This window comes from Flavobacterium pygoscelis (genome assembly GCF_023162025.1).
In the GTDB taxonomy this organism is placed as follows: domain Bacteria; phylum Bacteroidota; class Bacteroidia; order Flavobacteriales; family Flavobacteriaceae; genus Flavobacterium; species Flavobacterium pygoscelis.
On the sequence record NZ_JALNUB010000008.1, the window covers coordinates 1 to 57,671 of the forward strand.

Here is a 57,671-nt window from a genome sequence, read left to right on the forward strand (position 1 = left end):
GACCTTAAGGTGGTTATTGCGGCGGGGCTCACCTCTTCCCATCCCGAACAGAGTAGTTAAGCCCGCCTGCGCAGATGGTACTGCAGTTATGTGGGAGAGTATGTCGTCGCCTTTCTTTAAAAACCCTTCATCTATCGATGAAGGGTTTTTTGTTTTATATCAAATCCCCATTTTAATCTTCTATTTGTAATTAAAATATTGAGCCTGTTTTAATTATTATTAAAAAAGAATTGGATCATTATCAATAGTTGCGTTTAGAAAAAATCACGTAAAATATAGGTACATTGCAAATGGTAAATTATTTTATCAGAGATAGTGTATCAAAAAAATGAAAATGGAGATGATTATTGGCAAAATTTTAAATTAAGAGCTAAACTCAATATTGATACATTATAATTTAAGGAAGGAGGAATACTAATGTATAACGTAAAATATTGATTCTATCTATAAAAAAAGCAAATAATGCTCTCATTAACAAAATAAGGACAGTTTGTATTTTAATTCATTAAAATAATTGAGTTTTATACTGCCATATCATCCAAATGTAGAGACCGAAATATATAACACAAATTATAAAAGCCATAAAACTTGAGGCAAGTAAGCCTAAAAATGATCCTATCGCAGCTTTTAAAGCTCTATTATGATCCTTATAATTGTAAATAAGCTCACCTATTAAAGCTCCTAGAAAAGGTCCAATTAAGAATCCAAAAGGGATTGGTGCAAAAATTCCAATCACTAAACCAATATTAGTTCCCCAAATGCCATAGCTACTGCCCCCAAATAGTTTTGTTCCTTTAGCAGGTATTATATAATCCAATATTGAAATTGTAATAGTCACTATCAATGTAATTCCAAGAAGCCAATAATTTATTGTTACCGCAGAGGTTAAGTTTAGAATTAGTAATCCAATCCAACTAATGCTTGGACCTGGTAATATTGGAAGAAAACTTCCAAATAAACCTATTATCATGAATATAAAGCTAATAATAAGAAGAGCAAAATCCATACTTTTTTATTAAGATACTAAATAATTTTAAAGTTCAATTCTTTTTTCAAAAGTTTTATGAAATCTAAATTTTTTCAGAAGTAATTATAAAAGTGTTTAAAAAAATTCTAGATGGTGCAATAACAACACTGTTTTTTTTATAAATATTCTAAAAAAAATATTTGTATTTTTATACCAATTAAGTTCAACAGAAAAATATAAACTTTGAAACAGTATTCTCTTTTTTTAGTATTTATACTTTTTACTTCTTGTAATTTTTTCGAAAAGCAAGTGCCATCGGAAAAAGAGTTGTTGCAAAAAGAATTAAAAGCAATCAACTGGAATGAAGTTGACGAATATCCTTCATTAGAAGATTGTGACAAAATTGAAAATAAAGTGCAACGCCAACACTGCTTTTTTGAAATTTTAACAAAATTGATTCAAGAAAAATTAAATACGGATACACTTTCAATTTTGGATCCAAAACTTGATACTATTGAAGTGAAAGTTACTGTTTATGCTAATTCAGCATTACAATTCGAACCGCAATTTCCAAAAGATTCTGTAGCGTATAATCGTATAAAAATCGATAGTATTTTAAATGAACGTTTGGTGGATTTTCCAAAAATAAATCCTGCGATTAAACGTGGAATTCCTGTTAAAACTCAATTTATTCTTCCAGTAATATTAAAAGTCGAATAATTTAAAAGCGCAATTGTATACAATATTCTCAAATATGATCTCAGATTTGTTTTAAGTTTCTGTAAATGATTAAATTTTATTTTAGCAATTTGGTTTTTTTCTTTAAATACAGTCATTTAAAACCGTCTTCCTTTCCATTCATACTTGCCTAATAAAGAATAGAAAGCTACACTAACAGTAAAAAAAGGATATAACAAGCTGCTCGCTATTAAATAACGTATTCTTTTTTGATTCAAATAGCTATTTGACTTGTGAAGCAAAATGGTATCCACGATGAATTTAGATAGTAACAAAAAAATAAATTCTTTAAAGTAAATAATTCCTATAACTGAAAACAGCCAACCAAGAACTAAAATTAAATTTCCTGCCAAAACAATTAATCCTAATAGTATACCGAAATGACTGTTATATGAGCTCGTTTTAGAAGCCCATCGCACTCTTTGATAAAATAAATTTTTCCAATCATCTATTGGTTTAGTGATTACGATTGTATTTTTAGATTTTAAGTAATGAACTTTTTCTGGAAAATTAGCAATTGCTTTTTGTAGTAGGAAAACATCGTCTCCACTAGCAATTTTATCATTGCCTTCAAAACCATTTAATTTTTTAAAGAGTGATTTCATGTAAGCAAAATTAGCTCCGTTACACATAAAACCTTTATTTATACCAAAACTCCCAATAGTTGCTCCTTGTAAACTTGTTAAGTCTAATTGTTGAAAATGATGTAAAAATGAATTTTCACACGCATAACTTACTGCACTAGCAATCATTGAAACATCGTGAAGCTGAATGTAATTATCAAAAGTTGCAAGCCATTCTTTATTAACCATACAATCTGCATCAGTGGTAACAACCCAATCTGAAACTACATATTGCATTGCAGTTGTAATAGCATCTTTTTTGGGCGAATTGCTAAGGCGCCGGTTCTGAATTATCTTGACAGCATAATTTAAAGTAGGGAGAATAAATTCTTGTTTGGATTCGTCATCTACTAAAATAACTTCAAACAGCTCATTAGGATAATTTAGATTTGAAAAACTCTCTAACAAAACAGGCAAATTCTCGGATTCATTCCGAAAGGGAACAATAATTGTAAATTTTGTTTTGGGCTGTAAACTGCTATAATTTACAGTCTTTATTTTGTTGTAACCGTAAATCAAATAAAAGATTGCTATACAATATAGTAGTATAATAAAATAAAAAACCACAATCATATAGGTTTTTTAGTTTTAAAGTTAAGAACATAATAACTGCCAATTAATACCGGTAGAACGACATTTAAAAACCACATCAATGTAGAAATAAATATTACGATCCATTCATTTACTCCCAAAATTCCGAAGAAATAAACTGCTACACTACCTTTAACGGCGAAATCTAAAAATTGAAAAGTGGGTAATGAAGAAGCTAAAAAATAAACACTAGTAATGGCCGACATTAAGGTTAAATAAGGTAAGTCTACATCAAAAGCTAAGAACAAAAAATAATATTGATGCGAAAAAACGATGTAACGGCAAACTGCTAAAAAAATATTTTTCCGATGAATTGATTTTGGAATTTCATTAATCTTGTGAATCAATTTCTCGATTGAATATCCTTTAACCGTTATCCCTTTTATTGAAAATAATACGATAAAAGTGAAAATTAAAATTCCAAAAAGAAGTAGTACTGTTCTTGTTGTAATCACATTATAATTGGCATTAAAATACAATAAACCAAAAATCCCAAATATAACTGTTAATACCATTTGGATTCCATTACAAATCAAATTTAAAAACACAATCTGTTTCGTTTCGGATTTATCGTAGAACAGTGCTTTTCCCGCATATTCTCCCACACCATTTGGTGTAAATAATCCAGCGGTTAATGCAGCAAGTACTTGTTTAGTAGCTTCTAATTTAGAAATTTTACATAAAGTTGAAACTAGATTTTGCCATTTTAAAATTTCGAATAAACGATTTAAAATACTCAATAATAAAATAAAGCCAATTCCAATAATCGACTGATTTTTATTAAACAAAACTATAAACTTATTCCAGTCTAATTTGTCATTATTGGCTAATTGGTTGTAAATAAAATAAAACGCACCACCTACAATCAAAAGTTTGACTATAAGAACAAGGAATTGTTTAGTTTTGTGTGGAATTGAAATCATGGCTGCAAAGTAAAGCAAAAATCTACTGCGATAGCTATTTACAAGCATTTAGATACAATTTTATATCTGCTCATTGATTTTAAATTATAGACTTACTTTTAATAAAAAAATAGTGTCTTAAAGTCCTACGGCAATAAGAACTTCAAAAATAAAATGGCACACGAACGCATCATATTAGGAATTGATCCCGGAACTACAATCATGGGTTTTGGATTGATAAAAATTGTCAATAAAAAGATGGAATTTATGCAGCTCAATGAACTTCAATTGAATAAAATGGATGACCATTACATGAAATTGAAACGTATTTTTGAGCGCACTATTGAATTAATCGATACGCATCATCCAGATGAAATTGCTATCGAAGCTCCGTTTTTTGGAAAAAATGTGCAATCTATGCTAAAATTAGGTCGTGCACAAGGCGTAGCTATGGCAGCTGGTTTGTCAAGAGATATTCCTATTACTGAATATGAACCCAAGAAAATAAAAATGGCCATTACTGGAAATGGAAATGCTAGTAAAGAGCAAGTTGCTAAAATGCTTCAACAGCTTTTAGGACTCAAAGAATTACCTAAAAACCTCGATTCAACAGATGGTTTAGCAGCAGCAGTTTGTCATTTTTTTAATTCAGGAAAAGTGATTGGAACCAAAAGCTACACGGGTTGGGATGCTTTTGTGAAACAGAATGAAGAACGAGTAAAAAAATAATGTATCAATTATATAATACAACAACTAAATAATTCTCTTTTTTTCCAAATTATCTCTTTTAAAAATGTCAGGAATATACATCCACATACCATTTTGCAGGCAAGCGTGTCATTATTGCGACTTTCACTTTTCGACTTCAATGAAGAAGAAAGAAGAGATGGTTTTGGCTTTAGCTAAAGAAATTAAACTCCGTAAAAAGGAGTGCTTTGATGAGAGTATTAAAACTATTTATTTTGGCGGAGGAACTCCTAGCGTCTTAACTTCGAGAGAAATTAATTTTTTGATTGATGCCGTTTATGAAAATTATAAGGTTATAGGTGATCCTGAAATTACTTTAGAAGCTAATCCTGATGATTTATCTGAAGATCGTATATTGGAATTATCTAAAAGTAAAATCAATAGATTGAGTATCGGAATTCAGTCTTTTTATGAAGAAGACTTAAAGATGATGAATCGTGCTCACAATTCGGTGGAGGCCACAAAATGTCTTCACTTGGCCACGAAATATTTTGATAATATTTCAATCGATTTAATTTATGGTATTCCTGGAATGAGTAATGAGAAATGGAAAGATAATATTGATAAGGCTTTGTCTTTTGGAATTCCGCATATTTCTACTTATGCTTTGACAGTAGAACCCAAAACGGCATTAAATAAACTGATTCAAACAGGGAAAATTGCTGCGCCAAATGATGAAGTCGCTCAAGAACATTTTGCTATTTTGGTCGAAATCTTAGAATCCAAAGGTTTTATACACTACGAATTATCAAATTTTGCAAAAGAAAATTATTTTTCCAAAAACAATTCGGCTTATTGGTTAGGAAAAAAATATATTGGTATTGGACCCTCAGCGCACAGTTATAATGGTGTTTCTAGAAGTTGGAATGTAGCTAATAATCCTATTTATCTCAAATCTATTCAGGAAGATAAATTACCAAATGAGACAGAAATATTATCTGTTACCGATCGTTATAATGAATATATTATGACTGGTTTACGAACGGTTTGGGGTGTTTCGTTAGATAGAATCAAAACCGAATTTGGTGTTCCATATTTCAATTATCTCAACAAACAAAGTCACAAATTCCTAGAGGATGATTTACTTTTTATTGAAAATGATATTTTAAAGCCAACTAAAAAAGGAAAATTTTTGACGGACGGAATTGCGTCAGACTTATTTTACTTAAATTTGGAATAGTATAATTTAGCCATAAAGGCACTAAGAAACGAAGAAAAAGTGAGTTTTTAACTTGTAACTTTGAGTCTTTAATCCGTAATCGTATAAAATGATAATTTGTGATAGTAACTCTTGAACATAAAAATAAAACACTAAAAGTCGATTTATCAAAACCAATTGATATTTCGATTCCACTGACTAATACTGACGAAAATCCAATTGCTTGGTATATTGAAAAACCAGAAATAGAACCAGTTGTTTTTGGTGAATGGATTGGAAGCGTGAAAAAAGGAGCTTCAACAAATTTTAATACTATTTTTTTCAATCCACATGGTCACGGAACGCACACCGAATGTCTGGGTCATATTACAAAAGAATTTTACAGTATAAACAAAGCATTAAAACAATTCTTTTTTTTGGCTGAGCTTGTAACTGTAGATCCAGAATTGTTAGGAGAAGATAGAATAATTTCTAAAAGTCAGATCGAAAAAGCGTTAAATGGCAAAATTCCTGAAGCGATTATTATTAGATCATTGCCGAATGAAATTTTAAAAAAATCCAAGAAATATTCTAATACAAATCCGCCATATCTTAGTGAGGAAGCGGCTTGTTATATTTGCGAAAACGGCATTCAGCATTTATTAATCGATTTGCCAAGTGTTGATAAAGAAAAAGACGAGGGTAAATTATTGGCGCATAAAGCATTTTGGAACGTAAAAGACACTCAAAATCTGAATTCAGATGCGCGAATGGAAGCCACAATTACCGAAATGATTTATGTAACAGATGCAATTCAAGACGGGAGTTATTTGCTAAATCTACAAATTGTTTCTTTTGAGAATGATGCTAGTCCGAGTAAACCCATTTTGTATAAAATATAATAATTATAGAAAAATGAAAATTTTAAATAGCAAAACTGAAGATATTGATGCAGTTTTCAAAATATATGATGCAGCAACAGCACATCAAAAAAAGGTAGCTAAAAAAAGTTGGAGAGGTTTTGAAAGAAGTTTAATAGAGCAGGAAATTGCCGAAAAACGTCATTTTGTAATCAAGGAAAATGAAGCAGTGGCTTGCACTTTTGTATTAACTTTTAACGATGCTATAATTTGGAAAGAAGCCAATTTGCAACCTTCTGTTTACCTTCATAGAATAGCCACAAATCCGGACTTTAGAGGTAGAAATTATGTTAAAAAAATTGTTGATTGGGCGGTAAATTATGCCAAAGAAAACCAAAAATTATTTGTTAGATTGGACACGCACAGCGGTAATGAACGCATCAACGAATATTATACAAATTGCGGATTTACCTATAAAGGCATCAGTGAAATTGAATGGACAGCCGATTTGCCAGAACATTATAAAGAGGGCTCTTTTAGTTTATTTGAAATTGAAATTTAATAAAAAAACAATAAAATGATTACAGTTTCTGCGGATAAAAACAAACTAGACGTTCCATTTATTCAAAAATTTTTAAAAAATGTTTATTGGGCGGCTGGACGAACTATGCAAGAAGTTCAAACTACAATTGATCATTCGTTTTGTTTTGGAATTTATCTTGATGAACAGCAAATTGGATTTGCAAGAGTAATTACAGATTATGTTGTTTTTGCTTATTTAATGGATGTTTTTATTACAGAGGAGCATCGTGGCAAAGGGTATTCGTCTATTTTGATCGAAAACATGATGAATGAACCTAAACTTAAAAATATTAAAATTTGGAGATTGGCTACTAGTGACGCCCATTTTTTATATCGTAAATTTGGTTTTCATGAATTAGCAAATCCAGAAAAATTAATGGAAAAAATCATCAAATGAATCTAGAAAGTTTTTATGAATATTGCCTTTCTAAAAAAGGAGTTACAGAACATTTTCCATTTGATCAAGATACATTAGTCTTTAAAGTAGGTGGAAAAATATTTGCTCTTTCTTCTTTGTCAAAGTGGGAAGAAGGCAAGCCAGCAATCAATTTAAAATGCGATCCAGATCGGGCTACAGAATTGCGAATAGAATACGATGACATTAAACCTGGATTTCACATGAGCAAATTGCACTGGAATACCGTAAATATAAATAAAACAGTTTCAGACGTATTGGTTACTCAATTAATGGATCATTCCTATGAATTGGTTTTCAAAAGTTTAACAAAGAAATTGCAAAATGAAATTTTAGATTTATAAAATTAGGTATTACTTTTGTTAGGTAATGAAACATAAATAATAAACAACAACTGAAATAATTCAGCATAAATATGAAGGAACAATTTAAAAAATTTTTAAACGAAGAGCAAGATCCAAAGGCAGTTGAAAAAATAGCTTCAAAGTTGAGTGATTTACTAATGAAGAATGAGGAAATTGGATACATCGCGGTTCAAAAAAAGCCTGCAATAACAGTTTTACCTGATGGTATTGTTATGACAAATAAAAGAATTATTATTTGTCAGCCAAAAAATCTAGGACTTTCTATGGATTTTACAGATTATACTTGGGATCAAATTGAAGGTACTTTTGTAAAAGAAAATATTCTAGGTTCGGAGTTCTCCTTTTCTACCAAAACAGATATGACAGTTTCTATTGATTATATTCCGAAAATTCAAGCGAGAAAGATTTTTACTTACGCTAAAGAACAATTGGATATTCTGAAAAATGGAGCTGTTTCTACTGCTACAGTTATAGAACAAGTTCTGGTAGAGGAAATTCAAGAAGAAGAAATTGTTGAAGAAATGGAAACTGAAGAAGTTACTAATTTTGCAGAAATCATGCCTGTAACTCCTCCCGTTTTTAATATGGAAAAAGAAGAGTTTAGTACACAATTAGAAACTTCAAAAGAGAACGGATTGAGTGGTTTATCTCAAGACGAACTTTTTGAAAAATTACAGAATTATAAAAAGCTCTTAGATAACGGATTAATCATGCAAGGTGAGTATGATAATTTTAAGAAGGAAATTTTAAGTCATATGTAATCAAAAATAAATTAAATTGCAGTCTTTCGAGACTGCTTTTTTTTTATCCTTGAATTAATAGAAACAACTATACAAGTAAATTTTTTGCTAGTTCTGGATTGTAATTATCTAAATAAACTTAATACATTATGAAATTTACCGAGTCATTTATTATTTCACTTATTCAGGAACATTACAATTTAGAGGTGAGTTGCAAAATACTCAATGGATACGACGAACTTAATTTTCTATTAACAGATTCATCTGATAAAAAATATATTTTTAAAATCGCTACCGAAGAACATAATCCTTACTTTTTAGAAGCGCAGGTAAAAATGATAAAACTTCTTTCAAATAGTGTTTTATCAGAAAAATTTCAACATTATATTCCAACGATAAACAATCAAGATATTGGTCAAATCATTCTAGAAGAAACCCAATTTTATTTTCGAATGCTAAGTTATTTAGAAGGTGATTTTTGGATAAATCAAAAACAAAAGACTTCAAGTTTGTCCAAGAATTTAGGATTGTTTTTAGGCGAAATGGATTTTGTTTTAAAAGATTTTAAACATCCGGCCGCCAACCGTTATTACGAATGGGATATCAAAAATGCATTAGAAGCAAGAAAGAATCTACATTGTATAAAATCACATCAAAACAGGCGTTTAGTAGCCTATTTTTTGTTGCAATTTGAAACGGAAGTAACTCCAAATTTTGCGGACTTAAGAATTGCTCTTATCCATAACGATGCTAACGATTATAACATTTTGGTTGATGGAGATCGTATTATTGGTTTGATAGATTTTGGCGATATGGTACATACTTCACTAGTCAATAATTTAGCAATTGCTTGCACTTATGCGATGTTAAATAGCGAAAAACCGCTGGAAGTTGCAACTCAAATCGTAAGAGGGTATCATGAAAAAATGGCTTTAACACCGCTGGAAGTTTCTTTGTTGTATTATCTGATTGCTGGGAGATTGTGTATAAGTTTGTGTCAGTCAGCGTTTAATCATTCGATGGATAGTACAAACGAACATCACTTTATAACAGAAAAACCGGCTTTGAAATTGTTAGATCAACTTATCCGAATCAATCCTTTGAAAGCACACAATGAGTTTAGACTTGCTTGTGGATTTTCATCGATTATAAATACAAGTGATAATCATGAGACGATTCTAAAAGAAAGAAAGCAATACATTGGTAATAATTTAAGTATTAGTTACAACAAAAAAGTAAAAATTGATAAAGGAGCATTACAATATTTATATGATGATCAAGGTAACACTTTTCTGGATTGCGTGAATAATGTGAGTCATTTAGGACATTGTCATCCTACGGTGGTAAAAGCAATGCAAAAACAAGTTGCTACATTGAATACTAATACACGTTACCTGAATGATAATATTGTTGAATACGCAAAGAGGCTCACTGCAACTTTACCTAAAGAATTAACGGTGTGTTATTTTACTAATTCTGGTAGTGAAGCCAATGATTTGGCTATTAGAATGAGTCGCCATTTTACCAAACAAAAAGATGTAATTGTTCTAGATCACGCCTATCATGGAACTTCTACGACAGCTATCGAAATGAGTCCATACAAATTTGATGGCAAAGGCGGTTTTGGTAAAATGACATACATTCACAAAGCGCAAAATCCCGATATGTATCGAGGAGAATTCAAATATGGAGATAAAAATGCTGGTGAAAAATATGCTAAAGATATGGACCGCATTATAGAATCATTAGAAATAGAATCTAAAAAACCCGCTGCTTTTATCTGTGAAACGTTATTGGGAGTAGGTGGTCAAATTGCGTTACCTCCCAATTATTTAAAAGAGGTTTATGCCAAAGTAAGAAAGGCTGGAGGAGTTTGCATTGCCGATGAAGTTCAAGTTGGTTTTGGTCGTGTAGGAACAAAATTTTGGGGTTTTGAATTGCAAGATGTCATACCTGATATCGTTGTTTTGGGTAAACCAATTGGTAACGGACATCCTTTGGCGGCTGTAATAACTACGCAAGAAATTGCCGATGCTTTTAATAACGGTATGGAATATTTCAACACATTTGGAGGAAATCCAGTTTCTATGGCGACAGGATTAGCCGTTTTGAAGGTAATTGAAGAAGAAGAATTACAGAAAAACGCCTTAGAAGTTGGTAATTATTTATTAGAGCGTTTGGAGGCATTAAAACCTAAACATAATATCATTGGTGATGTTCGTGGCAACGGATTATTTGTAGGGGTCGAATTGGTAAAAGATAGAGTAACTTTACAACCTGCTGTTCCTGAAATTGATCAAATCGTAGAAATGATGAAAGAGCGGGGTTTCTTTATCAGTACAGATGGGCCTTTGTATAACGTGTTAAAAATAAAACCACCCATCATTTTTAGTAGAGAAAATGCCGCTGATTTTGTAGATAATCTAGATGCTGTATTGGCAAGTTTTTAAATGAATTATAATTTATGATAAAAAAAGGCAGCCTAAAAATTAGACTGCCTTTTTGCTTTTTATAAAGTTCTCTTTTGTTTTTCTACAAAATTATGCGCTTGCAATTCTAGTAATTCAGTCGCTTTTTTGCGCTGCAAATCGTAGAGGTTTTTATCTTCGGCAATATCTTGGTACACTTTATCATGCATTGCAGCACTTGTTTTTACCAATAAATCCCGTTGGTATTTGTCTTGTTCTAGAGTTGCTTTTAAACCTGTTTCAAGATCTTCTAGTTTAAAATCGTATTCCCCTTTTGGCGAAAGTAATTTAGCGATAATAGGTGAAGTTTCAATGGCTAAAAACAATAACATGATAAAAAATGAAGGCAGCCAAGGTAATTTGTCTAACGCATTTATTCTTGCCATTAAGCCATCAAAACCATCAATTATAGGTTGTGTTTCCGTTATTTTTTTATCCAAGTCGGCTTGCAGTAGTTTTGACTTACTTTCTTTTTCAGCAATTTTTGCCAAGTTGATTTTTCGAATCGTGTCTAATTGTGCAGCAGCTAAATTATGTTTGGCTATTTTCTCTTTAAAAACAGGACCTTTTCCTAATTTTTTAGTTCCTGCTGTTCCTTCTGCTTCGGTTATATAAGTTTCGTATAACGTGTTTACTTCCTTTTCTTTCTTGGTGATATCCGATTTTAGACTATCTATTTCAGTTTTGTTTTTGTCTAAGTCACTCTTAAAATAATTGGCTACTTCTTTTTTATTAGACAAAGCCATTGCATTTTTTTCTTTTAACAAAACAGTATTAATTTCTTTTTCGAATATTTTAATTTCCAAAGGCTTAGAAATTACGATGGCAATGATAACGGCCAGAATAATTCTAGGAGTGGCTTGCAAAAATTCACTTCCAAATTTATCTCTTTTACGAATAGTTGAAACTATAAAACGATCTAGATTAAATATGAGTAAACTCCAAACAAGTCCAAAAAGCAGGGCGGGATAAACGTTATCAAAAACGGTGAATAAAGCGTAGGTACTTGCAATAAAAGCCATAACAGCTGTAAAAAATACCGTTGCGCCAATTCCAACATATTTGGTTTGTTCGCCTTCAGAGCATCCTTCTAGAATGTCCTTGTCGGCTCCAGAGCAAAGAATAAAAAAATTTTTTAACATGATTGATTGTTTTTTGATTGATTGTTTTGCCATTTTATTTATTTGGCTTTCTTAAGATTGCAAATTTAACGCCAAAAAATAAAAATAAGTGTAAATAGTTGATATGTTTTTGATTAGCTAATTACTTAAGCCAAAAAAAGCCATTCTTACGAATGGCTTTTTCTTATTTCTGAATTAATAGTATTGCGATTATAATTGTGCGATAATAATAAATTTATGATTTCAATTATGCTAATGGAGCTCCGGCCATAATTTCAGCATTGGCGAATTCTTCAAATTTAGCGAAGTTAGTTCTAAACATTTGACCTAATTCGTTCGATTTTGTATCGTATAATTTTTCGTCTTCCCATGTGTTTCTTGGATTTAAAATTTCCGCAGGAACATTAGGGCAAGATTGTGGAATTGCAATTCCAAATACTCTGTGATTTACATATTCAACATTGTCTAATTCTCCATTCAAAGCAGCAGTAATCATAGCACGAGTGTATTTCAACTTCATTCTGTTACCTACTCCGTAAGGTCCACCAGTCCATCCAGTATTGATTAACCAAACTTTTACATCAGCATCTTGAATTTTTTTACTCAACATTTCAGCATATTTTGTAGGATGCAAAGGCATAAAAGGCGCGCCAAAACAAGCAGAGAAGTTAGGTTGAGGCTCTGTAATTCCAGCTTCTGTTCCAGCTACTTTAGCAGTATATCCAGAAATAAAATGGTAAGCAGCTTGACCTGGAGTTAATTTAGATATTGGAGGTAAAATTCCGTAGGCATCTGCAGTAAGGAAAAAGATGTTTTTAGGATTTTTTCCAATAGATCCCGGCTGAATATTATCAATATGATAAATAGGATAACTAACACGTGTGTTTTGAGTTATTGAAACATCATCAAAATCGACTTCATTAGTTTCTTTGTTGATCACTACATTTTCTAAAATAGCTCCTTTTTTAATAGCTCTAAAAATGTCTGGTTCGTTTTCTTCAGAAAGGTTGATGACTTTTGCATAACAACCACCTTCAAAATTAAAAACGGTATTTTCATTGGTCCAACCATGTTCGTCGTCTCCAATTAGTTTTCTTTGCGGATCTGCAGAAAGAGTAGTTTTTCCTGTTCCTGATAACCCAAAGAATATTGCTGTATCTCCTTTTTCACCTACATTGGCACTGCAATGCATTGGTAAAGTATTTTTGTCAACAGGAAGGATAAAATTTAAAGCAGAAAAAATTCCTTTTTTCATTTCACCTGTATATCCTGTTCCTCCAATAAGAGCTATTTTTTTTGTAAAATCTAAGATAGCAAAGTTACTTTGACGAGTTCCATCAACTGCTGGATCTGCCATAAAACTTGGTACACATAATAAAGTCCAGTCGGCAGCGAAATTTTCAAGCTCTTTTGCTTCTGGTCTTAAAAACATATTAAAGCAAAATAAATTTGCCCAAGGTGTTTCTGTAACTACACGAACATTAAGCCTGTAATTTGGATCTGCGCATACATAAGAATCTCTTACGTAAACCTCTTTATTAGACAAGTAAGATGTTACTTTTTTGTATAAAGCATCAAATGCTTTTGGTTCGAATGGGATGTTCACTTTTCCCCACCAAACTTTATTTTCGGTAATGCTGTCTTTTACAATAAATCTATCCTGAGGAGAGCGTCCAGTATATTCGCCTGTGTTAATTGCTAAAGCGCCATTTGCAGTTTCAATTCCTTGATGTAACGCAATTGTTTTATCGTGTAATTCGTTGGCTGATAATTGGTAATGAATCTTTGCGTTTTCAATTCCCAAGTCTTCTAGCGAAATCGATTGCGTAAACGGTGTGTTATTATTCATAAAATTATATGTTGTGTAGTTTAATTTATCGATTGCAAAAATAGAAATTATATTTAAGATTTGTTTTGATTATCTTAGTTTTATGATTTTTTGTTAAGATAATTCAATAATAATGCTCCCCATGCGAGTATTAATAACAGACCACCTATCGGTGTTACAAAACCTATAATCTTAAAATCAAATGAGGTAAGGTCGTTTGTAGCTAATAAATAGATAGATCCAGAAAATAATAGTACACCAATTGTTGTTAAGTAATAGATCGTTTTTTTAGTTTTTTGTGGCAAATCAGTTAAAATGCCAATAAATAGTAGAAATAGAGCATGATACGTTTGATACCTAACTCCAGTTTCAAAGGTAGAAAGTTGTTCTAAAGACAATATTTTTTTTAAAGCGTGTGCGCCAAAAGCTCCTAGAATTATAGCAATCATTCCGAAAATCGCTGCTGTAGAAATTATTTTCTTATCCATCTTGTTTTTTAATTTATTACAAATTTATCTCTTATTCTATTGAAACTAAAACAAATTAGCACAAACTTATCTTTACGTTTTTTTAATTATTAGTTGTTATACATTTAGAAATAATAGTTATGAAGTTTTAATGTTGTTTTTTGTTATAAATACAACATTTTTGTATGTTTGTGTTATAAATATAAAAAAATGAGAACAATACTTATCATTGGGGCAGGAAGATCAGCTTCGTCTTTGATTCAATACTTATTGAATAAATCTGAAAAAGAGAACTTGCATCTTATTATTGGCGATATGTCATTGGCTTTGGCTCAGAAAAAAACCAATAACCATCCTAATGCTACAGCTATTGCTCTAAATATTTTTGATGAAAATCAAAGACAAGAGGCGGTTCAAAATGCTGATATTGTAGTTTCGATGTTACCCGCTCATTTGCATATTGATGTGGCGAGAGATTGTATTATTTATAAAAAAAACTTAGTTACGGCCTCTTATATTAGCGATGCAATGCAGGACTTAGACGATGCTGCCAAAGAGCATAATTTAATTTTCATGAATGAAATTGGTCTTGATCCAGGAATTGATCATATGAGTGCCATGAAAGTAATTAATGAAATTAAGGATAAAGGTGGAAAAATGATTCTTTTTGAATCTTTTTGTGGCGGATTAGTTGCGCCAGAATCAGATAATAATTTATGGAATTATAAATTTACATGGGCACCTCGCAATGTAGTTCTTGCTGGTCAAGGGGGTGCGGCCAAATTTATTCAAGAAGGAACTTATAAATATATTCCGTATTGTAATTTGTTTCGTAGAACTGAATTTTTAGATGTAGAAGGTTATGGTCGTTTTGAAGGATACTCAAATAGAGATTCCTTAAAATACCGATCAGTTTATGGTTTAGATGATGTACTTACTTTATATAGAGGTACGATTCGAAAAGTAGGATTTTCTAAAGCTTGGAATATGTTTGTACAACTAGGTATGACAGATGATAGTTACATTATGGAAGATTCTGAAAACATGAGTTATAGAGAATATGTAAATTCTTTTTTGCCGTATCATCCAACAGATTCTGTCGAGATCAAGATGCGTTTGATTCTAAAAATTGATCAAGATGATATTATGTGGGATAAACTTCTAGAATTAGACTTGTTCAATAGTAATAAAATTGTGGGCTTGAAAAACGCAACACCAGCTCAAATATTAGAAAAAATATTAAATGATAGCTGGACTTTGCAGCCTGAAGATAAGGACATGATTGTGATGTACCACAAATTTGGATTTGAATTGGAAGGTGAAAAACAACAGATTGATTCTAAAATGGTTTGCATTGGTGAAGACCAAACTTATACTGCTATGGCAAAAACGGTTGGTTTACCAGTTGCTATGGCTACTTTACTCATACTTAACGGTAAAATTACAACTCCAGGTGTTCAACTTCCTATCAGGAAAGAGGTTTATTTGCCTATTTTGAAAGAATTAGAAGAATATGGCGTCATCTTTAAGGAACAAGTTATGTCCTATTTAGGATATAATCCAGATAAAAAATTTAATTAGTTTTTAGTTTTTTTAGTTTGATAAATCCGCTTCCTTAGAAGCGGATTTTTTATGATTTTTATTCAGCAGATCTAATTGTTATTGGTAAGTTGTATTGTACTCGAACGGGCTTCTCTTTTTTAGTAGCAGGAATCCATTTTGGTGAAAGTTTCAAGACTCGAATAGCTTCATTTGCCAGTCCATAACCCAAGTCTTTTTCAGCTATAATCTCGGACAAAGAACCGTCTTTTTCAACCATAAATTGCATTATAATTTTTCCACTTACTTTGTTTTTTTCGGCTTCTGAAGTTAGTTTAAAATTATTCCCTACAAACTTATAAAATTCGGTCATCCCTCCCGGAAAATTTGGTGATTTAACACTAATAGTATCAAAACTAATATTGAAACCGCTTACTATTTTTGAAGGGGGCATGTTTTCTTGAGAAACTTTATTTTTATCACTCATTTTAGGTACGTCGGAGGACATGTCGATATAAATAGTTTCCGACTTGTTTTTTTGAACTTGCTTCTTTTTTTTATCAGTAGATCTGATTGCTGGCGGAGGAGGTGGCGGAATACTGTTCTTCTCTTTATCGGTAAGTTCATTGTATTTCTTTTGTGCTATTATTTTTTTGTTTGCATCGCGAAATATAAATACAGTGTTTTTCCAAACTTCATCAGAACTTTTACTTTGCTTTGTAGATTCGTTGGTCTTCTTGACCATTTTATCTTGTGCTACAACTTTAGTACATAAAGAAAATACTAATGCAGTTAATACGGGAATCATAACTCCTTTTTTTAATAGAGCTCTTGTTACTGATGTGGTTTTTGTCATCATAATTAATCGTTTTTTAGTTACTGAATAATTTAAATTACTGGCCAAGTAATAGGTTGGGTTCGCGTTTGCCTTTGCAATCAATAAGTTTTGGTAAAACGGAACATTGTTATAAGATTCTACCACTTTTTCATCTGCGAGGAATTCGTGGTTAAGTTGTATTGCTTTTTTATAAAAAATTAAAATAGGGTTGAACCAAAATAAAACTTTCAAGGTTTCTATAAACAGAATGTCCAAAGTGTGTTTTTGTGTAACATGAATTAGTTCGTGCGTAAATAATTCGGGTTCAATTTTTCTACTATTATATTCCGTTTCATTGATGAAAATGTTATTTAAGAAAGTGTACGGAAGCGTTTGCTCTTTTACCAAAACCAATTTTGAATTCTGGTATGCAATACTTTCAATCGATTTTGCTTTCTTGTGTAATTTTAATATATTTCTGACGAAGCGAATGAGCAGAATTGAAGTGATTATACCATACAAAGTGTACATGGAATAAAGCCAATAATTTACGGAATCATCTATAATTGCTATAGTTTCTCCTTCTATTTTGATGTTGCTTTGAGTTCTAATAGGAGTGGTGATTTCTTGAATCACTTCAATAGTTATAAAAGGTACTATGATTGAAAAAACTATGGCGAATAATAAGTAAAACCTATTAAAATGATGCATCTTTTCGTTTTCTAATAGCAAATGGTACACGATTAATAATACAAGTAATGATGCAGTCGATTTGAATATAAAGTCTATCATTTTTTCTTATTTTGAATGGCACGATCTACTATTTTTTTGAGTTCTTCTAATTCTTTCTCTGACAAATTCGTTTCTGTAGTAAAGAAAGAAGCAAATTGTGATGCGGAGTCGTTAAAGAAGTTCTTTATTAATCCGTTTACTTGTTTAGAGAAATAAGCGGTTTTTTCTACTAATGGATAATACTCACGAGAATTTCCATACTCTTTAAAAGCCACAAAATTTTTGTCGATCATTCTTTTTAATAACGTTGCTACTGTTGTGGTTTTTGGCTTAGGCTCAGGATAAGCTTCAAGTAAGTCTTTCATAAAAGCTTTGTCGAGCTTCCAGAGATGTTCCATTAATTGTTCTTCGGCGTTGGTGAGTTGCTGCATTTTTTTTATTTTTTAATTATCTTTTCAGAAATAAGATCCCCTTTATCGTATTTTTTTATGGCTATTAACTTTCCTTTATTATTATAGAATCCTCCTTTGATATGAAAATAGTTATTCTTGGTCCGCTAAATTTTTTATGAGCATTTTTTAAATTTTTATTAAAATAGTCTAGTGTGTACAAACTGAATTGAAAAGGTTGAGGGAATCGTTTAGTTCTGGCATTTTTATAAACGGAGCTTCCAGAAAAATATACAAAATCGCTAGCTTTGTAATCATTTAATTTGCTGTTGGGATAACTTTTACTATCAATCCAAATGGCAAATTTCGAACTGTTTTTAAATGTTTCATATTCCTTTTTGGTGGGTGATTTTTTCTCATATGCTTTAGGTACATAATCTAAATAACGGTTTTTTTCTTCTATACTTAATTCTTCATACATTTTATCGGTTACAACATTTTTCTTTGAATCCTTAATAATAACTCTAACCCCAGCGTAATAAGCATCCCTATCGGTTAATTTATTTGGTGTTTTTGCGATGACTCCTTTTGTAAGAGTTGTGTTTTTCTGAGCTACAGCTTGGACGCATATAAAGAAGGTTAGGGCTGTAAAAACGGGAATCAATGTAATTTTTTTTAAAAGTAAAATAGTTTTTGATGTGGTTTTTGTCATCATAATTAATCGTTTTTTAGTTACTGAATAATTTAAATTACTGGCCAAGTAATAGGTTGGGTTCTCGTTTGCCTTTGCAATCAATAAGTTTTGGTAAAACGGAACATTGTTATAAGATTCTACCACTTTTTCATCTGCGAGAAATTCGTGGTTAAGTTGTATTGCTTTTTTATAAAAAATTAAAATAGGGTTGAACCAAAATAAAACTTTCAAGGTTTCTATAAACAGAATGTCCAAAGTGTGTTTTTGTGTAACATGAATTAGTTCGTGCGTAAATAATTCGGGTTCAATTTTTCTACTATTATATTCCGTTTCATTGATGAAAATGTTATTTAAGAAAGTATAAGGAAGCGTTTGCTCTTTTACCAAAACCAATTTTGAATTCTGGTATGCAATACTTTCAATCGATTTTGCTTTCTTGTGTAATTTTAATATATTTCTACCGAAGCGAATGAGCAGAATTGAAGTTATTATACCGTACAAAGTGTACATGGAATAAAACCAATAATTTACGGAATCATCTATAATTGCTATGGTTTCTCCTTCTATTTCGATGTTGCTTTGAGTTCTAATAGGAGTGGTGATTTCTTGAATCACTTCGATAGTTATAAAAGGTACTATGAATGAAAAAACTATGGCGAATAATAAGTAAAACCTATTAAAATGATGCATCTTTTCGTTTTCTAATAGCAAATGGTACACGATTAATAACACAAGTAATGATGCGGTCGATTTAAATATAAAGTCTATCATTTTTTCTTATTTTGAATGGCACGATCTACTATTTTTTTGAGTTCTTCCAATTCTTTCTCTGACAAATTCGTTTCTGTAGTAAAGAAAGAAGCAAATTGTGATGCGGAGTCGTTAAAGAAGTTCTTTATTAATCCGTTTACTTGTTTAGAGAAATAAGCGGTTTTTTCTACTAATGGATAATACTCACGAGAATTTCCATACTCTTTAAAAGCCACAAAATTTTTGTCGATCATTCTTTTTAATAACGTTGCTACTGTTGTGGTTTTTGGCTTAGGCTCAGGATAAGCTTCAAGTAAGTCTTTCATAAAAGCTTTGTCGAGCTTCCAGAGATGTTCCATTAATTGTTCTTCGGCGTTGGTGAGTTGCTGCATTTTTTTTATTTTTTAATTATCTTTTCAGAAATAAGATCCCCTTTATCGTATTTTTTTATGGCTATTAACTTTCCTTTATTATTATAGAATTTCCAATTCCCATTATAATACCAATGCATGTATTTTGACGAATTATCTAAGACTGAAATCCCTTTTGATTGGATTTTTCCATTTTCGTAATAAATTCGCGTATAACAATTGTTGTTTTTGTATTTTTCTCTTTTAATTAATTTATTGTTTAACAAATAACTCCATTTTTTTACTGGATCATCATTTTTATAGTATCCAGTAGATTTATAGTTAGCGCTATCTTGTTTGTAATTTTCTATCCAAAGACCTTCTCTTTTTTTGTTTACTTTTTGGTTGGTTGTTGGACTTTTACAGCTACAGATAATTAACAATAAAAAAATAAAAAGGGAACTATTTTTTTTCATACCAAATATAATTGCTCTACAAAAGAAGTTATTGCTCTACAAATGTAGAGTAATTTTTTAATTGACCAATTTTTTTTGCTTTTTATTTTGATTTTTATTTTGATTTTGAGCGTTTTATAGGCTAAAATACTTTTGTTTCTAAAACGATTTGCACATTTGTAATAAGAATGATGTGGATGTATCTTTATTTGGATTCGAATTTCAGAGCTTGAGTTTGTGATCTAAAAGATTTTACTTTGAATAAAATGTTTAGATTTTTTTAAGCAAAATAAACACTAAACGGGTTTTATTTGTGCTAAATTTGTGTAAATAATTAATCAAAACAACTACTATGAAAACTAAATTATTATTGCTTGTATTTGCTTTTTTTAGCTTTCTAACAGGTTTTTCTCAGGAGGTAAAGCCAGTTACTAAAGATTCTGTAAGTGCAATTCCTATAGCTATTTCTAAAAATAAAAGTACGGATCAAACAGCAATTAATGAAAGAAAGAGTGCTGAAAAAGAGTTGAAAGCAGCTGAAAAACAAAAAAAAGAAGCTCAAAGAGAATCAGATAAGGCAGAAAAAAGTCGTAAAAAAGCAGAGAAATCTAAATTAAAGGAAGAAAAAGCACAAAAAAAGCGAGATAGAGAGGCAAAGAAAGAAGCAAAAGCAGAGAAAAAAATTGCCAAAGCTGAAAAAGCAGTTCAAAAAACAAACAAAAAGTTGGATAGCGCTAAGAAAGATTTGGACAAAATGAAAGCAAAATTAGATAAGTCTACCGCTAGAGGGAAACTTACAGATGTTGAAATTCAGAAACAAAATGTAAAAATCAGTAAGAAACAGCTTGATATTAGTGAGCTAGAAGCAGATCTTATTAAAGCACAACAAAATTTAGATAAAATTAAAAGATAATTTCAGAATCCTCAATTTCGGTTGGGGATTTTTTTTGTGTTTAAATAAATTGCCGTTTTAAATTTGAAAATGTTCTTTTGGCCAAAGTATGTGCGTTAGGGATTGAAGTGTAAATCCTTTTTTTGCTGAGGGACGAAGCCAAAAAAGATTGCAACGCAAAGCCCGACCTTGTTGCTAGGTTGAATGTGAATTTGATGATAGTTTTGCTGCAACAAGGAAACGCCCAATAAAAAATCCGTCTATTCAGAGGTGAATAAACGGATTTTTAGTCTGAAATAAGTTCAGAATGCCAATTTGTTTTATTTAGATAGTTCTACAAAATACTTGTAAAACAAAGGAATAGTTTCAATTCCTTTTAGGTAATTAAATATTCCGAAATGTTCGTTTGGTGAGTGAATGGCATCGCTATCCAAACCAAATCCCATTAATATAGTTTTGCTTTTTAATTCTTTTTCAAACAAGGCAACGATAGGAATACTTCCACCAGAACGTACCGGAATGGCTGGAACTCCAAAGGTTTCTGTGTACGCCATATTTGCTGCTTTATAGCCAATGCTGTCGATTGGTGTTACGTAACCTTGGCCACCATGATGTGGTTTCACTTTTACAGTAACGCCAGCAGGAGCAAGACTCATGAAGTGTTTGGTAAACAATTCAGTGATGTTTTCCCATTCTTGATTAGGAACCAAACGCATAGAAATTTTAGCAAACGCTTGACTTGCAATTACCGTTTTAGCACCTTCACCAGTATATCCTCCCCAGATTCCGTTTACGTCAAGAGTAGGACGAATCGAATTTCTTTCGTTGGTTACATAACCGCTTTCTCCATATACATCTTTTAAGTCTAGAGCTTTTTTATAATTATCTAAGTTAAAAGGAGCTTTTGCCATTTCAGCTCTTTCTTCAAGAGAAAGTTCTTCAACATTATCATAGAAACCTGGGATGGTAATATGGTTGTTTTCATCATGAAGTGAAGCAATCATTTTTGCCAAAATATTGATTGGGTTTGCTACAGCTCCACCATATAGACCTGAATGTAAGTCACGGTTTGGACCTGTAACTTCAACTTCTACGTAACTTAATCCGCGAAGACCTGTTGTGATAGACGGTTGTTGATTGGAGATCATTCCTGTATCTGAAATCAAGATTACATCGTTCTTTAATTTCTCTACATTATTCTCAACAAAAGTTTTAAGGTTTACACTTCCTACTTCTTCTTCGCCCTCGATCATAAATTTGACGTTACAAGGCAAAGTGTTGCTTTGAATCATGTATTCGAAAGCCTTTACGTGCATGTACATTTGACCTTTATCATCACAAGCACCACGAGCAAAAATAGCTCCTTCAGGATGAATGTCTGTTTTTTTGATAACTGGTTCAAAAGGCGGTGAGGTCCAAAGTTCGATTGGATCCGCTGGCTGAACGTCATAATGACCATATACAAGTACAGTTGGTAAGTTTGGATCGATTATTTTTTCACCATATACAATCGGGTAACCTGCAGTTTCGCAAATTTCTACATGATCGCAACCAGCTTTTTCTAAACTTACCTTTACTGCTTCAGCAGTATCAATAACATCCTGACAATAAGCAGTATCTGCGCTTACGGATGGAATTTTTAATAATTCAATTAATTCATTTATAAAGCGATCTTTGTGTTGTTGAACGTACGATTTTATGTTTTCCATGGAATGTTTTTTTTAGTGTTTCAAAAGTACAAAAAAGAGAATGAATATTTTTTTAAAATTTTCTTTGTAGATTGGAACTTATGTGTATCTTTGCACCCACAATTACGCGGATATGGTGAAATTGGTAGACATGCCAGACTTAGGATCTGGTGCCGCAAGGCGTGTAGGTTCGAGTCCTATTATCCGCACAAAAAGTCCAAACGAAAGTTTGGACTTTTTTTGTGGGAATAAGTGAAAGTTTGGTATTAATCTCTTTTTATAACTCCAATTGTCTAAATAAAAAAAGCTTTCACTACAGCGAAAGCTTTTTTTATGTCTATTATTTTATAATTCTATTTACCCTCAATCCAAGCGTTTATTTTATTTTCTAATAAGGCCAATGGCATTACCCCAGATTCTAACACTTTTTCATGAAACTTCTTAATGTCAAAGTTTTTGCCCATTTTGGCTTCCGCTTTTTTACGCAATTCGATGATTTTTAATTGACCTATTTTATATGACAAAGCTTGTCCAGGAATAGCCATATAGCGCTCAATTTCTGGAATGATACTCGCCTCACTCTCTGCTTCGTTTGCAAGAGAGTATTTAATAGCTTGTTCTCTTGTCCATCCTTTAGAATGTAAACCAGTATCAACTACTAAACGAATCGCTCTGTGCATTTCATTACTCAACATTCCGAAATATTGATAAGGATCTTGATAGAGTCCAAGTTCTTTACCTAAACTTTCGGTGTATAATGCCCAGCCTTCTCCATAAGCGCCAAACCAGTTGAATTTTCTAAAGTCTGGTAGGCTTTCGTTTTCTTGTTGCAAAGAGATTTGAAAGTGATGTCCAGGAATGGCTTCGTGCAAAAATAAATCTTCATCGCCATAAATATTATAATTTTTTACATCAGGAATGGGTACATAAAAAATACCAGGACGAGAGCCGTCAGCTGTTCCTTGATTGTATTCAGCACTAGCTGTTTTTTCTCTAAAGGCTTCTGTTCTTCTGATTTCGAATTTTGTTTTTGGCTGTAGCGAAAATAATTTATCTACATTTGGTTTGATTCGATCATAAATACTTTGAAAATTAGCAATTACCTGTTCTGGTTCTGTGAATGGTTTGAGTTCTTTTTTATTTCTAACCTCTTCAAAAAACGCAAGTAAAGTACCTTTAAAACCAACTTGGTTTTTTACTTTTTCCATTTCTGCATTCAATCGAGCCACTTCTTTTAAACCCAATTCATGAATTTCTTCTGGACTCATTTCAGTAGTTGTCCATTGTTTGACATAGATTTTATATAAATCTTTTCCAAAAGGCAAACTTCCTATTCCGCTCGTTGCTCGCGATGCAGGGAGATATTCTTTCCTTAGGAAATCAGCCATTTTTTTGTACTGAGGAATTAACTTATTATTGATAGTTTGCGTATATTTTGCTGTCAGATCCTCTTTCATGCTATCCGGAAATGAAGCGGGCATTAATTTAATCGAAGAGTAGAATAAATTATCTTCTATTGCTGGAGTCGCCATTTCTGAAAATTGTGGAATCAATTTCTGAGTTAATGCTCGTGGCAAAACTACTCCTTTGCTGATTCCTTTTTTCATATAAACCATAGCAGAGTCTATCCAAACCGCATACTGATCCATTCTCTTTAAGAAATTGGTATAGTCTTTTTCAGTTTTAAAGGGTTGTGCGCTAGTTCCTCCTGCAAATTGTCCCATGGTTAAATGTGTTCCCCAAAATTGATGAACCGGCAACAGATTAGTAGGTTGTTTCAATAATTCTTTCCCTATTTCAACTTCCCACTTAATGATTTGGTAGCTATTCTTTTCTTCCTCGTTTAAGTCATCGATGGCGATTTGTTGTAATGCGTTCTGGTATTTATTAAAAAAAGCGGTTTGCAGTTTTCGATATCCATCAGTCATCTCAAATTGCAGTTTGTCGTTGTATTCGTTTTGACCATTCTGAGTGGCAGATAAAGGGTCTAGTGCACTTTTATCGTCAAAATAATTCTTAGTTAGCGTAGCAAAATCTTGCTTTTTTTCTTCCGACTTACAATTTACAAGTAGAAATGAGGTGATGAAGGCAATAAAAATCGTGGTTGTTTTTTTCATGAGTTATGTATGTTGATAGAATTAGCTAATTTATTCTTTTTTTTAAGTATAAATGTAAGAATAGGTGGCAGACTTAAAAAAATAGCTTTTGTTTTTCTTAAAATTTAGTTAATCCATCTGCGTTACTTCCATTTCAAATCCATTTCATTTATGTTTACGAACTTAATTAATTTACCAAAATGAGAAAAAAATCACTTTTTATTCTACTAGTTATCGGAAATATGTTAACTGTCGAAGCCCAAGAAAAAAAAGAAGAGAAAGGAAAAAATCCTTTTTTTCAACCGTATAACACTCCTTTTAATGTTCCCCCGTTTGATTTGATCAAAAATGAACATTTTAAACCTGCAATTTTAGAAGGAATTAAAGAGCATGATACAGAAATTAAAGCAATTGCAAATTCAACTGCTGCACCAAGTTTTGATAATACAATCCTTGCTATGGAAAATGCAGGCAAATTATTATCCAATGTAAATGCAGTTTTTTCAAATTTAAATTCGGCGAACACCAATAAAGAAATACAAAATATTGCTAAGGAAGTTGCGCCAAATTTATCTGCTCATAGAGATAATATTTATTTGAATGAGAAATTATTTGCCAGAGTGAAAGCGCTTTGGGACAAAAAAGAAACGCTAGGCTTAAATTTAGAACAGGCTAAAATTCTTGATAACTCCTATAAAAATTTCATCCGAAGTGGTGCGAATCTCTCAGATTCAGATAAAGGTGTATTAAGGAAAATTAATGGCGATCTTTCTTTATTAAGTCTGAAATATGGCCAAAATTTATTAGCAGAAACTAATAAATATGAATTAGTAATTACAGACAAAAAAGATTTAAAAGGCTTGCCTCAAGGCTTAATTGACGCCGCTGCAACTGATGCCAAAAACAAAGGGAAAGAAGGTAAATGGGTATTTACACTTTCTAATTCTAGTGTGATGCCCTTTTTACAATATAGTGCTAATAGAAAATTGCGTCAAGAGATCTGGAATGCCTATCAAACTAGAGCGAATCACGATGATGAAACTGACAATAAAGAAAATGTTGTACAATTGGCTAACTTGCGCGGACAGCGAGCGCGTTTGTTAGGTTTTAAATCGCACTCAGATTATGTGTTAGAAGAATCTATGGCAAAAACGCCTGAAAATGTAAATAAGCTATTGAATGATTTGTGGAAGCCAGCTCTAGAAATCGCAAAACAAGAAGCGATAGATATCAAAAACATGATGGCTAAAGACGGAATAAAAGGAGCTGTTCAGCCTTATGACTGGAGATATTATACCGAGAAAATTAGAAAGCAACGTTTTGATTTAGATGAGGAGGAGTTAAAACCTTATTTTAGTTTAGAAAATGTAAGAAACGGTGTTTTTCAAGTAACTCAAAAATTATACGGTGTTACATTTACAGAGCTCAATAATGTTCCTAAATATCACGAAGATGCTTCAGTCTGGGAAGTAAAAGAAGCTGATGGAAGTCATATTGGAATTATTTATATGGATTTTCATCCCCGTGATTCTAAACGTGGTGGTGCTTGGATGACCTCTTATAGAACGCAAGAAACGGTTAATGGAAAAAGACTAGCGCCAGTGGTATCCATTGTGTGTAATTTTACTAAACCTTCAGGTACAGCGCCTGCTTTATTGACTTTTGATGAGGTTACTACCTTTTTTCATGAATTTGGACATGCTTTACACGGACTACTTTCTAATGTGACCTATAAAAGCCTTGCAGGAACTAGCGTTCCAAGAGATTTTGTTGAATTGCCGTCTCAAATTATGGAGAATTGGGCAGCTGAAACAGAAGTCTTAAAAATGTATGCAAAGCATTATAAAACGGGAGAAGTAATACCAGAAAGCTTAATCAACAAACTTAAAAATGCTGGCACTTTTGATCAAGGTTTTACAACAACAGAGTATTTAGCCGCTTCGCTATTAGATTTAGAATACCACTCACAAACAAAGGATATCACCCTTGATGCAAATGCGTTTGAGAAAGCAGCAATGAAAAAAATTGGTTTGATAGATGCTATTATCCCTAGATACCGAAGTACGTATTTTAATCATGTTTTTGCCGGTGGATATTCTTCGGGTTATTACAGTTATATTTGGTCTGGAGTTTTAGATACAGATGCATTTGAAGTGTTTAAAACAACTAATTTGTTTAATCCAGAGAAAGCAAAATCATTTCGCGAGAATGTTTTAGAAAAAGGAGGTACAGAAGATCCTATGGTTTTATACAAGCGTTTTAGAGGTGCTGAGCCAAGTATAGAACCTTTGTTAAGAAAGCGTGGATTAGATAAAAAAGAAACAACTTTAAAAAAGTTAAAAGGATAAACTAAAATCTATTTTATAACAAAGAACCCTACATCAAAATTAAAATGAGGTAGGGTTTTTTGTTTTTAGTGTTCAACCAATACTTATCCGTGATAGACTCTAGATGAAGTTATTTTATCGTCTCTTATGTCTAGTACTTCAGCGACTAGCATATCTTCTTGATTATCAACCGTTCTTATGTACTCCATAAATACTCGGTCTCCGTTTGCGGTAAGTGTTTTTACTTTGTAATTTAAACTTGGTAATCGATCAAAAGCATCTTGCCACCATTCTCTTAGTTGTTGTTTTCCAGTAACAAATCCGTTTGTTTCGGGTTTTAATACCTTTAGTTTTGGACTAAAATGCACTGCATCTTCATCGTATAAAGACAATAATTTTTCTAATTCTTTATTGTTAAAAGTCTCAAACCATTTAAAAGCAATCGACTGTAATTTTTCAGGTGTCATATAATTGAGGGGTGCGTTTAAATAAAAAATCCCATACCGTATAGAACGGAAGGGATTTTTGTTTAGTATAAATTAAAGTACGTATTAAACGTTCTTCAAATTGATGATTTCTTGGTCAGTAAGTAATCTCCAGTTACCTCTTGGTAAATTTTTCTTCGTTAATCCAGCAAAAGCCACACGGTCAATTCTTAAAACATCATAATCAAAATGTTCAAAAATACTACGGACTACTTTTACATTAGAAGAGCGCAGTTGTAAACCAATTTCACTTTTCGCTTCTCCATCAATATAACTCACATCTTCAACAAAAACGCGGTGTCCATCAAGTGTCAAGCCTTTATTTATTTTTTCTAAATCTTCGAATTTCAAGTTTTTATCTAGGGAAACTTGGTATATTTTAGATGATTTCTGGCTAGGTAAAGTAAACTTACGAATCATATCGGTATCGTTAGTAAACAATAACAAACCGGTTGTATTTTTGTCCATTCTTCCTATAGCACCAATTTTTGCTGTAGTAGAACCTTTTACTAATTCTAATACATTTCGATATTCTTGACCTTCGTCCATCGCAGTTGTAAAGTTTTTTGGCTTGTTCAACAAGATATAAACTTTCTTTTCTGGTGTCAATGTAGCACCGTCAAAATTAACAACATCACCAGGTTTTACCATATATCCCATTTCGGTAACCGGAATTCCGTTTACTTTTACAGTACCAGACGTAATGTAAATATCTGCATCACGACGCGAACAAGCCCCAGAATTAGCTATATATTTGTTCAAACGAATTTCGTCTTTTACTTTTGGTCTTTTTGCCGCTTGGTTTGGCTTTTTCTCTACTTTATCAGAAACAACTTCTGCAACTTTAGTAACTGTTTTAACTTTTTTTGGCCCTTGTGCCCTTTTTTGCATCGCAGGTTTTGGCTTGTTAGAACTTGGTCTTGAACTAGTTGCTCTTGGACCACTTCCTTTATTATTGCCTTGCTTATTATTCATAATATTCCTTAATTTGCGCAAAGGTAGTATTTATATAATTGATAATCAATAGTTGAGGAGTATAAATAGGTAACTATCTAACTAATAAGTCACTTAATAGTTTGAGTTTCTTTTTCTGGAGCTATTTCCCGCTTTTCACTGTATCTTTTATAACATTTTGCTTTCCGCCTTCAAAAGGCTAAAAGCCAAATATTATAAAAGGATGCCGTTGCAATCTGGGCTAGGCGAGTATCCTAATTAGCTATTCTTGTAATAATAGATTTAGCAATATCTAAAATCTATTTTCATTTTTTTTTAAATAGTCAACAGCATTCTTTTCCCATGCCATAATACCGTTGGATCTATCAAAACAATACAAAATACACCCGCAACAATTAAAAATTTGAGCACGTTGTGTAGAAATAAAAATTGCCCTTTTCGGTTTGCTTTCCAAAGGTATAACAAAAAGAAAATCAATATGATAAGGCAGGAATAAAAATAAATATCCATAAAGCCAACATCGGATATTTCTATTAAAACATAAACAGGAATAATTATTAAAACTGTCAATGTTGTTATGATTTGTTTGGAGATCATCTCACCATAAACAATAGGTATGGTTTTATAACCATTGGCTAAATCTCCTTTTAAGTTTTCTAAATCTTTAATCATTTCACGAATAAGAAGCAGGATAAAAAGAAAAGTTGCGTGCGAAAAGATCACTCCCAATTGTCTTTTGTAATTGTCAATATCTTCAAACGGAATGCGTGTGTAGAAGTAAAGCAAAATGGCAAAAAAAGGTAAAACCGCTAACAAAGCAGCTGTAAGATTTCCAATTAATGGGTATTTTTTTATTTTATGAGAATAAAACCAAATAAAAAATATGTAGCCAGAGAAAAACAAAAATACGCGCCAGGAAACAAATAGAGCCATCAAAGCAACAATAAAATTAAGGGTAAAATAAACGCTTAATTTTGTTTTCTGACTGACCAATCGATCCAACATTGATTTGTTAGGACGATTGATTAAATCCTTTTGGCTGTCGTAAAAATTATTAATAATGTAACCCGAAGCGATCGTTAGTGAGGAAGCGAAAACCAGTATAAACAAATTGAAATCCAACAAAATATCTAAAGCTCTTTTCTCGGGAGCGAGTATAAATACGGCAGATAAATACTGCGCTAAAATAATTATTGGAATGTTATACCCTCTAACTACAGAGAACAAACTTGCAATTTTCATTATAAGAAGTTTGTGCTTTCTGTTCATTGAAACATCTGGTTAGCCACAAAGGCACAAAGGCTCTAAGTATTTTTTATTAGTAATTAAACAACAATTATTTCGATATTTATTTTAATTTTCTCCTGGTGGATGTACTATTAAAAAGAATTTTAAAATTGGTAAACTACTTCTAATTTATAATCGATCAATGACAGTCTTGCTTTTTCTAAATCTTCTGTAAAACCTAGAATATAACCGCCACCGCCAGAACCACATAATTTTAAATAGTAGTCATTGCTATCAATTCCTTTTTGCCAAATTCCGTGAAATTGCTCTGGAATCATAGGTTTAAAATTATTCAAAACTACTTTTGATAATTTTTTGGTGTTCATGAACAAAGATTTCATATCACCACCCAAGAAATTTTCTACGCAAGCATCAGTGTGTTTGACAAACTGATTTTTCAACATAGCACGGAAGCCTTTATCTTTTAAGTTTTCCATAAAAATATTAACCATTGGAGCGGTTTCGCCCACAATTCCTGAGTCTAACAAGAAAACAGCACCTTTTCCGTCAAAACTTTGTGTTGGAATTCCAGTTGCTTCAATATTATCTTTAGAATTGATTAAAATAGGAATGCTTAAATAACTATTTAAAGGATCTAAACCGGAACTTTTCCCGTGGAAAAAACTTTCCATTTGAGAAAATATATTTTTTAATTGCAACAGTTTCTCGCGAGTTAAATTCTCTAAAACTGTAATTTTATTTTGAGCATATTTGTCATAAATAGCAGCAACAAGAGCGCCACTACTTCCTACACCATATCCTTGCGGAATGCTAGAATCAAAATACATTCCGGTTTCAACATCTTCATTTAAAGTAATTAAGTCAAAATTGACTAAATTAGGTTGTTCCTGTTGTAGGTTTTGCAAATACACCACAAAACGTTTCAGATGTCCATTCGATTTTATGGCTTCCTCAGATGGGTTTTCCTCTTTTTTCAAAGCGCCATTGTAGAAGTTATAAGGAATTGACAATCCCTTTGAGTCACGGATGATTCCGTATTCGCCAAAGAGTAATATTTTAGAATAAAATAGAGGTCCTTTCATATGAGGTAGGTAATTAGCAATTTGGGATTGTTAATCTGATTTTATATATTTTTAAAAATCAGCAGTATCAGCTTGATTTTCTTTTTGTATTTCGTTATTTATTACCGCTTGTTCCTCTGGCGATAATTTCTCCCAAGCTTCTTGCTTGTCTTTTTCAAAAATCGTTTTTATGGCATCAATTATCGCTTTGTCATTAGTCGCTAACAAAAGTTGTATCAATTCTATTTTTTCTGACTGAATATCCATAATCTAACTATTAGAAAATAAAGGTATTGAAAAAAACTTAATACTCAACCGCTCCACTTCCAATTTCGTCACAAATGTACTGACGATTTTGGCAAAAGCCAACTAATTCGTCTTGAATAAATTGCAATACAATTTCTTTATCCTTATTTGGATACAAAACATGCACATTTGCACCAGCGTCTAAAGTGAAACAAACGGGTATTTTAGTAGCATTCCTAAACTTCCAAATGGCATTAATAATTTCTAAAGTATTAGGTTTCATCAATATAAAATACGGCATCGAAGTCATCATCATCGCATGTAAAGTCAAGGCTTCGCTTTCTACAATTTTGATAAATTTATCTAAATCTCCATTTTCGAAAATAGCAATTAATTGCTCTAAATTTTCATGCGCTTGTGCAAATCGCTTATCGGCAAAAGGATGGTTGTGCATGAGCTCATGACCAACGGTACTAGAAACCTGTTTTTCGCCTTTATCAACTAATAAAATGGTGTCTTGAAAATTTTTGAAATTCTCATGAACAGTATGCGGGAATTCAACTCCAAATAAATCAGAACTTCCAGGAATGTTGTTGTGATTTCCCCAAACTACGATTTCTCCTTTTATACTACGACAAGCACTTCCAGAACCTAAACGTGCGAGCATTGATGCTTTTTGATAAAAATAAGCTTCCGTCATTGCTGGATTTAATTCTTTCTCTAAACGCATCAAGTTCATCGCTAAAGCCGCCATTCCTGATGCTGAAGATGCAATTCCTGAACTGTGTGGGAAAGTATTTTCGGTATCAATCGTAAAATGATATTCTTTTAAAAAAGGCAAGTAAATTTCGATTCGCTCTAGAAATTTTTGAATCTTTGGTTTAAAATCTTCTTTTGGTTTCCCTTCAAAAAGTAAATCAAATGAAAAAGTATTGGCTGTTGCATTTTCCGTAATCGAATTATCTCTTTTGGTGAAAGCCAATTTAGTAACTGTTTTGCAATTATTAAGTGTAAAACTCACAGATGGATTTGCAGGAATCTGATTGTCTTTTTTGCCCCAATATTTCACTAAAGCAATATTGCTAGGAGCGCTCCACTGAAAGTTACCACTTTCTACAGTATGCGTATAGTTTGAAGGAATAAAATCCGTTGCTGTAAACATAATTGATAAATTTTGTGCAAAGATACTCTATTTTTTACCGCTGATTCGTAGATTTTTTTAAATCAATTCTGATGAAAATTGTAGTGCGATCTGTATGTAATTTGCTTTTTCTAATAATTATCTTTTTCTAAACTCAACAACAGAATACTAATTATAATCTATTTTGCTCGTCATTAAGGTCAGCCTCTTTTACTTCTTTCTTTTTTGCTGAACCAAAACTGTAGGTAAGAGATACAGTTACTTTTCTTGTTTCCCAACGATTTACCCAGTTGGTTGTTACGTTATCTTGTTTGGTAGTTTGTATCCATTGACTTTTTTTCAATACGTTTTGAGCGCTAAGATTCAAACGTAATTTGTTGTTAAGAAAATCTTTTCGCATACCAAAAGACATATCATATGAGGGTTTGAAACTAGTGTTTCCATAATCTCCATTTTTACTGTAAAAGCTATTCCAAGTGGCACTCCAATCTTTTGCAAGGGTAAAAGACTGATTTATTCCTGCGGTGTACGATATACCACTATTGTCAAATTTATAGCCTTCCAAATCAGATTTAGCTTGTCCAAAAGAAACTTCGCTACTTACTTGAGCTTCCCACCATTTTTTTAAAGTCCAACTGGTGTTGTAGGAAAGTCCGATGCTTTTAGAACTTCCAATGTTGTCATAATACAATGTTGTAATTTTTGTATCCTTATTGTAATCTATAATTTGATACATTTCGTCTGTAGAAAAATTCGCAAATAAGGAAACAGATGTTTTTTGTTTATTAATCCAAACTAATTCAAATGCATCGGTAAACTGAGGAGTTAAATTAGGATTTCCTACAGAAACATTATACGTGTCTATATATTCGTAATAAGGATTTAGATATAAATAACGAGGTCTTTGAATGCGGCGGCTGTAGGAAAATTTGAATTGATTACTTTCTAAATTGGCATTAATGCTAAAGGAAGGAAAAAGAGATGAATACTGATCTTTATTCTTAGTATTAGAGGTTACAGAAGTAGCATTGTAATTAATATATTCTGCTCGTAATCCTGCTTGAAATTCTAACTTCCCTGTCGTAAAATTTGCAATTCCATATCCAGAAAGAATAGATTCTTTATAAATCAGTCGATTGCTTCTGTTGGTATTTACAACATAATCTCCTTGCGCATTTTGGTCTTGTAAAACAATCGTATAATCATTGTTTACATAACTGTATTTGCTTCCTGTTTCTATACTAAAGGCTTTATTTATCTTTTTCTCAAAGTCCACTTTTGCACTTAAGATATTAAAGTTTGTAGGGTTTTGGTATTTTACAAACTCATTGTTTTTGTAATTATCGTTAGTTATAGCTCTAAAATATGAATTTGATGTAATGCGGTCGCTTTCATTTTGGTAATTTGCATAATTTATTTGGGCATCCAATTTAGTATCTAAACTATCTGTGGCAAAATTGTAAAATACAGTACTTGTTAGGGTATTATTAAGAATTTCGTTTTGTGTTTTTAAGATCGTATAGCGATTGTAAATACTATTGTCAAATTCTTCGGTACGTCCGTTTGTAAGTTCATCACTTTTATAAACACTGTAATTTGCAGAGGCACCAATAGTAGCATTGGTATTTAATTTATGAGCGGCTCCAAAGTTTCCAGAATAACTATTAGAAATAGGCAACCAATCATTTTTTTGCTTTAAAACTGTGGTAAGAAATGGATTTACTACAGTTTGTTCTATAGTTCTGTGATTTGCAGATTCCGAGTAATTATAGTTTAAACCAAATTTAAGGTTCCATTTGTCGGTATTGTTGTAAAGGTTTATTCCGTTGTAGTTTTTGATGAATTCTGCATAACCAATGGATGTTTTTACATTTCCCGTTAATCCCGTTGCAGCAGATTTTTTTAAAACAATATTAAAAATACCGGCACTTCCAGAAGCATCATATTTTGCGGAAGGATTGGCAATAATTTCAACTGTTTTGATATTGGTTCCGTCCATAGTTTTTAGATATTGCTTAAGCTCTTCACCAGTTAATAAGGAAGGTTTACCGTCTATCATAATTTGAAGATTAGCATTTCCTCTAAAAACTACATTTTCATCCTTGTCTAAACGAACTCCTGGCAACTTGGCTAAAGTTTCAAGACCGTCATTGCCAATGCCTAAACCAGCTTTTTCTACATCAACAATCATTTTATCCTTACTGAGTTTTATCGCACTTTTATTTTGCATTATCACGACTTCATTAAGAGCTACGGAATCTTCCTCTAAATAAAAATCTTGATTTTGAATCGCCTTTTTTGCAGTGTTAATTTCTGATTTAAATGTCTTATAACCCAATAATTCTACTTGAATATAAAATGATGGAGTATTAAGTAGGATTTCATAATGTCCTTTTTCATCTGTGGTAGCGAATTTTAGGAAACTATTATTTTGAGCATTAAAAACAGAAACAGTTGCAAAAGCTAACTTCTCTTTATTGTTTTTTGCTGCTATTGTTCCTGTAAGTTTGGTTTCTTGTGCAAACAAAAAATTAATGTTGAATACTAAAAAAAGGATAAGGACTGTTTTCATGATGTTTGGTTTTGTTGTAGCAAATTTATAATAGAGAAACGGTGCCTAAATTCATTTTACACGATACGGTCTTTACACTACACCAAACCTTAAAAAGTATTTAAATTGTATTTTTAATAAAAAAAAGTAGGTTTCGTATAGCCAATTGGTGCGTTGATCCAAAAAAACATTTAAAATGGATGTAGAATGTGTAATTTCATCCCATGGAAATAAATAAAAAACAGTGGTACTTTCATTTTGCCATAATCCTTGTAGTTGTGATTATGGATCTTTTTGCAGATTATATTTATGCTGGATCAGAAGGGTTTGTCAAAAATTTTAAATTCCCTTTAAATTATGGGCGCATCATTATTTATGTAGCCACTTTTACAACTTATGCGCTAAACTTTTTTGTTGTTTGTCCTTACACGCTGCGAAAAAAGAATTATTTTAAATTTGCTTTGGGAGTTTTAATTCTCATTATTATTTTTGGGCGTATTCGCTATTTAGGAGAAGAAGTAATTTTATATCATTTCACCGGAAACCACAATTACTTTGAGGAGTCTAGAAAATTCTTTTTTTATACTTTTGACAATTCTTATTTTGCGCTCAAAGGGATTTTATACAGCACCTTATTGTATTTGTTCTTTGAGTTTGCAAGCAATCAAAACCGCATTCATAAATTGGAATTAGATTATAATAAAGCGGAACTCAATTTTCTTAAATCACAATTAGAACCTCATTTTTTGTTCAATACACTGAACACTTTTTATACCGATTTAATAGATACACAACCCAAGATAGCCAAAGATATTCATCGTCTTTGTGAACTATTACGTTATGTAACTTACGAAGCCGAGCAGGAGTTTATGAGCTTGAGTAAGGAAATTAAATTTATTGAGGATTATATTTATCTTCACAGAAAAAGATTTGAAGACACTTTATTTTTAGAGTACAATGTAGAAGGAATTGTTGGAGAACAAAGTGTACCCTCATTAGTTTTTATACATTTTGTAGAAAATATTTTTAAACATGGAATTATCAACGACAGCGAAAATCCTGCAAAAATTAATATAAACATTACCGAAAACGAAATTACAGTAGCAACTTACAATAAAATTTCATCTTCAGAAAGATATAATAATAGCGGAATTGGTAAGGAAAATTTAAAAAGAAGGCTGAGTGCCATTTATAAAGATGATTATGTGTTAAATTATAACCAATCTAATGATATCTTTACTACCGTACTAAAATTGCCACTTAAATATAAAATATGAAAATATTAAAATGTCTAATTGTTGATGATGAACCACCTGCAATCCGATTATTAGAAAAATATGTTTCTAAAGTTCCTTTTTTGGATTTAAAAGCCTCTACAACAAGTTCTCTAGAAGCATTATCTAAAATTGAAGAAGGTGATATCGACTTGGTTTTTATGGATGTTCAAATGCCTGACTTAACGGGTTTGCAGTTGTCAAAAATTGTAAAAGGGAAAACAAACATCATTTTTACCACGGCTTATCCGCAGTTTGCATTGCAAAGTTATGAAGTAGACGCTGTAGATTATTTGCTTAAGCCATTTGAATTTGAGCGTTTTTATGAAGCTGTTTTAAAAGTAAAAAATAGTTTTCAATCAGAAATTAAAGAAGTTTTAAAAGAAGCAGATGAATTTATATTTATTAAAACAGACGGTAAAAATAATTTTGAAAAAGTCTATGTTAAGGATATCTGTTACATAGAAGGCCTAAAAAATTATGTAGCCATTCATTTAAACAACAAGCAGATTATCACCAATAATACCTTAAAAAGCATAGAGGATTTTTTGCCTGCTTCAGAATTTATAAAAACGCATAAATCATTTATTGTTTCGATGCGACACATTTCTAAAACAGATTCGTTGTGTGTGTACATAAATGAAAAGTGCATTCCTATTGGAGATACTTTCAAGAAAGAACTTTTTGAAATCATTCAACAAAAGAAATTATAATTTTAAAACCTTATTAAATTTTCAACATATTTTATTTTTAAATTTTGAATGAGTATTATTTATCAATTCTAATTGTCAGCAAAGTAGTTATATTACAATAGATACAGCTTATTGAATTGTTTAAAACAGTAGTTTTATTGAAACATATGTTTTTAAGAAATGCATTGAAGTTTTCATTAAATTTGTAAAACATAAAACACATTAAAATGAATAAGATTACCCGAATTTTATCAGTAGTAGTTACTTGCCTTGTGATAGGTTATTTTTCAGGAATCGTTACTCGCTCTGCTATTACAGATTGGTATCCTACTTTGGTAAAGCCTAGTTTTAATCCGCCCAACTGGATTTTTGCTCCAGTTTGGAGTTTGCTTTATGTAATGATGGGAGTTGCCGCAGGTTTGGTTTGGAACAGATTAGAATTTGAAAAAGAAGCCGTAAAAAAAGCGCTAATTTTCTTTGCGATACAGTTAGGATTAAATGCCTTGTGGTCGTATTTATTTTTTGGATTGCACAACCCAATGCTTGCAGGTTTAGAAATTATCGTATTGTGGTTAATGATTTATGAGACCTATGTTCAGTTTGGTAAAATCAATAAAATTGCGGGTTATTTGTTTCTGCCATATCTCGCTTGGGTAAGCTTTGCAGCGGTTTTGAATGCCAGTATTTGGTGGTTGAATAAATAGTATGATTACTATTGACTTTAATAATTATAACTTTTTAAAGTCAGTGTTTTTATAAATTAAAAAGTCCATTATGTTTAATACACTTGTTTCTTTTGAAAGTGTTTGCGACTTAGGATCTGCTTCACAAAATTGAAGAAAGAGATTTATTTGCTCTGGTTTTAAATGTAGTGTTTGTATATAGAACTTTTCATCACAAGTCTTTCTTGCCAAAGTTGCAAATTCTATTTTAGGAATTTCTTTTTTGATTGGCTCTTTTTCTTTTTTAAAAAGAGCCATAATTTTACTGCCAATTTTTATTAAATCGACACCATTTTCAATTCTTCCATCGTAAACAGCGGGATTTTTTAAACTAGTTGCATTTTTTATTAAATTTATTTCCTCAATTTTCCCTTCTTCCCATTTATTATCCGCACTCAGTTTAATAGAAGCTATGTTGGTTATTACTACTTCGTTCAACTGTTCTGGTTTGAGTTGTAATGAAATTATTAAGTTGTTGAGGTTCATCGTTTTTTGATCAACCATTAATCTCTTTATTTCATAGTTTTTAGAAATGAAAACTAGTTCATCACCAACTTTTACTTGGACACTAAATGTTCCTAATGTATTAGTAGTAATAACTTGTTTAGACTTATAATTGGCCACATCCACTTTCGGAACAGGATTTTTTTCACACATTACCACACCCTTTAGTATTTTTTGGGATTGTGAAAAAACAGAATTTACCATGATAAAATAGCAAGCAAACAGTAATTTTCCTTTCATAAATAGCAATTAGATAGAAAGTAAAAATATAAGTTTAATCCTAAAATAAATTTAGTAAAGCATTAAAGTCTTGTTAATTGACTTTTAGTCTTTAAATAGTATTCGCTACAATAAAACCACTCGTCCAGGCGTTTTGAAAATTAAATCCTCCAGTTATCGCATCAATATTTACGATTTCGCCCGCAAAATAAAGGTTTTTATGTAACTTACTTTCCATGGTTTTAAAATTAATTTCTTTTAAATCGATTCCTCCGGCCGTGACAAATTCCTCTTTAAAAGTGCTTTTTCCATTCACTTGAAAAGTACCATTTACCAGTTGGTTTATTAAGTTTGTCAGTTGAATTTTGGATAAATCGGCCCATTTTGTTTCGGCTTCAATTCCAGAGGCAATCACTAAGCTTTCCCACAATCGATTGGTTAATTCAAAAGGTGATTTTTTAGAAACTGATTTTTTAGCATGCTCTTGTTTTAAGTCTTTTAGCTTTTTTTCAACTTCTTCTGAATCAGCATCATTAAGCCAATTTACAAAAATTGTAAACTGATAATTTTTGTCACGCAAAATTCGTGCGCCCCAAGCCGAGAGTTTTAAAATAGCCGGTCCGCTCATTCCCCAATGCGTAATTAGTAAGGGTCCAGAAGAAATTAGTTTTGTATCTTTTACTTTTACAGTCGCTTGTGCCGCCACTCCTGGTAATTCTTTTATTCTAACATCTTTGATATTAAAGGTAAATAGCGAAGGAACTGGTGTAATTACTGCGTGACCAAAATTTTGTAACATTTCCCAGACTTTTGGATTACTTCCTGTTGCTAATACTAGTTTTTCGCAAAGATAATTTTCGGTTTGTGTTTCTATTTTCCAAAGTGCCTCTTGTTTAAAAATAGATTGCACGCTTTGTCCAGTTAAAACAGCGATTCCCAATTTTTTTGTTGCTTCTAGAAAACAATCAATAATCGTTTGAGAGGAATTTGAAACGGGAAACATACGCCCGTCCGATTCGATTTTTAGTGCTACACCGTGTTTTTCGAACCATTCAATAGTGTCACCAGCACCAAATTGATGAAAAGGACCTCGAAGCTCTTTTTCGCCACGCGGATAAAACTTTACTAATTCATTTGGTTCAAAACAGGCGTGAGTCACATTACATCTTCCGCCACCAGAAATCCTAACTTTTTGTAAAACTTCGCTACCACGTTCTAGAATAGCTACTTTCAATGTTGGGTTTTTTTCTACAATATTTATTGCTGTAAAAAATCCTGCTGCGCCACCGCCAACTATAATTATATCAAAATTCTGATTCATATTCTATCTGGGAAATCAGTGATGATTCCGTTTATGTTATATTGTTTTATTTTTTCGATGTCCTCTGGTTCATTGATTGTCCAAGGAAAAACGTGTATTCCTTTAGCTTGAATTTTAGAAACGTTCTCTTTGTTTAGCAAATGAAAATGTGGGTGAATTGATCTTGCCTGAATAAATTTGGCGAAAGCCAAAGCCAAGTCTAAATCAGTTTCTGTTAAAACGCCAATATGAATCTCTTCGCTTAAAAACCGAACTTGTTGTAAAGCATTCCAGTCAAAACTAGAAACTATAAATTGATTGTATTTCCAGTTTTTCTCCGAAACATATTTCTCGATCAGTACTACTATTTTTTCAGCTGTTTCATAACTCTTTAGTTCAATATTGACCAAACAATTTTGATTAACTAAGTCTAAAACTTCAATTAAAGTTGGAATTTCATGCTCATTATTTATTCTAAAAGCTTTTAATTCAGACAAAGATAGGGTCTTTACAAAGCCATTTCCGTTTGTGGTTCTATCGATTGTTTCATCGTGAATAACTATTAATTCATCGTCAAGACTCAGATGAACATCTAATTCTATTCCGTCCACTTTTAAGTCTAACGCTTTTAGAAAAGAAATTAATGTGTTTTCTGGTTCGAAACCTTTGGCGCCACGATGGCCTATTTTAAGCATATAGGACGATTTTTTTTCAAAGGTAACTAAAATAAAAAAGCACAAACCAAAAACGATTTGTGCTTTAGAGATTCGCAATAGATTATCTAAAAGTTAAAAATTAACTTAAGGATTATTTATTTCTATACTTGATCAGTTGGAGTTGTAATTTCAGCAGGAGCAGTGCTTTTACTATTTACTTCCTTTGTATCCTCTCCTTTTAAATAAGTAGGTAAATTTAATCCTGCCATATTAAATAAATCATTCAAAGGAGGAACCGTTTTCATCATGCCAGAGACAAAATTAGCTGTAGAACCTGCGCCATTGTCACCATTGTTTCCAGAATCCCAAACCGTGATTTTATCAATTTTGATGTTTTTTACAGCTTCCACTTGAGTTCGAACCAATTCGGGTAATTTTTCAATCAATAATAATTGGAACGCCTTTGTAGGATCTCCACCAGCAGCGCTAACTACTTCCTTATATCCTTCTGCTTGTTTTGTTAATATTTCATATAACCCTTTTGCTTCTGCTTCCATTTTTGCAAAGATAGCATCGGCCTCACCTTTGGCTAATTCCCTTGTTTTTTCGGCCTCAGCTTGTGCATCAATAATGGCTTTTTGTTTTGCAATTTGAGCAGGAATAACAATATTGGCATTTTGAGTAGATCGTTCTCTTTCTGCACGAGCTTCTTCGGCTTTTTGCTCTGCAACATAGGATTCTTCTAGTGCTCTTGCACTTTGTACTTTTTCTGAGGCGAGTGCCATTCTTAATGCTTCTGCTTCGCGCTCTCTTCTTGTTGCTTCTGATTGTGCAATAGCAATACGTGCTTCATTTTCTCCTTGAATCGCAATTGCATTGGCCTCCGATGTTTTTACACGGGTATCTCTTTGTGCCTCTGCTTTACCAATACTTTCATCCTTGAAAGCTGCAGCAATACTTACTTCTCTATCTTTATTTGTGATGGCAATTTTTACGTCGCGATCACGGTGGGTTTCTGCAATTTGAACGTCTTTCTCACGATCTGCCATTGCTTTTCCAGTTTCTCCAATTTTTTCTTGTTCTGCAACTGATATCTTAGCTTCATTAATAGCTTTTGCAGCAGCTTCCTTTCCTAGAGCTTCAATATAACCCGATTCATCTTTGATGTCGGTTACGTTTACGTTGATTAATTTTAAACCAATTTTTTTTAATTCCGAATCTACATTTTTAGAAATATTCTCTAAGAATTTATCTCTGTCAGAGTTTATTTCTTCGATAGTCATTGTAGCAATAACCAAACGCAGTTGCCCAAATAAAATGTCTTTTGCTAATTCCTGAATTTGTTCTGGCTGTAAACCTAGCAAACGTTCAGCAGCAGTATTCATACTTTCACTTTCTGTTGAGATTGCAATAGTAAAACGACAAGGAACATCAACCCGAATGTTCTGGCGCGATAAGGCATTGGTTAAATTCGCATCAATAGAAAGTGGTTTTAAATCTAAATATTGAAAATCTTGAACAACAGGCCATATAAAAGCACCTCCTCCGTGAACACATTTTGCAGAAGTTCCTCCGGTGCGACCATAAATCACAAGAATTTTATCAGAAGGACATCTTTTATAACGCGATATAAGAGTTAAAAAGGAAACGAAAATAACGAATACGGCAACGACAATAATAATAATTTCGGTCATGGTTTAGTTTAATTTAATTTTTTTCTACAATTAATAAGTTGTTTTCAACAGCAATTACTTTTACGGAAGAATTCGAATATATTTTTTCATTTGAAAGCGTCATGGCATCTAGTTCATGAAAAGAGCCATTTACGCTAATTAGTACTTTTCCTTTTCCCGATTTAGCTTCGGGAATGGTAAGATATACTTCGGCTGTTTTGTTAAGTGTATCTTCTATTTTGAAACTATTGTTCTCCGATAATTTTAAAATTTGCTTTACTAATATAAAGAAAACGCCAACAAAAGCTAAACCGATTGTAAGAGAAACACCAATCAGCACTGCTTTGTTCTGAATGGAATCATAAAATGAAATTCCGCTCCAGCTAAATCCTAATAAAAAGTTGATAAGATTGCGCAAGGTGAAGATTTCAAAAGGTAAATCTCCATCCCCAGCATCGGAGTCGATATCGGTTTCACCGCCGCTTAGGCCAATGAAAGTCATAATGGTTTGCAAAGCAAAAAATAAGCTAATTGGTAATGCGATATACCAGAAAGCTTTAAGCAAAGGTTCGTAGTTTTCTAAAAATTCCATTGGTTTGGTTTTGATTGCCAAAAATAGACGGAATTTTTTACAAAAGTTATATTTCTTAAAAAAGATATAAAATATATTTAAGTGTTTTACTACTTTTTGATAAAGTTCATTATAAAAAAAAAACACCTTCATTTACAAAGGTGTTTTGAATAAGATGATAAAAAGCTTTTACTGTTTTTTATTATTTAGTTTCGGAAATGGCTTCTAATAAAACAATATCAAATTCAGAATCTATACTGACTTTTCCGTTTACAACCAAAACTTCTTTTCCTGAGTAAGTATCTTTTAGCTTTGTTCCGTTTTTAAAAATAGATGCTACAGTTACTTCTTTTTGACCTACTGGCAGATTTAATCCTATAATAACTGAATCCGAATAATTATTCTTGGAGAATGTTCTAGAAAAAGTATAAGGCTGGTCGGAAATTTTTTTGTGAATTCCTGCACCAATTGAAGGGTGATTTCTTCTAAATTGCCCTAATTTTTGCCAATGTAATAGTGTTTTTTGAGTTTCTGAATTTGATTTAATTTCCTCCCAATTCATAAAAGAACGCAATGTTGCATCACCTTCTGTACCTTCGATTACTAACGATCGTGCACTTTCATCTCCATAATATACTTGAGATAATCCAGGCGAAAGTAACAACTTAATTGCTGCTTCTTTACTTTTTGTGCGTTTGGCATCAAAAGGAGCTCCGTCATCATGAGAAGATAAATAGTTTAAAACACTGTATCCTTTCAATTCATTATTTAACTTGTCTGAATATTTAGAGAATATAAATTCATATTCTTTTTGGGCATCCCCTTTAAATTCGAAATTGATCATGTTGTTAAAACCATTTTCGAAATAGTTGATTTTTTTATCTCCAAAGTCAAAAATTTTTCCACTGCCGATGCCATAATTATATACTTCGGCAATTGTATAGAAAGAATTTTCATCTAAAACTTTAGTAGGGTTATTTTGCTTCCAAGTGGCAAAAGCAAAGTCACATTGCGTTTTAAAATCAGCCCAAACCGTTTCTTCGGTGTGTTTTACTGTGTCGGCTCTGTAACCATCAATCCCGTAATCACTAATATAATCTGTGAGCCATTTTATAATATAATATTTGGGTGCTTTTGGATATCCAGTACGAGCAAAAAACGCATCTAATTCTGCCATTTCTTTTTCATAGCGTCCTTCTTTTTTCCACTTTTCGATTAGAAAAGGAGGTAAATCTACATTTTCATTACTTTCTGTTTTAATGTCAGGAAGGTTAGACACTAGCGTACACGCAGTGGTGCCTTTATAGGATTTATAATCACATACTGGACCTGTTCGTACCCAATCCTTTGGCCAGACAGTATCTGTTTGTGTTACCGGTCCAGTATGATTGATTACACCGTCTAGTATAATTCTAATTCCATGTGCATGTGCTTTATCGACTAGCATTCTTAAATCTTCCTTGGTTCCAAAGTTAGGATCTAAGTTAGTCCAATCTCTCGTCCAGTAACCATGAAAACCATATGTTAGTCCAGTTCCTTCATCTACACCATCGTGAATTTGTTCTACAACTGGTGTAAACCATATTGCATTTATTCCTAATTTATCAAAATAGCCTTCTTCTATTTTTTTGGTAATTCCTATAATGTCACCTCCTTCAAAACCGCGTAATTTTGCCGTTTTTTTATTTCTTTCAAAATTAGTATCATTTGATGTATTGCCGTTATTAAAACGATCTGTTAATAAGAAATAGACATTGGCTCCTTCCCATACAAAAGGTGTTTTCTGTATTTTAGAAACATTTTTAGAAGTGGAACAACTTCCCATGATAATTGTTAGGAATAGAAAAAAAGGGATGAATTGCTTTTTCATTTTTTAAATTTAAACGATTGTATTTTAGCTCTTTTATTCTGAATTTTTTAGCTTATTCTAAAGTAAATTAAGTCGGGCTAATAAGCGATCAAACACTTATTTACTTTCGATAATACTAATTGCATAACCTCCTCCAGGCGCAGATAATTGTGATAGTTTTGATTTATTAGTGATTGTACTTTTAGTAATAGTGTATGCTTGCGGATTTGTTTTGTAATGTGCATCTTTAGCGTCAGCATAAAGTATAGCGGTGTATTTTTTTCCTTTATCTAAAAAATCAAAATTAATAGTTGAAGTGCGGCTGTTGTCTCCATTTACGTTACCTACAAACCAATTATTAGTTCCTTTTGCTTTTCGCGCTACAGTAATGTAGTTACCAGGTTCTGCCTCTAGGTATTTACTTTCATCCCAATCTACTGCTACGTCTTTTATAAATTGAAAAGCATCTGGGAACGCATTATAATGTTCTATTAGATCTGCTGCCATTTGTAAAGGACTATACATCGTTACATACAAAGCCAATTGATTGGCAATAGTGCTATTTACATGTGACTTATTATCAGGATTTAGTTTGCTGATGTCCATTTCAAAAATTCCAGGCGTGTAATCCATTGGTCCACCGATTAAACGGGTAAAAGGTAAAATCGTTACATGATTTGGTTTAGAACCACCAAAAGCTTGATATTCTGTTCCTCTAGCCGATTCATTGCCAATTAAGTTTGGATAAGTTCTAGAGATTCCTGTAGGACGTATGGCTTCGTGAGCATTCACCATTATTTTGTAATCGGCGGCTTTTTCTATGGCATATTGGTAATGGTTTACAGACCATTGGTTATAATGATTTTCTCCACTTGGAAGAATATCTCCTACATAACCACTTTTTACAGAATCATAACCGTTATCTTTCATAAACTGATAGGCTTTGTCCATGTGACGCTCGTAATTGCGAACCGAACTTGAGGTTTCATGATGCATCATCATTTTTACTCCTTTAGATTTTGCATAGGCTTGAATCCCTTTTACATCAAAGTCAGGATATGGAGTTACAAAATCAAAAACAAAATCTTTAGAATGTCCAAACCAATCTTCCCATCCTTCATTCCATCCTTCAACTAAAACCGCATTAAAACCATGAAGAGCCGCAAAATCAATATATTCTTTTACATGCTTCGTGTTGGCACCATGAGTTTTATTTGGTGTGGCCTTAGAATAATCGGTAATGCCTAATTGAACAGAGGGAAAATCATTGGTATAAGCCCAAGAACTTTTTCCAGTAATCATTTCCCACCAAACACCCACATATTTTATGGGCTTTATCCAAGAAGTATCTTCTATTTTACAGGGTTCGTTTAAGTTTAGGGTCATTTTAGAGTTCAAGATTTCTCGGGCATCATCGCTCACTATTATAGTTCTCCATGGTGAGAAGTTAGGTGCTTGCATGTATCCTTTGTCTCCCTTTGCATCTGGTGTTAGCCACGATTGAAAAATCATGCTTTTATCGTCTAAATTTAAATGCATACACGAATAATTAATCAAAGCTGCCTCATGCAGATTGATGTAAATCCCCTCCTTTGATTTCATCATTAATGAAGTTTGCACGCCTGTTGGTGAAAAAGATTTCTGGGATACGTTTTCAGTAAATGCTTTTTCCGAAAGACCTCTTATTTCTGATAATTTCGATTGAGTGTAATCATATTCTTGAGTGTCATAATCTCCTGGAATCCAAAAAGCAGTATGGTCTCCAGTCATTGCAAATTGTGTTTTTTCCTCTTTAATAATAAAATAAGTAAGGTTTTTTTGTGTTGGGAATTCATATCGGAAACCCAAACCATCATCAAACAATCTAAAACGAATGATAATTATTCGTTCCGTTTCTTTTTGTTTTAATGTTACTGCTAGTTCGTTGTAATGATTCCTAATTTTGTTTACTTCTCCCCAAACTGGTTTCCAGGTTTCGTCAAAACTAGTTTGTTGTGCATCCAATATAATAAAATCATCAAGTAATGATTTTTTGTCGTCTTTTAGCTCTAGTCCTAATGTACTTGGTTTTATAACATCTTTGTTTTTGTATGTAAGGTTATAAGTTGGAGTTCCATCATCCAATAAGGAAAATTGCATTACAAATTTGCCTTCAGGTGATTTTAATTCTTGTGCTTGCAGAATGCTATTACTAAGAAGAATAAATGCAGTTAAAAATAGATTTTTCATATTTCTTTTTTTTAATGATATCGTAACTTTTAATTCTGTGGGCTTTTGCTAGCAAACACTTTTTGGCCATTAACGACTAGCGCAAGTTTTGTGTCTCCATTGACATAAAAATGAGTTTCATTTTGACTCACCACAACGGTTAAAATCTGATTTCTAAAATTAATTTTAAAGGAGTACGACTGCCATTCTTTTGGAATTTTTGGAGAAAAATGCAAAGTGTTGTCTCGTACTCTTAATCCACCAAAACCTTCTACAATACTCATCCAAGTTCCAGCCATAGATGTAATATGACATCCTTCTTCTACTTCATGGTTGTAATCATCAAGATCCAAACGAGAAGTCCTTAGATAAAAGGAATAAGCCATATCCATTTTGTCTAATAAAGCTGCTTGTATAGAGTGAACACAAGGAGATAGGGAGCTTTCATGAACAGTAAAAGACTCGTAAAAATCAAAATTATTTTTTAATTCTTCTCTAGTGAAATGATCTTCAAAGAAATAAAAACATTGCAAAACGTCAGCTTGTTTAATGTATGGCGAACGCAAAATTCTGTCCCAAGACCATTTTTGATTGATGGGTCTTTGGCCTTTGTCTAAATCGGCTACGCGAACAAGGTCTTTGTCTAAAAAACCATCTTGTTGTAAATATAGATTGTGTTCTTCAGAAAACGGGAAATACATATTATCTGAAACATTTTTCCAAGATTGTAATTCAGAATCGGTTATTTTTACTTTTTCAGTAATTCTTTTGTGATCCAACGGATATTCTAAGGATACTTTCTGAACTTGTTCATAGGTATATTCAAGGCACCATTTTGCAATATAATTGGTATAAAAATTATTATTGACATTATTTTCATATTCATTAGGGCCTGTAACTCCTAAGATTACATATTTTTTTTGATTGCTAGAATAATTTACTCTTTGGTGCCAAAAACGAGCAATTCCGATAAGCACTTCTAAGCCTTTTTCTGGAATGTAGCTGTAATCACCTGTATACCTATGAAAATTATAAATAGCAAAAGCAATGGCTCCATTTCTATGAATTTCTTCAAAAGTTATTTCCCATTCGTTATGGCATTCTTCACCATTCATAGTCACCATTGGATACAAAGCTGCTCCATTTACAAAGCCTAATTTTGAAGCGTTTTCTATCGCTTTGTCTAATTGATTATAGCGGTAGGTCAATAAATTGCGCGCAACTTCTTGATCTTTAGTAGCCATATAAAAAGGAATACAATACGCCTCAGTGTCCCAATAGGTTGAGCCGCCATATTTCTCTCCTGTAAAACCCTTTGGTCCAATATTCAGGCGAGAGTCTTTACCCAGATAGGTTTGGTTTAACTGAAAAATATTAAAACGAATTCCCTGTTGTGCTTTTACATCTCCTTCAATGGTAATGTCTGACATTTCCCAGATCTCTGACCAAGCATTAATTTGATCTTCCAATAGTAATTCATATCCTTTGGATACTGCCTTTTCGATTGCTTTTTCTGCAGCAATTAGTGTGTTTTTATGGTTTAAAGAAACGGTATAACCTCCTATTTTTTGAATAGAGGATTTTTCTCCTTGCGCAACTATGACATCATAGTTAAATTGTATTTTATCTGATTTTGTTTCTACATCAGAAGGAGAAATAGCTGTTTTTTGTCCATTAGACCAAATGCTGTTTTGCATGAAAGTCGTTACTTTAAAATGAGTTTTAAAGGTTTGAGCTGTTACAAATGCTTTATTATTTGCCTTTGATACCTCTAGCGGTTCCCAGAATTTTTCTTCCCAATTGGCATCTTCATTCGTAATTCCTGCATCAACATAGGGTTTGTAAATTATTTTTGCATTTTTGTTTAAAGGCGTTATTTCGTAATTTATGATACCAATCTCGTCAAGTTTTAATGAAACAAATCGACGTACATTTACTGCAATTTCGGTTCCATTCTTCAGTATGGCATTAAAGGAGCGATTGTACCATCCTTCCTTCATATTCAATTCTCTACGAAAGTTTTTTACTTCCATACAGGTGTTCAAATCTAAATTTTCTCCATTAATTTCGATATCGATTCCTATCCAGTTAGGAGCATTCAAAACTTTAGCGAAATATTCGGGATATCCATTTTTCCACCAACCCACTTTGGTTTTATCGGGATAGTAAATACCGGCAATGTAACTTCCTTGAAAGGTTTCTCCGGTATAATTTTCTTCAAAATTTGCACGTTGTCCCATCGCGCCATTGCCTATGCTGAACAAACTTTCGGAAGATTTGATACGTGTAACATCAAACCCTTCTTCTATGACAGACCAATTATCTGGTTTTATATAATCTTGATTCATTTCGCTTTAATTTGTAATAAGCCCTAATTAGTAGAGATTTGCTCCATTTTAGGAATAAGCAAGTAAGAGGACTAATTAGGTGTACTTGATTTTAAAAAAGTAATTTTTAGGAATTAGTTATTTTGAAATAAAAAACTCTATAAATGGGTTTTTTATAGCTGTAAAATCTTCAAATGTATATTTTGCTTCCTTTAATACAGAAGCATTTCCTATTCCGACACTGGTCATATTTGCTATGTTTGCAGCTTGAATTCCAGCTACAGAGTCTTCAAAAACAATTGCGTTTTCTGGAAGAACATTTAAAGATTTTGCTGCAATAAGAAAAACTTCAGGATCAGGTTTAGCATTCGTTACATCATTGCCATCAACAATTGCATCAAAATAGTCTATAATTCCTGTTTTCTGTAATATTGGTCTAGCATTTTTACTGGCAGAACCTAAAGCTATTAATTGTTTTTTTTCTTTTAAAAATTGTAGTGTTTTGTGAACTCCCGGAAGAATCTCGGTTTCGTTCATGTTTGTTATATAGATGAGATAATCTTCATTTTTTTGGAATAGAAACTGTTCTTTTTCCTCTTGTATAAGATCAATTTTTCCTATTTCTAAAATGATATCTAAAGAGCGCACGCGGCTCACTCCTTTTAATAATTCATTATGATCTAATGTAAAATCGATACCTAGCTGATTGGCAATTTTTTTCCAAGCTAAATAATGATATCTGGCAGTGTCAACGATCACTCCATCTAAGTCGAAGATAAATGCTTTCTTATTCATTATTGCTGTTTTATTACGTCATCTACATCCTGTACTTTAAAAACTAAAGCAGCAGCAATCAAGAAACTAAAGCCACTAGTAACCAATGCGAAAATAGCATTGTCATGGTAAACATATTTAACTAATGGTCCGCCGATCAAGGCATTTATAATTTGAGGAACTACAATAAAAAAGTTGAAGATACCCATGTAAACTCCCATTTTCATAGGAGATATTGAACCCGCTAATATAGCGTAAGGCATAGATAAAATACTAGCCCATGCGATTCCGACACCTATCATAGATAATATTAACCAGTTTTCATTTGGCACGAAGTAGATTGATATTAATCCTAAACCTCCAATGACCAATGAAATAGAATGTGTTATTTTTCGACCTATTTTTTTTGCAATGTAAGGAAGGGCAAATGCGTAGAAAGCCGAAACCAGATTGTAAATTCCAAAAAGGACACCAACCCAATCTCCTGCATTTTGGTACGCTTCACTTTTGCTATCGCTTATGGGTAAGCCGTATACGTGATGGGCTATGGCAGGAGTGCTAAATACCCACATTCCAAAAAGACCAAACCAAGAAAAGAATTGTACCCAACTTAACTGACGCATCGTTTCAGGCATTTTTTTGAAATCTTCAAAAATGTCTAATAAGCTGTTTTTTTTGATTTTTACAGTTGAAACGTTTGTTTCTAAAAGTGTCTTTTTTTCTTCAAATTGTGCTAATTCTTCTGGAGAATATTCTTTTGTTGTAAAAATCGATACTAATATGGAACCAACAAGAATGATAGCTCCAATGACAAAAGATAAAATTAAATGCATTGGAACGCCGCCGCTTTCATTTCTATTAGAAACGCCAAACCAATTCGTTAATACATATGGTAGCCAAGAACCGATTACAGCACCAAAACCAATTAAAGCGGTTTGTACACTAAATCCAAGAGTTCTTTGATCCGTTCTTAAGTTGTCGCCAACTAATGCTCGAAAAGGTTCCATGGCAATATTAAACGAAGCATCCATGATCATAAGCATTCCAGCTCCAACCCATAAAGCAGGTAAAAAGGTAATAAAAATGGCTGCTTGTGGCATTAATATCAAACCTACTGAAGCTAATACAGCACCTAATAAAAAGAATGGTTTTCGTCTTCCGAGTTTTCCCCAAGTTTTGTCGCTGTAATATCCTATGACCGGTTGTACAATGAGTCCCATTAAAGGAGCAATGATCCAAAACCAAGATAATTCATGTACGTCTGCACCAAAAATTTGGAGAATTCTGCTGGCATTAGCATTTTGAAGGGCAAAACCCATCTGTATCCCTAAGAAACCGAAACTCATGTTCCAAATTTCCCAGAAACTTAATCTACGCTTTTCCATTATCGTAATTTAAAATTGATACGATAAGCGCTATGCTTATCAAAACTTGTCTTATTTTCGAAGTAAAAGTCAAAGCTTTGAGTGGTAAATATAAAAATATATTTTAATTCTTTGTTTTTTATAAAGAAATAAAAGGAAAGATTTGCAACTACAAGGTTGTAGTAGTGAAATAAATAAGAAAAAAGATAATGTATGATTCAGGAAAAAGCCAAATTTGGGTGTTAATTTCTAAAAGTGAACTGTAATAACTGTGATTAAAAGCTAAAAATCACTTGGTAGATTCTCTTTCTATCAGATGAGTTTCTATTACTTCTGTTTTGTAGCTTTCGTTTTCTTCTTCGTCTTCTAATTCAAGTCTTTCAATTAGCATTTTCGCAGCAACATTTCCCATTTTTATACCACTTTGACTTACAGTAGTTATAGTAGGAGTAGAGTATTTAGAAATCATGCCGTCGGTAAAGGCAATGACAGCAAGGTCGTTAGGAACGTTCAATCCAATTTTGTGAGCCGTTTTTATAATTGTTACCGCAAACAATTCATTTACTGCAAACACCGCATCGATCGCTTTATCTTCTAATAATTTGCCTATTGTTATTTCGCAGGTATCAATATCTTCAATTTTAATGATTAGTTCGTCATTAAAAGGAATGTCGTTATCTAAAAGTGCTTTGGTGTAACCATCGGTTCTAAGCTTGCCTACACTTACATAATCTACAGTGGTTACTAATGCGATTTTTTTTCTTCCTTTATCAATTAAGCTTTGAACTGCCTCGTAAGCAGCTAGTTTATCATCAATTATCACTTTGTCACACAAAATTTCATTGGTTACTCTATCAAACATTACGACAGGCATTCCTTGATTTATAACTTCTGTAATGTGATGAAAATCACCTTTAAACTGCGTCTCTTTAGAGAGTGACATGATAAAACCATCTATGCTACCATTGGCAAGCATCTCCATATTTAATACTTCTTTGTCAAAAGAATCATCGGACAGACAAATGATTACACTATAACCGTTTTCGTTAGCTACTTGTTCTACACCGTTTATTACTGTAGAAAAAAAGTGATGAACGATTTCGGGAATGATGATGCCAATTGTTTTTGTTTTTCTATTTTTTAAACTCAGCGCTATATTATTGGGTTTATAATTGTAAAACTTTGCAAAAGCTTGCACTTTAAGTCGGGTATCTTCGCCAATTTCAGGGCTATTACGAAGTGACTTGGAAACGGTTGAAATAGAAACGTCTAATTCTTTTGCGATTTGTTTAAGCGTAATTTTCTTTTTCATATTGCAATCGAGTAAAAATTTATTTCGTAATAAAGATAAAATATAATTTCACAATTAATAATTTAATTGGTGAAAATGCAAATAAATCAGAAAGTTTTCAACACTATCACGTTTTCGTAGACCAGGAAAAAATACTGCTTGTCGGGAGTAACAAATTTTACATAAATTTAACATTCGAAGTAATAGTTAAGCATTAAGATTCTACAAAAAATCAATTAATTTAAATGAAAAGTATGAAAACAATTTATAAAAAGTTGTTCATTTTAACATTACTGCTCCCATTCAGTATTTTGGCTCAGAGTACTTTAGGAGGAACTGTCTTAGATAAATTATCGGGGCAACCTATTCCTGGAGTAAACGTAAATATTGAAGGAAACAAAAGTGGTGTTTCTACTGATTTTGATGGTAAATACCAATTGTCGAATGTAAAAAAAGGAGATAAAATTGTTTTCTCTTATATTGGTTATGCCAATGTTACCGCAATTTTTACAGATCAAAAAACACTAAATGTATCGCTGGTTGAAGATGCCAACCAACTGAATGAAGTTGTAGTACAAGTAGGGTACGGAACCGTAAAGAAAAAAGATGCCACAGGAGCTGTAACAGTATTATCTACTAAAGATTTTAATAAAGGAGCCAATGTTACTGCGGAAAACTTATTAAATGGAAGAGTTGCTGGTGTAACTGTAAATACTAGTGGAGCTCCAGGATCTGGATCGCAAATTAGAATTCGTGGTGGCTCATCTTTGTTCGCGAGTAATGATCCCTTAATTGTTATAGATGGTTTGCCGATTGAAAACAATTCTGATAAAAATTTTGGTTCAACCTCTATTTTAGCGTCTATAAACCCGAGTACAATTGAGTCTATGACGGTATTAAAAGATGCTTCAGCCACTGCTATTTATGGTTCACGCGCTTCTAACGGTGTTATAATAATTACTACCAAAAAAGGAGGAAAAACGCTTGCTGTAGATTATAATTTTCAATATGGGAGTGGTAATTTAGTAAAAACTATTGATGTCTTTGATGCCAATTCTTTTAAAGCGATTATTGCACAAAGAAGACCAGATGATGTTCCGAAATTAGGTAATGCTAATACAAATTGGCAAAAAGAAATTTATAGAAGAACTGATTATGTAGATAATAACATTTCATTAAGAGGAAACTTATTTAACATCATTCCTTCTCGAATTACTGTGGGTAATACTTATCAAGAAGGTTTGCGATTAACTAATGTATTTAATAGAAATACAGTTGGTTTAGCCTTAAACCCATCCTTTCTGGAAGATCATTTGAAAATAAAATTGAATGCCAATTATTCGAACGAGAACAATAGATTCGCTGATGGTGTGGAGGGAAGCGCATTGCGATTTGATCCTACCCAGCCAGTATATAAGTCAGGTTCTATTTATGGTGGTTTCTTTGAATATTACAATCAGGCCAATGGTAAACTTATCTCGCAAACTCCTAGAAATCCTGTTGCACAATTGTTGCAAACTTTTGATGAAGGAAAAAACAATCGCTTTTTTGGTAATTTAGAATTAGATTATAAGTTTCATTTTTTGCCAGCATTAAGAGCGGTTGTAAATGCGGGATTTGATCAGGCCGATGGAGAAAGAGCTAAAACAGCTTCGGCCTTCGCAGCTAGTTCAGGCACTAATAATGACATTCCTTTTGGTACCAATGAATTCTCCAGAAGTGTTAGAAAAAATAAATTATTGGATGCGTATTTAACATATAATACTTCTTTTGATAAATTGGTTTTTGATATTACTGCTGGATATTCGTATCAAAAATGGGATTCGTTCAACTTTATTACAGGAAATACAAACGATCCTAATTTGCCAACAGGAATTACCGGATTTCCACAAAAAACCATCGATTTTGATAGAGTTAATGTTGGGTTTTTTGGAAGAACAAATTTAAACTTCAACGATAAATACTTGCTTACTTTATCTTTTAGAAGAGATGGTTCTTCTCGATTTGATAAGGATAATAGATGGGCCAACTTTCCTGCTGCAGCCTTTGCATGGAAAATTAAAGATGATTTATTACCAAATAGTACTGCCGTTTCTGATTTGAAAATTAGATTAGGATATGGTATCACAGGACAGCAAGAGATTGGTAATAACAATGATTATTTACAACAATACAATGTAGGAAGTGGTAGCTCTCAATACTATTTTGGGACTGTTGCTTTGCCAATTGCAGTTTCTGCCAGACAGAGTTCTAATCTAAAATGGGAAGAAACCACTACTTATAATGCAGGAATAGATTTTGGTCTTTATGACAATAGAATTACAGGAAGTGTTGAGGTTTTTTATAAAGACTCTAAGGATTTATTAGCCGATGTTGCAACAGCTGACGGGAGTAATTTTTCTAACAGATCTTGGCAAAACATTGGTAGTTTTACTACCAAAGGAATCGAATTTTCAGTAAGTACAGATGTAATTAAAACCAAAGATTTAAATTGGAATCTTAACTTTAATGTGACTGCCTTTGAACGCAAGATAACGGAGTTGAGCTCTGATTTTATTAGAGTTGGAGAAAATTTAGCAGGAACAGGAACCCAAGGACAAGTGCATCAAGTAGGGTATGCTCCAAACTCTTTTTTATTATACAAACAACTTTATGATACCAGTGGAAAACCTATTGAAAATGGATATGCAGATTTAAATAATGATAACGTGATCAACTCAAGCGATAAGTATATTTATAAAAATCCTGATCCTAAAGCTACTTTTGGTTTGGCCTCTACATTAAATTATAAGAATCTTGATTTTTCTTTCAACTTTAGAGCAAGTGTAGGTAACCGAGTATTTAATGCTGTTAATGCCAGTAGAGCACAATACAATTTATTAACAACAGGCGGAACGGTGGGAAATATTCCAACTTCTGTTTTAGAAACAGGATTCAATACAACTTCAAATGTAGTTTTATCCGATTTGTTTGTTGAAAACGCTTCTTTTTTGAGGCTGGATAACATCACTTTGGGCTATACTTTTCCAAAATGGTTAGAAGGGAAAGCCTCTTTGCGTTTATTCGCTGGGGTACAAAACGTTTTCGTAATTTCAGATTATTCTGGTTTAGATCCAGAGATTGCAAACAACGGAATTGACAATACCATATACCCGAGACAACGCTCTATTTTAGGTGGGGTTAATGTTAAATTTTAATAATAAGATCATGAAAAAAATAAATTTTATTTACTTCCTATTTGCTTTAGCGACATTGCAATCGTGTACGGGTGATTTAGATGTAGTAGCAGAAGATCCAAGAGTACTTTCTTCGGAAAAACTATTTACTACTCCTTTAGGATACAAGCAAGCATTGGCGGGTGTATATGGCAATCTTAGTTTGACCGGTACAGGAGATGCAGGTTCTTCGTTCTTACAAGGAATTGATGCAGGAACAAGTCAGTTTGGAAGATGTATGTGGTATTTACAAAGTTTAACAACAGATGAAGCCGTTTGGACTTATGAAAATGATGAAGGAGTTGCTGAATTGCAAAGGAATACCTGGACAGCCGCCAATCCTATTTTACTAGGGATGTTTAGTAGAACAATGGCTGAGGTTGCACTTGCTAATGATTTTTTGAGACAATCTACACCAGAATTATTAAGTTCAAGAGGAATTAATGCTACGGCAGATGTTGCAGAAATTAATTTTTACAGAAATGAAGTACGTGTTTTAAGAGCGTTTGCTTATTATAACATGATGGATTTGTTTGGAAAAGCCCCTTTTATTACAGAAAATGATAAATTGAATTTTAAAGGGCCACAATACAACAGACAACAATTATTTGCTTTTATTGAAAAAGAACTGAATGAAGTAATTCCAAATCTTAAAGCCGCAAGAACAAATGAGTATGGGAGATTAGACAAAGCGATGGCTCAAATGATTCTAGCAAAAATGTACTTGAATGCTGAGGTATATATTGGCACACCAAAATATGCGGAGTGTATGACTAAATGTACCGAGGTAATTGGTGGAGGATATTCCTTAAAAACGAATTATTTAGACAATTTTAATGCTAACAATAATACCTCTTCTGAGCTTATTTTTACCTTACAATCAGATGGTATAAAAACTCAAAATTACGGTGCTACTACTGTTATAATTAACGGTCAAGTAGGTTCTATCGAATCCAACGGTGCTGAATTTGGTGTTGGTGGTTTTGGAGGAGCGTTGCGTATGCGAAGACAATTAGTAGAGAAATTTGATGGTTCGCAATTTGATACCGATACCAGAAAAACATATGCAGCTGGTACAAGACCAATTGATATTGCTGAACTTACTAATGCGGGACAAGGATATATTTTGCGTAAATATTCTAATAAAACTTCTGCTGGTATTGCTGGGGTAAACTCCACATTTGTAGATACTGATTTTCCATTATTTAGATTAGCCGATGCGTACTTAATGTATGCTGAGGCGCAAATGAGAAAAGATGGTGCTACCAATTCAAATACTTCTGCCAATGCTTCTGTTCAATCGTTAAATTATATTAATGCTTTAAGAGAAAGAGCAAATAATGGTTCTGCTGTTGCAAATGTTACTCAGTCACAAGTAAACCTAAACTTTATTATTGATGAGAGAGCGAGAGAATTGCATTGGGAAGGTCACCGAAGACAAGATTTGATCCGCTTTAATAAATACGGTGGAGGCAATTACAATTGGGCTTGGAAAGGAAATGTTGCCAATGGAACTTCATTTGCATCCAATTTAAATGTTTTTCCGATACCTAGTTCATCTATTTCATCCAATCCTAATTTGACGCAAAACACGGGCTATTAAATGACTGTTTCACATTAAAAATAAAAAAACATGAAAAATATTAATAAATTATTAGTTGCTTTTTTGAGCATAGTAGCTATTTCTTGTACAGATGATATTCAAGATACCAATAGAGAAGCTGTAGCTGGGGTAAAAGCACCTGTATTATTATCACCAACAGGAGATTTTAATATCGTACTTTCTAAAGCAACAGAAAAAGATGTTGCAACCACCTTTATATGGGACGATGCTGCTTATTCGGGAACGCCTACTGTTGTAAATTATACAATAGAAATTGCAAAAGCAGGAACTAAATTTGCAGCGCCAATTGTTGTTACTACCACTACAAGTCGTTTTAAGGCAATTACCGTTGGAGAATTAAATTCAGCATTAGTGAATGGTGGCTTTGTTGAAAAACAAGAAAACTTAGTAGATATTCGTGTAAAATCATCTATAGGAGCTACCAGCAGTGTAGCACAGTTT

The 57,671-nt window shown here is 32.5% G+C and carries 49 protein-coding genes, 1 tRNA gene and 1 rRNA gene (1 of these 51 running past the window's edge); 20 read left to right on the forward strand and 31 right to left on the reverse strand.

Features of this window, described 5'->3' with window-relative positions; translation table 11 throughout:
* Window positions 1-5 precede the first annotated feature (5 nt).
* Window positions 6-115: ribosomal RNA gene (gene rrf / locus MW871_RS12750) — 5S ribosomal RNA — on the forward strand.
* Window positions 116-505: 390 nt separating this feature from the next.
* On the opposite strand, the gene MW871_RS12755 is transcribed toward rrf, so the two are convergent.
* Entirely contained in the window at window positions 506-1,006 is a 501-nt protein-coding gene (locus MW871_RS12755) for a DUF456 domain-containing protein (RefSeq protein WP_248428920.1), read from the reverse strand.
* A 204-nt stretch (window positions 1,007-1,210) separates the two neighbouring features.
* Here MW871_RS12755 and MW871_RS12760 point away from each other — a divergent pair, with 204 nt between their 5' ends.
* A complete protein-coding gene (locus MW871_RS12760) occupies window positions 1,211-1,687 on the forward strand; it encodes a hypothetical protein (protein ID WP_188051451.1) in 477 nt (158 codons plus the stop codon).
* A 116-nt stretch (window positions 1,688-1,803) separates the two neighbouring features.
* Here the strand turns inward: MW871_RS12760 and MW871_RS12765 are convergent, their stop codons facing one another.
* Window positions 1,804-2,901 carry a glycosyltransferase family 2 protein gene (locus MW871_RS12765; RefSeq protein WP_248428921.1) on the reverse strand — a complete coding sequence of 366 codons (1,098 nt, stop codon included), beginning with the start codon at window positions 2,899-2,901 and terminating at the stop codon, window positions 1,804-1,806.
* The gene (locus tag MW871_RS12770) at window positions 2,898-3,842 is read right to left on the reverse strand and encodes a lysylphosphatidylglycerol synthase transmembrane domain-containing protein (protein WP_248428999.1); all 945 of its coding nucleotides are present in this window, start codon (window positions 3,840-3,842) and stop codon (window positions 2,898-2,900) included. The genes MW871_RS12765 and MW871_RS12770 overlap by 4 nt, the downstream gene beginning before the upstream one ends.
* Window positions 3,843-3,995: 153 nt before the next feature.
* Here MW871_RS12770 and ruvC point away from each other — a divergent pair, with 153 nt between their 5' ends.
* The 8 genes from ruvC to MW871_RS12810 all read left to right on the forward strand — a co-directional run bounded on the left by ruvC (window position 3,996) and on the right by MW871_RS12810 (window position 11,118).
* Window positions 3,996-4,550: a crossover junction endodeoxyribonuclease RuvC gene (gene ruvC, locus MW871_RS12775; protein WP_188051448.1), complete on the forward strand. Its 555-nt coding sequence runs from the start codon at window positions 3,996-3,998 to the stop codon at window positions 4,548-4,550.
* Window positions 4,551-4,614: 64 nt separating this feature from the next.
* The gene (gene hemW / locus MW871_RS12780) at window positions 4,615-5,748 is read left to right on the forward strand and encodes a radical SAM family heme chaperone HemW (RefSeq protein WP_248428922.1); all 1,134 of its coding nucleotides are present in this window, start codon (window positions 4,615-4,617) and stop codon (window positions 5,746-5,748) included.
* A 98-nt stretch (window positions 5,749-5,846) separates the two neighbouring features.
* Complete coding sequence (locus MW871_RS12785; protein ID WP_248428923.1) at window positions 5,847-6,608, forward strand: cyclase family protein; 762 nt, start codon at window positions 5,847-5,849, stop codon at window positions 6,606-6,608.
* Between the two features lie 13 nt (window positions 6,609-6,621).
* Window positions 6,622-7,128 carry a GNAT family N-acetyltransferase gene (locus MW871_RS12790; protein ID WP_210646727.1) on the forward strand — a complete coding sequence of 169 codons (507 nt, stop codon included), beginning with the start codon at window positions 6,622-6,624 and terminating at the stop codon, window positions 7,126-7,128.
* Window positions 7,129-7,143: 15 nt separating this feature from the next.
* Window positions 7,144-7,545 carry a GNAT family N-acetyltransferase gene (locus MW871_RS12795; protein WP_248428924.1) on the forward strand — a complete coding sequence of 134 codons (402 nt, stop codon included), beginning with the start codon at window positions 7,144-7,146 and terminating at the stop codon, window positions 7,543-7,545.
* On the forward strand, window positions 7,542-7,907 hold the full coding sequence (locus MW871_RS12800; RefSeq protein ID WP_210646725.1) for an MmcQ/YjbR family DNA-binding protein: 366 nt from the start codon (window positions 7,542-7,544) through the stop codon (window positions 7,905-7,907). Before MW871_RS12795 ends, MW871_RS12800 begins: the two co-directional genes overlap by 4 nt.
* 71 nt (window positions 7,908-7,978) lie before the next feature.
* Window positions 7,979-8,689 carry a PH domain-containing protein gene (locus MW871_RS12805; RefSeq protein ID WP_188051442.1) on the forward strand — a complete coding sequence of 237 codons (711 nt, stop codon included), beginning with the start codon at window positions 7,979-7,981 and terminating at the stop codon, window positions 8,687-8,689.
* Window positions 8,690-8,817: 128 nt separating this feature from the next.
* A complete protein-coding gene (locus MW871_RS12810; RefSeq protein ID WP_248428925.1) occupies window positions 8,818-11,118 on the forward strand; it encodes an aminotransferase class III-fold pyridoxal phosphate-dependent enzyme in 2,301 nt (766 codons plus the stop codon).
* A gap of 59 nt (window positions 11,119-11,177) precedes the next feature.
* Here MW871_RS12810 and MW871_RS12815 read toward each other — a convergent pair whose 3' ends face one another.
* The 3 genes from MW871_RS12815 to MW871_RS12825 all read right to left on the reverse strand — a co-directional run bounded on the left by MW871_RS12815 (window position 11,178) and on the right by MW871_RS12825 (window position 14,573).
* Complete coding sequence (locus MW871_RS12815) at window positions 11,178-12,278, reverse strand: DUF4407 domain-containing protein (RefSeq protein ID WP_188051440.1); 1,101 nt, start codon at window positions 12,276-12,278, stop codon at window positions 11,178-11,180.
* 226 nt (window positions 12,279-12,504) lie between these two features.
* Window positions 12,505-14,106, reverse strand: a complete 1,602-nt coding sequence (gene pckA, locus MW871_RS12820; RefSeq protein WP_188051439.1) for a phosphoenolpyruvate carboxykinase (ATP) — start codon at window positions 14,104-14,106, stop codon at window positions 12,505-12,507.
* A gap of 80 nt (window positions 14,107-14,186) precedes the next feature.
* Window positions 14,187-14,573, reverse strand: coding sequence for a DUF423 domain-containing protein (locus MW871_RS12825; RefSeq protein ID WP_188051438.1), 387 nt, complete (start codon window positions 14,571-14,573; stop codon window positions 14,187-14,189).
* A gap of 189 nt (window positions 14,574-14,762) precedes the next feature.
* On the opposite strand from MW871_RS12825, the gene MW871_RS12830 reads away from it, so the two are divergent.
* Window positions 14,763-16,133 carry a saccharopine dehydrogenase family protein gene (locus tag MW871_RS12830; protein WP_248428926.1) on the forward strand — a complete coding sequence of 457 codons (1,371 nt, stop codon included), beginning with the start codon at window positions 14,763-14,765 and terminating at the stop codon, window positions 16,131-16,133.
* Window positions 16,134-16,191: 58 nt separating this feature from the next.
* Here MW871_RS12830 and MW871_RS12835 read toward each other — a convergent pair whose 3' ends face one another.
* The 5 genes from MW871_RS12835 to MW871_RS12855 form a co-directional block, all read right to left on the reverse strand.
* Window positions 16,192-17,700, reverse strand: a complete 1,509-nt coding sequence (locus tag MW871_RS12835; RefSeq protein ID WP_248428927.1) for a M56 family metallopeptidase — start codon at window positions 17,698-17,700, stop codon at window positions 16,192-16,194.
* Entirely contained in the window at window positions 17,697-18,071 is a 375-nt protein-coding gene (locus MW871_RS12840) for a BlaI/MecI/CopY family transcriptional regulator (RefSeq protein ID WP_188051434.1), read from the reverse strand. Before MW871_RS12840 ends, MW871_RS12835 begins: the two co-directional genes overlap by 4 nt.
* 64 nt (window positions 18,072-18,135) lie before the next feature.
* Entirely contained in the window at window positions 18,136-19,494 is a 1,359-nt protein-coding gene (locus tag MW871_RS12845) for a M56 family metallopeptidase (protein ID WP_248428928.1), read from the reverse strand.
* On the reverse strand, window positions 19,491-19,865 hold the full coding sequence (locus tag MW871_RS12850; RefSeq protein ID WP_188051434.1) for a BlaI/MecI/CopY family transcriptional regulator: 375 nt from the start codon (window positions 19,863-19,865) through the stop codon (window positions 19,491-19,493). Before MW871_RS12850 ends, MW871_RS12845 begins: the two co-directional genes overlap by 4 nt.
* Window positions 19,866-19,870: 5 nt before the next feature.
* Window positions 19,871-20,299 carry a hypothetical protein gene (locus tag MW871_RS12855; protein WP_248428929.1) on the reverse strand — a complete coding sequence of 143 codons (429 nt, stop codon included), beginning with the start codon at window positions 20,297-20,299 and terminating at the stop codon, window positions 19,871-19,873.
* A gap of 331 nt (window positions 20,300-20,630) precedes the next feature.
* Between MW871_RS12855 and MW871_RS12860 the strand changes: the two genes are divergently transcribed.
* Entirely contained in the window at window positions 20,631-21,191 is a 561-nt protein-coding gene (locus MW871_RS12860; RefSeq protein WP_248428930.1) for a hypothetical protein, read from the forward strand.
* 299 nt (window positions 21,192-21,490) lie between these two features.
* Here MW871_RS12860 and MW871_RS12865 read toward each other — a convergent pair whose 3' ends face one another.
* Window positions 21,491-22,879, reverse strand: coding sequence for a dipeptidase (locus MW871_RS12865; RefSeq protein ID WP_248428931.1), 1,389 nt, complete (start codon window positions 22,877-22,879; stop codon window positions 21,491-21,493).
* Between the two features lie 106 nt (window positions 22,880-22,985).
* Here MW871_RS12865 and MW871_RS12870 point away from each other — a divergent pair.
* Window positions 22,986-23,067: transfer RNA gene (locus tag MW871_RS12870), tRNA-Leu, on the forward strand.
* Window positions 23,068-23,211: 144 nt separating this feature from the next.
* On the opposite strand, the gene MW871_RS12875 is transcribed toward MW871_RS12870, so the two are convergent.
* Entirely contained in the window at window positions 23,212-24,975 is a 1,764-nt protein-coding gene (locus MW871_RS12875) for a DUF885 domain-containing protein (RefSeq protein ID WP_188051420.1), read from the reverse strand.
* A 179-nt stretch (window positions 24,976-25,154) separates the two neighbouring features.
* On the opposite strand from MW871_RS12875, the gene MW871_RS12880 reads away from it, so the two are divergent.
* Complete coding sequence (locus MW871_RS12880) at window positions 25,155-27,302, forward strand: M3 family metallopeptidase (protein ID WP_210646715.1); 2,148 nt, start codon at window positions 25,155-25,157, stop codon at window positions 27,300-27,302.
* 83 nt (window positions 27,303-27,385) lie between these two features.
* On the opposite strand, the gene MW871_RS12885 is transcribed toward MW871_RS12880, so the two are convergent.
* From MW871_RS12885 to MW871_RS12915, 7 genes are all read right to left on the reverse strand, one after another.
* On the reverse strand, window positions 27,386-27,748 hold the full coding sequence (locus tag MW871_RS12885; RefSeq protein WP_248428932.1) for a nuclear transport factor 2 family protein: 363 nt from the start codon (window positions 27,746-27,748) through the stop codon (window positions 27,386-27,388).
* A gap of 84 nt (window positions 27,749-27,832) precedes the next feature.
* Window positions 27,833-28,741 (reverse strand): pseudouridine synthase, encoded by a 909-nt coding sequence (locus tag MW871_RS12890; protein ID WP_188051417.1) that lies wholly within the window; start codon window positions 28,739-28,741, stop codon window positions 27,833-27,835.
* 294 nt (window positions 28,742-29,035) lie between these two features.
* A complete protein-coding gene (locus tag MW871_RS12895; protein ID WP_236023968.1) occupies window positions 29,036-29,962 on the reverse strand; it encodes a geranylgeranylglycerol-phosphate geranylgeranyltransferase in 927 nt (308 codons plus the stop codon).
* A 149-nt stretch (window positions 29,963-30,111) separates the two neighbouring features.
* Entirely contained in the window at window positions 30,112-31,050 is a 939-nt protein-coding gene (locus MW871_RS12900; protein WP_248428933.1) for a mevalonate kinase family protein, read from the reverse strand.
* 51 nt (window positions 31,051-31,101) lie between these two features.
* A complete protein-coding gene (locus MW871_RS12905; RefSeq protein WP_188051414.1) occupies window positions 31,102-31,296 on the reverse strand; it encodes a hypothetical protein in 195 nt (64 codons plus the stop codon).
* A 37-nt stretch (window positions 31,297-31,333) separates the two neighbouring features.
* Window positions 31,334-32,437 carry a diphosphomevalonate decarboxylase gene (locus tag MW871_RS12910; RefSeq protein WP_248428934.1) on the reverse strand — a complete coding sequence of 368 codons (1,104 nt, stop codon included), beginning with the start codon at window positions 32,435-32,437 and terminating at the stop codon, window positions 31,334-31,336.
* A gap of 151 nt (window positions 32,438-32,588) precedes the next feature.
* Window positions 32,589-34,988, reverse strand: coding sequence for an outer membrane beta-barrel family protein (locus MW871_RS12915; RefSeq protein ID WP_248428935.1), 2,400 nt, complete (start codon window positions 34,986-34,988; stop codon window positions 32,589-32,591).
* A 203-nt stretch (window positions 34,989-35,191) separates the two neighbouring features.
* Here MW871_RS12915 and MW871_RS12920 point away from each other — a divergent pair, with 203 nt between their 5' ends.
* The 3 genes from MW871_RS12920 (at window position 35,192) to MW871_RS12930 (ending at window position 37,637) form a co-directional block, all read left to right on the forward strand.
* Window positions 35,192-36,244, forward strand: coding sequence for a sensor histidine kinase (locus tag MW871_RS12920; RefSeq protein ID WP_248428936.1), 1,053 nt, complete (start codon window positions 35,192-35,194; stop codon window positions 36,242-36,244).
* Window positions 36,241-36,954 carry a LytR/AlgR family response regulator transcription factor gene (locus tag MW871_RS12925; RefSeq protein ID WP_248428937.1) on the forward strand — a complete coding sequence of 238 codons (714 nt, stop codon included), beginning with the start codon at window positions 36,241-36,243 and terminating at the stop codon, window positions 36,952-36,954. Before MW871_RS12920 ends, MW871_RS12925 begins: the two co-directional genes overlap by 4 nt.
* Before the next feature lie 206 nt (window positions 36,955-37,160).
* Window positions 37,161-37,637: a TspO/MBR family protein gene (locus MW871_RS12930; protein ID WP_188051409.1), complete on the forward strand. Its 477-nt coding sequence runs from the start codon at window positions 37,161-37,163 to the stop codon at window positions 37,635-37,637.
* Between the two features lie 24 nt (window positions 37,638-37,661).
* On the opposite strand, the gene MW871_RS12935 is transcribed toward MW871_RS12930, so the two are convergent.
* The 11 genes from MW871_RS12935 to MW871_RS12985 form a co-directional block, all read right to left on the reverse strand.
* Window positions 37,662-38,399, reverse strand: coding sequence for a hypothetical protein (locus tag MW871_RS12935; protein ID WP_248428938.1), 738 nt, complete (start codon window positions 38,397-38,399; stop codon window positions 37,662-37,664).
* A 91-nt stretch (window positions 38,400-38,490) separates the two neighbouring features.
* Complete coding sequence (locus MW871_RS12940) at window positions 38,491-39,699, reverse strand: BaiN/RdsA family NAD(P)/FAD-dependent oxidoreductase (protein ID WP_248428939.1); 1,209 nt, start codon at window positions 39,697-39,699, stop codon at window positions 38,491-38,493.
* On the reverse strand, window positions 39,696-40,373 hold the full coding sequence (locus MW871_RS12945; protein WP_248428940.1) for a glycerophosphodiester phosphodiesterase: 678 nt from the start codon (window positions 40,371-40,373) through the stop codon (window positions 39,696-39,698). The genes MW871_RS12940 and MW871_RS12945 overlap by 4 nt, the downstream gene beginning before the upstream one ends.
* Before the next feature lie 122 nt (window positions 40,374-40,495).
* A complete protein-coding gene (locus MW871_RS12950) occupies window positions 40,496-42,028 on the reverse strand; it encodes a flotillin family protein (protein ID WP_248428941.1) in 1,533 nt (510 codons plus the stop codon).
* Window positions 42,029-42,041: 13 nt separating this feature from the next.
* On the reverse strand, window positions 42,042-42,599 hold the full coding sequence (locus MW871_RS12955; RefSeq protein WP_248428942.1) for an NfeD family protein: 558 nt from the start codon (window positions 42,597-42,599) through the stop codon (window positions 42,042-42,044).
* 181 nt (window positions 42,600-42,780) lie between these two features.
* The gene (locus MW871_RS12960) at window positions 42,781-44,448 is read right to left on the reverse strand and encodes an alpha-amylase family glycosyl hydrolase (protein WP_248428943.1); all 1,668 of its coding nucleotides are present in this window, start codon (window positions 44,446-44,448) and stop codon (window positions 42,781-42,783) included.
* 96 nt (window positions 44,449-44,544) lie between these two features.
* A complete protein-coding gene (locus MW871_RS12965; protein WP_248428944.1) occupies window positions 44,545-46,656 on the reverse strand; it encodes a glycoside hydrolase family 97 protein in 2,112 nt (703 codons plus the stop codon).
* A 29-nt stretch (window positions 46,657-46,685) separates the two neighbouring features.
* Window positions 46,686-48,983 (reverse strand): glycoside hydrolase family 65 protein, encoded by a 2,298-nt coding sequence (locus tag MW871_RS12970; RefSeq protein WP_248428945.1) that lies wholly within the window; start codon window positions 48,981-48,983, stop codon window positions 46,686-46,688.
* Window positions 48,984-49,100: 117 nt separating this feature from the next.
* Complete coding sequence (gene pgmB, locus MW871_RS12975) at window positions 49,101-49,757, reverse strand: beta-phosphoglucomutase (RefSeq protein ID WP_248428946.1); 657 nt, start codon at window positions 49,755-49,757, stop codon at window positions 49,101-49,103.
* Window positions 49,757-51,121, reverse strand: coding sequence for an MFS transporter (locus tag MW871_RS12980; RefSeq protein ID WP_248428947.1), 1,365 nt, complete (start codon window positions 51,119-51,121; stop codon window positions 49,757-49,759). Before MW871_RS12980 ends, pgmB begins: the two co-directional genes overlap by 1 nt.
* A gap of 268 nt (window positions 51,122-51,389) precedes the next feature.
* Window positions 51,390-52,412 (reverse strand): LacI family DNA-binding transcriptional regulator, encoded by a 1,023-nt coding sequence (locus MW871_RS12985; protein ID WP_188051398.1) that lies wholly within the window; start codon window positions 52,410-52,412, stop codon window positions 51,390-51,392.
* 233 nt (window positions 52,413-52,645) lie between these two features.
* Between MW871_RS12985 and MW871_RS12990 the strand changes: the two genes are divergently transcribed.
* The 3 genes in view from MW871_RS12990 to MW871_RS13000 are tightly spaced (at most 30 nt apart) and all read left to right on the forward strand, a layout consistent with a single transcriptional unit that may run on beyond the window.
* The gene (locus tag MW871_RS12990) at window positions 52,646-55,588 is read left to right on the forward strand and encodes a SusC/RagA family TonB-linked outer membrane protein (RefSeq protein WP_248428948.1); all 2,943 of its coding nucleotides are present in this window, start codon (window positions 52,646-52,648) and stop codon (window positions 55,586-55,588) included.
* Window positions 55,589-55,598: 10 nt separating this feature from the next.
* Window positions 55,599-57,209 (forward strand): RagB/SusD family nutrient uptake outer membrane protein, encoded by a 1,611-nt coding sequence (locus MW871_RS12995; protein WP_248428949.1) that lies wholly within the window; start codon window positions 55,599-55,601, stop codon window positions 57,207-57,209.
* A gap of 30 nt (window positions 57,210-57,239) precedes the next feature.
* Window positions 57,240-57,671: the 5' portion of a SusE domain-containing protein gene (locus tag MW871_RS13000; protein WP_248428950.1), read on the forward strand. It continues 390 nt past the right edge of the window; only the first 432 of its 822 coding nucleotides appear in the window; its start codon is at window positions 57,240-57,242; its stop codon lies off the right edge, out of view.

What these genes read in the sequence shown, in the direction of transcription:
- MW871_RS12900 (WP_248428933.1), bottom strand. Translation starts at nt 31,050, where the DNA reads ATGAAAGGACCTCTATTTTATTCTAAAATATTACTCTTTGGCGAATAC.
- MW871_RS12910 (WP_248428934.1), bottom strand. Translation starts at nt 32,437, where the DNA reads ATGTTTACAGCAACGGATTTTATTCCTTCAAACTATACGCATACTGTA.
- MW871_RS12845 (WP_248428928.1), bottom strand. Translation starts at nt 19,494, where the DNA reads ATGATAGACTTTATATTTAAATCGACCGCATCATTACTTGTGTTATTA.
- MW871_RS12935 (WP_248428938.1), bottom strand. Translation starts at nt 38,399, where the DNA reads ATGAAAGGAAAATTACTGTTTGCTTGCTATTTTATCATGGTAAATTCT.
- MW871_RS12885 (WP_248428932.1), bottom strand. Translation starts at nt 27,748, where the DNA reads ATGACACCTGAAAAATTACAGTCGATTGCTTTTAAATGGTTTGAGACT.
- MW871_RS12850 (WP_188051434.1), bottom strand. Translation starts at nt 19,865, where the DNA reads ATGCAGCAACTCACCAACGCCGAAGAACAATTAATGGAACATCTCTGG.
- pckA (WP_188051439.1), bottom strand. Translation starts at nt 14,106, where the DNA reads ATGAATAATAACACACCGTTTACGCAATCGATTTCGCTAGAAGACTTG.
- MW871_RS12965 (WP_248428944.1), bottom strand. Translation starts at nt 46,656, where the DNA reads ATGAAAAATCTATTTTTAACTGCATTTATTCTTCTTAGTAATAGCATT.
- MW871_RS12990 (WP_248428948.1), top strand. Translation starts at nt 52,646, where the DNA reads ATGAAAACAATTTATAAAAAGTTGTTCATTTTAACATTACTGCTCCCA.
- MW871_RS12825 (WP_188051438.1), bottom strand. Translation starts at nt 14,573, where the DNA reads ATGGATAAGAAAATAATTTCTACAGCAGCGATTTTCGGAATGATTGCT.
- ruvC (WP_188051448.1), top strand. Translation starts at nt 3,996, where the DNA reads ATGGCACACGAACGCATCATATTAGGAATTGATCCCGGAACTACAATC.
- MW871_RS12985 (WP_188051398.1), bottom strand. Translation starts at nt 52,412, where the DNA reads ATGAAAAAGAAAATTACGCTTAAACAAATCGCAAAAGAATTAGACGTT.
- MW871_RS12970 (WP_248428945.1), bottom strand. Translation starts at nt 48,983, where the DNA reads ATGAATCAAGATTATATAAAACCAGATAATTGGTCTGTCATAGAAGAA.
- MW871_RS12955 (WP_248428942.1), bottom strand. Translation starts at nt 42,599, where the DNA reads ATGGAATTTTTAGAAAACTACGAACCTTTGCTTAAAGCTTTCTGGTAT.
- MW871_RS12890 (WP_188051417.1), bottom strand. Translation starts at nt 28,741, where the DNA reads ATGAATAATAAGCAAGGCAATAATAAAGGAAGTGGTCCAAGAGCAACT.
- MW871_RS12980 (WP_248428947.1), bottom strand. Translation starts at nt 51,121, where the DNA reads ATGGAAAAGCGTAGATTAAGTTTCTGGGAAATTTGGAACATGAGTTTC.
- MW871_RS12860 (WP_248428930.1), top strand. Translation starts at nt 20,631, where the DNA reads ATGAAAACTAAATTATTATTGCTTGTATTTGCTTTTTTTAGCTTTCTA.
- MW871_RS12905 (WP_188051414.1), bottom strand. Translation starts at nt 31,296, where the DNA reads ATGGATATTCAGTCAGAAAAAATAGAATTGATACAACTTTTGTTAGCG.
- MW871_RS12755 (WP_248428920.1), bottom strand. Translation starts at nt 1,006, where the DNA reads ATGGATTTTGCTCTTCTTATTATTAGCTTTATATTCATGATAATAGGT.
- MW871_RS12795 (WP_248428924.1), top strand. Translation starts at nt 7,144, where the DNA reads ATGATTACAGTTTCTGCGGATAAAAACAAACTAGACGTTCCATTTATT.
- MW871_RS12765 (WP_248428921.1), bottom strand. Translation starts at nt 2,901, where the DNA reads ATGATTGTGGTTTTTTATTTTATTATACTACTATATTGTATAGCAATC.
- MW871_RS12800 (WP_210646725.1), top strand. Translation starts at nt 7,542, where the DNA reads ATGAATCTAGAAAGTTTTTATGAATATTGCCTTTCTAAAAAAGGAGTT.
- MW871_RS12920 (WP_248428936.1), top strand. Translation starts at nt 35,192, where the DNA reads ATGGAAATAAATAAAAAACAGTGGTACTTTCATTTTGCCATAATCCTT.
- hemW (WP_248428922.1), top strand. Translation starts at nt 4,615, where the DNA reads ATGTCAGGAATATACATCCACATACCATTTTGCAGGCAAGCGTGTCAT.
- MW871_RS12830 (WP_248428926.1), top strand. Translation starts at nt 14,763, where the DNA reads ATGAGAACAATACTTATCATTGGGGCAGGAAGATCAGCTTCGTCTTTG.
- MW871_RS12960 (WP_248428943.1), bottom strand. Translation starts at nt 44,448, where the DNA reads ATGAAAAAGCAATTCATCCCTTTTTTTCTATTCCTAACAATTATCATG.
- MW871_RS12805 (WP_188051442.1), top strand. Translation starts at nt 7,979, where the DNA reads ATGAAGGAACAATTTAAAAAATTTTTAAACGAAGAGCAAGATCCAAAG.
- MW871_RS12930 (WP_188051409.1), top strand. Translation starts at nt 37,161, where the DNA reads ATGAATAAGATTACCCGAATTTTATCAGTAGTAGTTACTTGCCTTGTG.
- MW871_RS12790 (WP_210646727.1), top strand. Translation starts at nt 6,622, where the DNA reads ATGAAAATTTTAAATAGCAAAACTGAAGATATTGATGCAGTTTTCAAA.
- MW871_RS12950 (WP_248428941.1), bottom strand. Translation starts at nt 42,028, where the DNA reads ATGACCGAAATTATTATTATTGTCGTTGCCGTATTCGTTATTTTCGTT.
- MW871_RS12945 (WP_248428940.1), bottom strand. Translation starts at nt 40,373, where the DNA reads ATGCTTAAAATAGGCCATCGTGGCGCCAAAGGTTTCGAACCAGAAAAC.
- MW871_RS12810 (WP_248428925.1), top strand. Translation starts at nt 8,818, where the DNA reads ATGAAATTTACCGAGTCATTTATTATTTCACTTATTCAGGAACATTAC.
- MW871_RS12940 (WP_248428939.1), bottom strand. Translation starts at nt 39,699, where the DNA reads ATGAATCAGAATTTTGATATAATTATAGTTGGCGGTGGCGCAGCAGGA.
- MW871_RS12875 (WP_188051420.1), bottom strand. Translation starts at nt 24,975, where the DNA reads ATGAAAAAAACAACCACGATTTTTATTGCCTTCATCACCTCATTTCTA.
- MW871_RS12865 (WP_248428931.1), bottom strand. Translation starts at nt 22,879, where the DNA reads ATGGAAAACATAAAATCGTACGTTCAACAACACAAAGATCGCTTTATA.
- MW871_RS12770 (WP_248428999.1), bottom strand. Translation starts at nt 3,842, where the DNA reads ATGATTTCAATTCCACACAAAACTAAACAATTCCTTGTTCTTATAGTC.
- MW871_RS12995 (WP_248428949.1), top strand. Translation starts at nt 55,599, where the DNA reads ATGAAAAAAATAAATTTTATTTACTTCCTATTTGCTTTAGCGACATTG.
- pgmB (WP_248428946.1), bottom strand. Translation starts at nt 49,757, where the DNA reads ATGAATAAGAAAGCATTTATCTTCGACTTAGATGGAGTGATCGTTGAC.
- MW871_RS12925 (WP_248428937.1), top strand. Translation starts at nt 36,241, where the DNA reads ATGAAAATATTAAAATGTCTAATTGTTGATGATGAACCACCTGCAATC.
- MW871_RS12915 (WP_248428935.1), bottom strand. Translation starts at nt 34,988, where the DNA reads ATGAAAACAGTCCTTATCCTTTTTTTAGTATTCAACATTAATTTTTTG.
- MW871_RS12840 (WP_188051434.1), bottom strand. Translation starts at nt 18,071, where the DNA reads ATGCAGCAACTCACCAACGCCGAAGAACAATTAATGGAACATCTCTGG.
- MW871_RS12855 (WP_248428929.1), bottom strand. Translation starts at nt 20,299, where the DNA reads ATGAAAAAAAATAGTTCCCTTTTTATTTTTTTATTGTTAATTATCTGT.
- MW871_RS12815 (WP_188051440.1), bottom strand. Translation starts at nt 12,278, where the DNA reads ATGTTAAAAAATTTTTTTATTCTTTGCTCTGGAGCCGACAAGGACATT.
- MW871_RS12880 (WP_210646715.1), top strand. Translation starts at nt 25,155, where the DNA reads ATGAGAAAAAAATCACTTTTTATTCTACTAGTTATCGGAAATATGTTA.
- MW871_RS12895 (WP_236023968.1), bottom strand. Translation starts at nt 29,962, where the DNA reads ATGAAAATTGCAAGTTTGTTCTCTGTAGTTAGAGGGTATAACATTCCA.
- MW871_RS12835 (WP_248428927.1), bottom strand. Translation starts at nt 17,700, where the DNA reads ATGATAGACTTTATATTCAAATCGACTGCATCATTACTTGTATTATTA.